Raw genomic sequence first — 53,476 nt, forward strand, 5'->3', positions numbered from 1 at the left:
GCCGTGCTGAATTAGAAGTAGGGGCACGGCGGGCGAGATATCTCCCAAAAACAGATAACCTTAATCATGCCGTGCTGAATTAGAAGTAGGGGCACGGCGGGCGAGATATCTCCCAAAAACAGATAACCTTAATCATGCCGTGCTGAATTAGAAGTAGGGGCACGGCGGGCGAGATATCTCCCAAAAACAGATAACCTTAATCATGCCGTGCTGAATTAGAAGTAGGGGCACGGCGGGCGAGATATCTCCCAAAAACAGATAACCTTAATCATGCCGTGCCCCTACGCTATCTTTAAATTTTAAATAAAAATAGGGCGGGCAATACGTCCCACCCCACAATAATTTCAGTTAGTTGTTTCGATTAAATGGCGTTGGGTGCATCTCTGGGATGAACTTCAAACCATTCAACCGATGATAAACGACTAACAATCTTGGCGATACATTGCTTCAACCGAGAGTAAAATTTTGCTACGGCTGGAGCTAATATCGATGGTTCTTCTGACCTTAGTTCGTTTGAGGTTGTGGTTTCGTTGTCTGATGACTGGGTTTCTTCAGTAATATCGCTGATTTGTTCAGTAACTTCGGATACTTGTGGTTCTGTAGGTGAGTCAGCGATCGCATTCCCTTCCTCGCTAGTCTCTTCCGCCACCAAATCTTCAGTAACTTCTGGAGTCGGCAATACAGCTTCTTCCCCAGCATCCTGCTCTGCAAGCGTTGAGGAAGCGTCTATCTCTTCTGCCTTTGTTGGCGGTGGTGGCGTTGGTATAAATGGTGCCATTACACTTGGCACGGCGACCTCGCCAGCGGCTTGAATTAAATTCGCCACGCGGGCAACTGCACCCTTAGTATCTTTGTTCGCACCTGCGACGTAGGTAAAGGTGACAGAAGCTGCTTTGCGGTTGATTTTCAAACTTGTAACCCAAGGATCTTCTTGTGCTAAAAGTTCGAGGCGACGCGCATACTCGGAATCCGTAGCAACTCGCTCGACGTGGAAGCGCAACCTGCCGGGAATGGCGTGGGCGAGGCGGTAAGCGATCGCATTTCCCAAATGTCCATCATTATCGAATTGTAGCGGTTGAGATGCTGCAATTATCTCTGGCCCAATCGAGGGAGGTTCGTCCCCATTTTGATTAACCTTATTTTCAGATTGGGAAACTTTTACTTTTGACTTCCCAACAGTTTCCGCAACTGCCAAAGGCACGATCAAATCTCTTTCCAACTGCTGCATCAGCTTGCGGGTGAAACTTGCCGCTAGCACGTAAACAGGAATTGTCCACAACCCCTGTAATTTCAGCGCCCGGACTATCAGCAATCCCGCCACAATCGGGATAATTGTATTGAGTTGCTCTTGCCAAAAATCACCCGACTGCAAGAATGAAAAATCTTGTTTCGGTTGCTGGGAAGGTAGCGCAGCACTTGCCAAAACACCCCATTGTTGAAGTCGTTCCAACAAACGGGATAAAGACAGGGTAGAGGGATCGAAATTAACCGTCAGACTGCCAGTTTTTGCATTGGCGCTGACATTGCGGATGCCTTCTTGCTGCTGCAATCGTTGCGCCAGGGCATCCAATTGGTCAGACAATAAATATGCATCTGTCTTATCGCCGCCTGTAACGCCAAGACGCACCCGCCCAGGCATTGCATGTAATACTTTTAACCCAGTTTTTCGAGCCATTTTACTGATTCTCCCTGCGCGGTTGCGGCTCGCTGGTATAGTGCAATTTGATAAAGCTATCAAAAGAATACCAGGCTAAAACGTACCAAGGAATAATGTCTAATTGCAGACCTTTAACCAGTAACTGTCGTATCGACAGCGCCCCCAGTGCCAGGGGCATTAATATCCGCAAATCCACCACACCATTTGTTCCTTTTCTCACTCGCCGATTCAGGTCATAAACAGCAGACGTAATATTCGATGCTACCTCGGATCTGCCGCCAGCGATATCGGCGAAAATTACGCCTAAATCTCGCAACATAGCATAAATATCTTCACCACTAAGATGCTCTGTAGCGTGCATGATAGTAATGCTGCCGGTGTGGGTATTTGTCCTCACATCATAAATCCCCAGTTGAGACTTTAACGCTTGGGTAATCGGTTCCAGCGCCTGGGAATTGCGGTGTTGATGCCCCACTTTCAACCGCATCCGCCCTGGGGTAGAACTTACGATGCGGCTTTGAATTGGTGTGGATCTCTTTGCTAGTGCTGTTGCATTCATTGCTGTTGCTTGTCTCTGCCTACTATCTAACTTCAAACTTTAGATTGAACTAATTTTAAATCTGAATTCTTAAATTTCCTAACCATTGAAATAAATTTCAAGCTTAAAGCTCAAACCCGTTAAAACTCTTTCTTACTTCCTTTTTCTTCCTTCGTGTCCTAATTCGCTATCGCGAATCGCTGAGCGCATCCGCGCCGCTGCGCGAACGCTAACGCGCCTTCGCGGTTCAATAAAAAGTATTCTTCCCGCGGGAAACGAGTAAAAACATTTTTCCATGCCGTGCCCAGATTAGAGGCACGGCATCAACCATTTTTACCCCCTACTGACCTTACGTATTCGGGACTTCAGGATGAGAAGTTGTTTCCAGTGCCTTTTGCTCGTCTAGCGCCAGTTCTGACTTAGCTTCGGCTATGATATCGCCGAAAACTTCGCCAGCTTCTGCAAAAGCGCCTTTGCTTTTTTCGTAGGCGACAATTCCGCCTTTAATCACTGTTTTGGCAATTGGTTTGCCAATTTTAGCGACTGCTGGAATCAGTAATGGGGCTAAGAAGATCGCTCCCAAACCCGCTACGATACCGGGTGTCCCCATATCTTCGACTAATTCAATTGGTTTAAATGCCATTGTGTTTCTCCTTACAGTTACAAATCTTTCGAGGGTTGACTGGTGTAGGGGCGGGTTTTACCTACCATTTATGCAATTATCCACAGTTTATTTAAACCCGCCCTCCGTCAATCGTCAGACAAGCGACGACTTTGGCTTCTTTTTCCCGTTCATCAGCGGGCGCAAACCGTTCACCCCAGCGATGACGCTGGTTCCATTATTCACGATGGTTGCGCTTAAGGGGCTGATCCCAACCGCAGCAGCGGCGATTAAGGCAACCAGGTTTGGTGCAATTACGATGCTAGTATTTTGATGGATCAGTCGCATCGCTTGTTTGGCGATCGCCACCGCTTCCACCAAACCCCGCAAATTGTTACTCATCAACACCACATCGGCGGTTTCCCGCGCTACATCCGATCCATCAGCAAACGAAACCGAAGCATCGGCATAAGCTAAGGCGGCAGAGTCGTTAATCCCATCGCCAACAAAGGCAACCGTTCTACCTGCTGCGTGCAACTGTTTAATTACAGCTGCTTTATCTTCTGGAAATGCCTCGGCGTGAGTTTGCGTTGGCGGGATACCCAATTGGGCGGCTACGGCGTTGGCGCGTTGACGGCTATCCCCGGTGAGCATGTGTATTTCCATACCTGCTGCGGTTGCTAGCGCCCGAATCACTTCCGGGGTTTCTTTCCGCAGGGGATCGGTGTATTCCACAATCCCCAAACATTCGCCGTTGCTGGCGACGCAGATCGACGAGACGCCGTTGGTTTTGATTTCTGGATGCTCTGCGTACAGAGTATCTGTACTCACACCGGAAAGGCGCAGGAAGCGATCGCTGCCTACCAACACGATCTGCCCATCTATTTCTGCCCTGACGCCCAGACCCACTTGATACTCCCACTCGCCGCGAGTCAGGTTATTAACGCCTTTATCTTCAGCGTAGCGCACAATCGCCGATGCAACCGGATGAGTTAAACGTTTTTCAGCAGCTGCGGCGAGTTCTAACAACCGCATTTCTGGATTTGCCCAATCTTGCAGCGCCGAAGATACAGTTCTCACCCCAATAACTGCAACATCCCCTTGAGTCAGAGTGCCAGTTTTATCGAACACAACCGCATCGACTTTAGCTAATTGCTCTAAAGCACGTCCGCTGCGGATTAAAATACCCCGTCGCGCGGCATAACTAAGCGCTGCTAATACAGTTGTGGGAACTGAAACCCTTATCCCCGTGGCAAAGTCGAGGGTGAGAACTGAAGCCGCCCGCGCCAAGTTGCGAGTTCCAGCAAACACAATACCGCCTAATAATAAGGTGGGAATTACAGCTTGGTTGGCAACTTTCGCCGCGTAATTTTCAATCTTGGTATCGTGAATCGGTGCTTCTTGCATTAACCGGATGCTTTGTCCCGCCCTAGTATCTGCACCGACTCGTTCTGCCAGAATATAAATTTGGCCTTCCCGCACCAAAGTTGAAGCATAAACTTCTTCCCCAGTTTCTCGCATTACCGGCATCGACTCGCCAGTTAGCTTTTGCTGGTCAATTAATGCTTTCCCTTGCATAATGTGACCGTCAACGGGAATTTGTTCGCCGGGGTAAACAATAACCGTATCGCCCCGCACCACTTCTTTGATGGAAATTTCTTGTTTTTTCCCGTCTCGTTCCACCCAGACAAATTGTCCTAAAGAGTCGAGTAAATCGAGGGTTTGTTTTTTAGAAGCTCGCGCCGTCCGCTCTCGAATTGCTTCGCCAAATTCGACTAAACTCAACATCAGCGCCGGGGTGATAAAGTGACCTTGGCAAGTGGTAATAACAATTGCCGATAAGTCTAAAAAGTCGATATTTAATCGCCGTTCTTGGGTGATGCTTTCCCAGGCGCGTTTTGCCACTGGCAATGCAGTAATTGCAATTGTCCCGGCGATAATTGCAGCCGGAATTGGTAACCCGAATGGCCCGCCCAGGAGTGCTAAAGTTGAAGCGATCGCTGGTAACTTCATCCCCGCCCAGCAGCTGCTCTCCTCTGACGGTTCCGCTTTTGCCAATTTACCCTTTGTATCTTCCGATACAATTGCTGTCGTCGCTAACTGAATCAACCTTTGCAGTTGACTTGCCATTTCTCCATCCGAAACTCCTTTTGTTTCGTATGTGAATGCCACCGAAGCCGCTGCGCGGTTTATCCGTGTCGTTTTTATGCGAGTATCTAATGCGACTAAACTTTCCAACCGTTGGGCATAATCTGCATCGTAACCGAGTCGAGGGACTCGAAACCGCACCCGTCCTTTGACTGCATGGATAACTCTACAGGCTATTTCTTGCTTAGCCAGGGCATAAGTTTTCCCCTTACCATGCCCATTTTTGTGACCGTTAGCCAAGCCATTTCCTGTCGCCGAATGTACGGCAACTGGTGGCGGATGCAGTGTCATGACCTGAGAAGTTTCTTCCATTTTTCCCTCAAATTAAAACGTGAAGTTTGCGAAGTTTAACAATCCGGGAAGCTTTAGCACCGCCATAAAGCGGTTTTCCAGTTTGACTTTTGAGCAAACAGCAACTTGATGGAATTTCAGCTTTTCGCACTTCCAACGAACAAGCAAGAATAATCAACTTAGCAATCGGCTCAAGTAAATTTTGTTCTGAACTTTGTGTGTCACCAGATATTACCAAACCCGGCAATATTTCCCCCTCATTCTCCAGCCCGCGCCAGCGCGCTTCGCCTGTATAGCCCCACCCTTCAGGGTGAGGGCAGCGATCGCCGCCATTCTCCAGCCCGCGCCGGCGGGCTTCGTTTGTGTAGCCCCACCCTTCAGGGTGGGTGTGGTTTTGGTATGAGACAGAGAAAATCTCCCCATCTCTCCATTGCACCGTTTCTCCTTTGGGCCGTTGACTCAGCCAATCTTTCTCAATATATTTCCCAGCAGACTGAATCAAACTAACAAGATCGGATATTTCCAATCGGTGATAATTAAACGCCACCGATGCTGCGTTGCGGTTAATCCGCACGCCGGTAATGTTGCTGTCGGAATCAGCCAACATTTGCAAGCGATGGGCATATTCTGCATCGCGGACAAGCTTTGATACCCGAAACCGAACTCTTCCGGGAATTGCATGGACAACGCTGTAAGCTACTTGCTCGCGCAGTGCAACTTGGCGTTTAGTCCCCGCCTTTGGCGTCAGTGTCTTGCTCCAAGCACGCCACAACCATAAAAGCGCTTGCCAAAAGGACTCCAGAATTGGTTGTGTCTGTTTTGTTGGATGAATCTTCGATTCTAGCATAGCTTGGCCTCCCATGCAAGAAGCTGACTCAAGCTTGTTAGTAAAGGTGAGCCATGAAGTTCAAAATTAATGCTAGTGCTGGCGGCTTCAACCCAGTTAAATAGGTAATTTTTGGCGGCTGATTGGGCAGTTGGGCTTTTAGGCTCTTGGGCAGGTGAGATTTTGCGGTTACACGCGGCTGAAGGGTTTGGCTGTTGCTGTTTTCTACCACAGCAGTATAAGTCGGCTTAAACGCTTCCCCCGCACGCTGAATTAGCTCGACCAAACGAGAACGTATTTCAGTTTCCGAAACCGCTTTGGCATCGTAGGTGAAAGTAACCGAAGCCGCCGCTCGATTCACGCGGACGCTGGTAATATTGCTATCAGCTTGGGCAAGTTTTTCCAGTCGGCTAGCATAAATACCGTCCTGAAATAGCCGAGACACATTAAACCGCACCCGTCCCCGCACCGCATGAACAACGCTGTAAGCAATCTTTTGAACAGGTGACTGGAGATGGGGAACTGGGATATTCACCTCAGCTCCCACAGGCGAGACGCCTGTGCTACGCTGCTCACCTGCCCACCTGCTCCCGAAGTCCTCTTCCTCAAACTGTTCGATCAGCTGACGAGTTGTACCCGCCGCCAGCAGGTAAACTGGAATCGCTGGTAAGCCTTGAATGCCCAACCCGCCAGTAATCAGCGCCCCGGCAATTAAAGGGATGACCGACTCCAGCTGCGTCGTATCTAGCCAGAACCCATCTGCCCCATCTTCTTGATCTGGAAATTCTGTCGCTGTTGCAACGCCGCATTTTTTCAGCACTGCAAACATCTGCGAATAAGACAGCGTATTTTCATCAAATGTAACGACCAAGCTGCCAGTTTGTATATTCGCGTTGACGTTGCACACGCCCTCTTCTTGTCGCAGTCGTTGTGCGAAGTCTTCGAGTCGCTCTTCCCAATAGTCAGCCAAGAGCAGACTGCTGCCAGATGCACGCAGTCGCACCCGACCAGGCATAGCATGTACAACCTGTAGCCCACTCTCAGTGGACTGTACAGTTACCCCAGTCATTTTTTGTTTTTCTCCTAATTCTTCAGTTCTGTTATCGCGGGTTGATGGTTACTTAACGGCAAATAGTGCCGCTGTTCTCAACATCTCAAACCAACGACGCCACTACTAATACGGATGAAGCGGTAGTGCCAGAACTTTGCATTAGCAGTTTTGGTGAATGGCACCAGCACAGCAATTTTTGACATTAGCGTTGCCCCCCCTTGGTTCCCAACCAGTACTACAAGTTGAAAGCAGCGTCCCATGCTTGGTTGCCGTCTCTATGAGCAATCTCTAACTTATGGTGTAGAAGACATCCTCTGATGACAGCGTTTTTCCCCTCTAATGGCTGATCGTGCCGAGTGCTTTTCCTGGGGCGGCTTGTGGCGGCCTTGGGACTTGCCCTCGTACAGCCGGAGGTTAACAGCAGGTTAAGCTCCTCTTTACGTAAGCTTAACTATAGCACCAATTTTCTTGATGCGTATATCTTGCTGGGAAGATTTATTTTAATTAGCAATTGTATAGTGTAACACAGCAGATCCTGAAACAATTGTGGCTGTAGGCGATCCCAGGCAAGCATAGTGCTGTTGGAGCTATAACAATAGGCGTAAGTTATGGAATATTTCAAAAAAACTTAATATTGGGGCGGGTGGGAGAGCGTGAGCGAGACTTGCTACTCATATCGCATCATAATTATTTATTGAACCAACCCGAAATCCCATATTTTGGTTAACAGTTAGATAAATGGCAGTTTATCAAGTCCGTCTCCTAAATCCTGCAATGGGTCTAGACCGTACAATTGCAGTACCAGACGATCAATATATTCTCGATATGGCAGAAGCAGCTGGTATTCGCTTGCCATCCGGGTGCAAAATCGGCGAGTGTTCCGCCTGTGTAGCCAAGTTAATCGGTGGCGAGGTAGATCAAAGCGAGCAAAAATTTCTTCGTCCTGGAGAAATAGAAGCCGGGTACACCATTACCTGCGTGGCTTATGCTTTATCCGATTGTACGCTATACACCCATCAAGAAAAAATTCTGTATCAATCGTCACTTTATTACAAAAAATAGGATTGTCATTCCGGCAAAATCTAAAATCTAAAATCTGAAATCGAAAATGAACGAGGATAAAACCGCAGTATTAGAAGCGAATAAAGCTTTTTATCGAGCTTTTGAACGAAAAGATATCGAAGCGATGAGCAGCGTTTGGTCGCAAGGAGTTGCGACGATTTGCGTTCATCCTGGATGGCAAGCGCTCAAAGGTTGGAAAGACATTCGCTATTCTTGGGAGCAGATATTTAAGAATACAAATTACATCGAAGTTGAACTAGAAATAGTCGTCGCCGAAGTCAGGGGCGATATTGCTTACGTTTTCCTGGTTGAAAATGTCTTTCAAGTGATTAATGGCAGGAGAGTACAAGCGCAGTCTCTGGCAACAAATATCTTTGAACGCATGGCACAGAAGTGGTATTTAGTTAATCACCACGCCAGTCCCGTGATGCGATCTTGAGGCAGAAACCCCTGGGGAGGCAGAGCCTCCCCCATCTCGTTCCCAGGCACTTGCCTGGGAACGAGATCGCCTGGGAACGAGAGCAACGAGGCTCTGCCTCGTCTGGCGACTGGTGCAAGATCTGAGTTAAAATTTACTGGAAAAACCGATCTAGATCGGCGAACAAACCCGCGTAAGTAACTACGGGATTGTTGTAGCCTTTGAGATTAACGGTATATTGCTGAAAAATAGATTCAAGGTTGTTTAACATCGATAAATATTTGTAAGTGCTTTCGGCTAAAGCTAAGTCGCAACCAATTTCTTGAGTGGCAGAACCAAGATGAAAAGCGGCATTCAATGTAGGTTCTAAAGATAAGTAGTAGAGGCGTTCGCCCATCCTCATATTATCAACGAGTCCATACCCCGTATTAATTCCTGCCCCGATGCTTAACGGGAAAGGTAAAAACTCTCGATTTAACTCGATTGTACGTTTGTTGATGGCGCTGATGGCTTGAAAGACCTGGAGAATATCTACATTATTGAACCCATGATAGCGATGAAACCAGATAGCTTTGATAACTCCGACATTGCCGCCGACATTTTTGTCTACTAAGCCACCCAAGGAGGTAATAATATTCGTGATCTCTCGATACCAAGTGTCGAGGGAGGGGGCGAGGATTTGTTTGTCTATTTGCTGAGTTAATAACGTTAAATTGCGCAGATCGACAACCATTACCGAGGCTAGACGCCAAACGAACCGCGTCCCGATTTGGGTATTGCTGGTATCCTGTGTTGATGTTCCATCTAGCACGAGGTTTGTACTGAGGCAGCAGAAGGCTAGATTAGTATTGCCAAATTTTATCCGATCCCCATGGCGTAACCTGAGAGGAACAATCACCCTACACCCATTGACAAACGAACCATTTCTACTAATTAAATCGAGCAAATAAAAGCCGCCCTCCTCGTTACACTGTAATACTGCATGATGGCGGGAGATTAACCGATCTGGCAAGATCAAATTGTTATCCCCACTCCGCCCAATTGACCAGCTAGTACCGCCTACCAAGGGTAGGCAGCAATAACCGTTTGAGATTTGGATTACCAAAAATGGTTGGTTGAATAATTCGGGAGGTAGCACGCTGTAACGGGCAGGTAAAGTTATCTCTAATTTAGGAGAGTTTTAGCGGTTTGTTGGCGTGGAGATGCACTCATTGGGTGGGGGGAAACCAGGGAGACTTGGCTACTTTAACAACCAATCCGTAATTTGCCCAGATTATAGCTTAGGCTGCCAAGTCATTCTCCGGCAAGGCTTTAATGATTTGTTAAACTATATAAGCGTGAGAAAAGTCAATCAACCCAAGAGCAAGGACGCCCACCGATGACGCTCTCTACTTATTCGAGTACTCTCCTTCTGTCTCAGCAACTGCCGACGCTGCAATATAGCCCTACACCCGCCCGCTTCGATGAAACTTGGGAAGCTCCCTTAGCTACCCTGCTGGGATTGGGACGTGCCGCCGGTGCAGACTTGATCGAATTTTTCTTAGAGCGCGTCAACTATATTAGCTGCCTCGCAGAAGACGACGCCATTACCAGCATCGCCCCCCGCCTGACCACGGGCGCAGGGGTGCGCGTGTTTCGCGGACAAGCTGATTGCTACGTCAGCACCAACGATTTATCATTTTCTGGATTAAAATCAGCCTTAGAAAAAGGTCTTTCGATTCTGGGATTGCAACTCCCCGCACCCAACGCCTATATCCCGGAAATTAACCTGGAACTGCTGCGAGACTACGCTACAAAAAAAGGAAAAGATACTTGGCTAGCCTCATGCAGTTCGATGCGGGAAATGGGAGAAATTCTGCTCGCTGGGAATGACAAGCTGAAGCAAAAAGCCTCCCACGTGCAATCCCGACGCGCCACCTATTTTAGAGATTGGCAAGAAGTGTTAGTCGCCGCCAGCGACGGGACTTTTGCCCGCGATATCCGCCTGACTCAATCGGTAGGATACAACTTGTTGTGCGCTGACGGGGCAAATCGTTCCTCGATCGCCGAACGTGCTGGAAATACTAGCGATGCTAATTTCTTGAGAAATTGGAATTACGAAGGCGCTGCGGAACAAGTAGCAGAATCAGCCGGAAAAATGCTCTACGCCGATTACGTAGAATCGGGAACTTACCCGATTATCATGGCGAATCACTTTGGCGGGGTAATTTTCCACGAAGCTTGCGGACACTTGTTAGAAACAACTCAAATTGAACGGAAAACGACTCCCTTTGCCGAGAAAAAAGGCGAAAAGATTGCCCACGAAAGTTTAACCGCTTGGGACGAAGGACGCTCGGAGAATGCTTTCGGCACCGTCGATATGGACGATGAAGGAATGCCGACTCAAAGAACTTTATTGATTGAAAAAGGCGTGCTGAAAAACTTCTTAGCAGACCGAGCAGGTTCGTTGCGTACCGGACATCCCAGAACAGGTAGCGGTCGCCGTCAGAATTATACCTTTGCTGCGGCGTCGCGGATGCGAAATACTTACATCGCTCCCGGAGATTATACCCTGGAAGATTTATTCGCCTCCGTCGATAAAGGAATTTACTGCAAAAAGATGGGCGGCGGTAGCGTGGGTGCTACGGGGCAATTTAACTTCGGAGTTGATGAAGCTTATCTGATTGAAAATGGCAAGATTACCAAACCGTTAAAAGGAGCCATTCTCATCGGCGAAGCAAAGGAAATCATGAATAAGATTTCGATGTGTTCCCAAGATTTATCCCTCGCACCCGGTTTCTGCGGCTCGGTCAGCGGTAATATTTACACAACTGTTGGACAGCCGCATATTAAGGTGGATTCAATTACCGTAGGTGGACGGTAATAGGTAATGGGTAATAGGTAATAGGTAATAGGTAAGAGGTATTTTCTGCTCAATTACCAATTACCAATTACCAATGAGCAATGAGCAATTAGCAATTAGCAAAATCTATGTCGAGTCTCAACGAAATTGCATCTGAAGCCAAGGAAAAAGCCGCGCAACTGGGTATCAAGAAATTCGATATCTATGGATCGAGTGTCGATGAAACTAGCGTGCAAGTAGATCGGGGGGAACCGAAGCAGGTTAAGGCTTCCCAGCGTTCTGGGGTGACGGTTCGAGTTTGGAATGAAAATAATACTGTAGGCATTACCAGCACGACAGATGTAGATGCCAATGGATTGGAATTAGCTTTAAAAACTGCCTACGAGGCAAGTTTTTTTGGTGCGAAGGAACACGTACCCGATTTTAGTCCGGAAGCTTTTGCTACCGTGGCAGATATACCCAATGAGAAAGCACCGCAAGCGCCAGTTTCTAACTTAATCGAAAGCTTGATATCGGTTGAGAAGCAACTCATGGAAGCGCATCCGGCGATTAAAGGCGTGCCTTATAACGGACTGTCGCAACGGGATATTGACAAGTTTTATCTCAATAGCGAAGGCGCGCTGCGAAACGAATCTCGCTCCTATGCTTCGATCTATCTTTACAGCAAAACTGAGGAAGAAGGAAGAAAACCTCGCAGTGCTGGTGCTGTGAGAATGAACCGCAGCGTCGAGCTTTTAGATATTGATGGATGTCTCAAGGAAGCGGCAGAGAAAACTATCTCTCACTTGAATTATGAAAAAGTCAAGTCGGGTAAGTATTGCGTGGTTTTCTCGCCGGAAGCGTTTTTAGATTTGTTGGGTGCTTTTTCTAATCTGTTCAACGCGCAAAGTATTCTGGATAAGCAAAGTCTTTCGACTCCGGAATCTTTGGGAGGGCAAATTGCTTCGCCCCTGCTTTCTGTGTGCGATGATGCTTTGCATTCTGGAAATATTTCGGCAGAAACGTTTGATGGGGAAGGGACGCCAACTCGCCGAGTTTCTCTGGTGGAAAATGGGATTTTAACGGGTTTTCTCCACAGTTCTGGGACGGCGAAACGGTTGAATGCTCAGCCAACGGGACATGCTAATATGGGAGCTAAAGTGACAGTTGGATCGCACTTTTATCACGTATTTCCAGGCAATCCGGCGGAACGGGAGTACAGTCTTGATACAGCTGAAAACATTATTTATGTCGATGACTTGCAAGCACTCCATGCAGGGGTGAAAGCGTTGCAAGGTTCGTTTTCTCTACCGTTTGATGGGTGGATGGTGAGTAACGGTAAGTGGACGAGTATTGATTCGGCGACGGTGGCGGGAGACTTTTTGCAAGTCCTGAAGTCGATTGTTTTTGTGGAGAAGGAGGAGAAGGTGACTCCACGGGGTGTGTGTCCGCGAATTTGGGTTGATGGGTTGTCGATTACTGGGGACTGATACGCGCGGATTTTGACGCGGATGCGTGGATTTTTAGTTGAAAACCGGGTTTGTTATGTTTCTAAACAAACCCGGTTTCGTCGAGGGTGGGTTGCGTTCGCTTAACCATCTTATGCTGTTTCTAACCAATCAAATATCAGGTCTAGCTGGGACAAGGTGATCAGTCCGTACTGCCACAGAATAATCGGTAAGGTACTGGTAGAATTTTCACTTTGTCGCATAGCTAGGGATATAGATGTATTGGGGACAGCTAAGTCTTCTTGTAAAAAGTTTATTAATCTGGTCATTTTAATGGTTTCCATTGTTTTATTGGGTCGTTAGTTGGCCCCTCCATAATCGTTATTATTGAGTCTGATCTAAAAAGGTATCTTTGCAGGCGATCGCATCATGTTTTGGATGTGATCTCGATCGCTAGTTTTGACGATCCCATCGCTTTACGGATATTGGGAGCAGATAGTCTCACCCCTTGTGCTTTCACACATCCGGGTGATTACCTATGTTCCGGATGCAGTTATAGAATCGGGATCGGGGAAAATCACGAGAAAAATTAACCAGCCGTCACAGGGGGTGTCACCCCCCGCCGATAGATCTCGCGCGCATAGTCAGTCCAAACCCCTTGTCCCCAGTAACGAAAACAACTGGTTTGCAGCAAGAGATTGTAAAGCAGTGCTTCGCGAGAGCCAGTATTCCTTTTTTCGTGGAATAAAGCGCTGAGTTTATTGATCGGAGTTAAAACATTTTCATATCCTTTTACCCAACTCAAGTGATTTGTCCAAGAAGCCCCATCCATGTGAAAATGGGGATCGGTTTGTTTTAATTGCTCAATCGCATTCTCCACCGCATCGGGGGTACAGTTTTCTTGGGAAACTCGCTGCCAAATTAGGTGTTGCTGGATAGGTTGACAGGCGGGATAATCATCGCTGTTGCAACCCGCAGCTTCGATTAGTTCTAGATATTCGGTTCCCGTCATTCCTACAACGCCAGTGGTTCCCCCACCTTGCGCCATTTCGTGCCAAGCTTGTTTAAATGCGTTGGGAAATTCGTTCATCATCACCCCGCCATTTTCCCCATCGCCAATTTGGGTAACGAGTGGCGGAACTGATGCGTTACCCAATAGTTTGGGAGCATAATTTTTGGCTTCGTAGTAAGGTTGCATTTGTCCGACTAATTTTGTATCCGAACCTTGGGTTTTAATTAGTGCTGTAATACTCAGGGTTTCGCCTTGGGAGTTGCGCGCAATTAAACGATGGGGTAAATATTTTTCAGATAGGGGTAAGCCTTCGATGGTTTCGACGGAGTTTTCTTGCACCATTACCCAGCGATAACCGCATTCTTTGAGTGCTTTAACAAAGGCGAATAAGGTATCGGGGTGATTGGGAAGGTGCATTTCTGGGGGAGAAAATCCTTTGACTCGCGCCAATGCTTCCCAACCAAATATTGCGGCAAAATGATGTTGCCATGCTTGTATTTGCAGTTTGATATCGGGGATGGGAGTAGAAGGGACGACGGAGTGACTCCACATTGTACCTAGCCATTCTACGTAAGGTTGGTAGGCAGGGTCGCATGTAATGCGTTTGAGGTTTTCGAGGATATCCCCGCGTCCCATTTGTCTGAGTCCCCACAAAAGATTGCCGGAATAGTCCAGCATGATGCGGGGGTTGCATCCTTGCGCTACTAATTCGGGGATAAAGTCTGCCATGCGACTATAACACCAAGCGAATGCACCTGCGTTGTGGTTGTCTCCTGCGTGGGGATGTTCAAACATGTATTGCAGGTTGCTAATTAATTCGCCATTTTGTCCGGCGGGGATGGTAGGCTGGTGCATGTGCAACGCGATCGCAAATCCTGCCCGTATTTCGCTTAATCTGAGATTCGTTCTACGTAAAAATACTGGATCGTTTTGTTGCACGACGGATTGCACTTCCTCTTCCCATCCGGAAATATTAGGCAGTCCATCAATAATTTCTGGTAAAACAGGCAACATTGGTTTAGTAGATGATGAGAGATTTTCCATTATTGTTCAGGGTAAATAAGACTTTTTTAACGAACCGCTCCCGACCCAGAGGAAAGAAGAGAGTTTAAAATTGGTTAGATCGCCTTCCTTATTCTATAGTCCGCGCCAGCGGAGTTTGTATGTGTAGACTCACCCTTAAGGGTGAGGTTTAACGTATTTTGAACAGTCAGCGATCGCTTTTTCAAACTACCTGAAATTTACACCATTGTACATCCTCCACTTGGCTCATCCGATCGGTTGATAGGCGAACTGTTGTTAATATTTGTTTATCAAGTTGTATCAATTTATATTAATTGCGGTGAATTGACCATAATTAATTTTTCTCCTCTGCTCCTGAAGTTCCTCTGGATTACTTTACCGCCGCTTCCAGCATTTTAATAGTACCAGCAGTGGCATCAATTTCAACCTCCACGCCAATTGGCAGGGTAAATTTATCCGGAATATGACCGATTGCCGCACCGTACCAGGCAGGAATTCCTAATGGCGAGATGCGCTCTTGCAAGACTTGCATGAGCGTTAGAGATTTATCCGGTTCTTCTGGATCGCATTGTCGGCAATTTCCAAACACAAAGCCGGATATTTGCGGCAATATACCTGCCAACTCTAACTGAGTCAGCATTCGGTCTATCCGGTAAACTTCTTCTCTAATATCTTCTAAGAATAAGATGTTATGTTGCCATTTTGGCAGGTAAGAAGATCCGACCATTGCCGCTAAGACGGATAAATTCCCCCCGACTAATTTTCCCCTAGCTGTTCCGCCTCTAATCGTTTCCACCCTCAGATCGGTGTTGGTGGGATTTTGCATTGTTACCGCTTCGCCGTTGAATAAAATGCGCCGCAGGTAATCTAGGGAAAATTCATTCCAAGTGGAAGTGCCGGTGAGTCCGTGAAAAGTAATTACATTAGTTTTGGCATAAATTGCTAAGAGTAAAGCGGTGATATCGCTTAACCCCATGATAATTTTGGGATGATTGCGGATGAGTTTGTAATTTAATAATGGTAATATGCGATTGCATCCCCAACCGCCTCGCACTGCTAGAATCGCTTGCACTGATTTATCGGCAAACATAGAGTTTACATCTGCGGCGCGATCGCTATCTTTTCCTGCTAGATAACCATACCGATCTAGCAGGTGGTTTCCTAATTTGACTTGCCATCCCAAAGTTGCTAACTTTTGCGTTATTGGCTCGATACTTTCTGGATCTACAATACCGGCAGGGGCGATTAATCCTATCGTATCCCCTGGTTTTAAACAAGGTGGTTTTATGCGGCTGCGAGATGCATATGCCCGTGCTATCGGTAACTGGGAGGCTACTGCTGCTACTGCCAATGTTTTGATAAATTTACGGCGTTTAATGGTCAATAGTTTTAGATTTTGGTGTTTATTGGTGCGGTTGAAAACTTATATCATGTCCGTTGAATTGCCCATACACACTACCGCATCGTTGCGTAGGGGCACGGCTAACTTTAAAGTTATCTGTTTCTGCAAAGTATCTATGATGTTCCCTACTCCCAATCATGGGTAATCGACCGGACATGGTATTATTCATATCTTGCACTTTTGCACTAACCCGCCCGGAAATCAATTTCCAAGGCGAGCAGCTTAAGTCCATTGAAATGGACTCAAACATATTTCAATCCTCTTTAGAGGATTTTAGCTAAAAGCCCTTGGAAATCTCAGCCTGATGCAGAAACCCGGTTTCTCACCCCGAAATTCTAGGCGATAGCTAACTGAGATTCTGCCACATCAACATCGGGTAAATCTGTCGGTGCGCCTTCTTGTACCATTGAGGGGATTTTTCCACCTTTTTGAAATAAATTACTCGCCATCGCTATCAAAGCATTTACTTTGCGCTGTCGCCATTCTTGGACTATTTCATAGGCATCAGTATGGGAGAGACGCCGCTGAAGTCCTTCGTAAAGATAAGCAGCGTGACGGGTTTCATCGTTAGCGATACTCAAAATACCCTGTTTGAGGTTTTTGCTGTTGGGATCGTCTTCTGGTAACACCTTCGCCATGCGGGCAAAATCTTTGCCCGCATCGAGTTGTGAACTACCTACACTGCCCTAACGGGTCTGCCATCAGGGTAGGTTTTGGCTTCCCAATTCAACAGCAACTGCCTCTGCGATCGTGGACTTGCGTCCAAACCGTTTTGGTCTTACATTGCCTCCTTGGGCAGTAGCGCTGGTTCCCAACGCCAGTATCCGCAAGCCTTCATTTCTGATGTTAATTGCTGCATTCACGTCTCTGTCATGATGCGCTTGACAGTGGGGACAGAAGAACGATCGCACTGAGAGATCCATCTTTGGAATAGGTAGCAGGGTTACATTGCAGAGATGAGATGAAGGAAAAAATCTCCCAATTTCCAGGTAGATTTTTCCTAACGACTCTGCGTACTTGAGCATGGTCTGAAACATCCCCCAACCAGCGTCAGAGATCGACTTTGCTAGGTTATGGTTCTTCACCATGTTTTTAACTGCTAGATCTTCCACCACAATCACTTGGTTCTCGTTCACTATCTTGCGGGATAGTTTGTGTAGGAAGTCCTCTCTCACTCTTGAGATTTTGTCATGCACTTTCGCCAGCGCTAGTTTGGCTTTACGGCGTTTATTTGTGGTCTTGTCTTTCTTGCGAGATAACTTACGCTGTTTGCGTTTCAGGTTGCGTGAGTGTTTCTTGAGATGCTTTGGATTTTTGAACTTAGAACCGTCAGAAGTCACAGCAAAATCAATCAAGCCTAAGTCAATCCCAATTGCTTTACCGTCGCTGCTTGATTCAGGTTTTTCTATACCATCATCCAGTAGCAGAGAAGCATAATACCTACCATCAGGCATTCTCGATAAGGTAACAGTCTTCAGTTTCCCAACACAGTCACGATGAATCTTGGCTTGCACTGTTCCAAGCGAGCCTGGGAACTTTATCTCGTAATTGTTCAAAATTTTGACATTTGCGGGATACTGAATCGACTGCCTTCCATGTCGATTTTTGCATGTGGGATAGCCTGTACGACCATCAAAGAAGTTACCAAAAGCAGCTCCCAGATTCAAAACAGATTGCTGCAAGCATTGGGAATAGCATTGGGAGAGCCATTCATGCTCTTGCTTCCAGATCGGTATCTGTTTCTTCATGTCCATCGCTGAAACACCACGACCTGTCTCTTTATAAGTTTGAGAGATGGTAGCGAGTGACTGATTGAAGACCCAACGTACACAACCAAATGCCTTAGCAAGATGAGCTTGCTGGACATTGGTTGGGTAAATTCGGACTTTGACAGCCTTCAGCATAAGGATTTAGAGCGTTTAAATAACTACTCTAACGCAAGATTGATTACCTGTGGGAAGAGTCGCAAGATAGTCCACTCGCTTAGCAATTAAGGCGCTGTCCCCACTCCCTTTTTCTGCCACGCAGAAATTCAGTTGGGGGACGCGCAAAAATTGCAGAGTCATTCATCCCACGCTGCCCTAACGGGTCAGACATGGGGCTTCTGACGGGTTAAGCTAAAAAGACTATCCAGTCGATGTTTTGGGGTTTTAAGCTTTCCTGGGAGTAGCCGTCAAAGTAGGCTGCAAAGAAGGGACGGCGATCGCGTTGACTTGGTTTCCCTTCCGTGGTACTTTCCGATACCTGCTTGCAATTGATCGCGCGCTTGTTCAACCGCTTGAGTCCGTGGGCGAAAATTAACCCGTGACGCTTCTCGTCGGCGGCGTGGCGAGTGAGTCGATCCGCAAGCCAGGTATCACCTTCGTTTGCGGCTCGATCTCTGAGTGCTTCCAGGAAAGGAACCGAACCCGATTCGGCGAGTTGGTAACCCGCTAATATGTTAGGCCGGGTTAGGGGGTCGCGTAATTGGCGAGCCAGGATGTATGCATTAGCACCTGATCCAAGGAGATGGAGAGAATAAGTTAGCAAGTTCATAAGCGATCAGCTTTCACTTGGTTAGCTGGTTGCCATTGTAGATCGATATTTTGGGTAATGGGTAATCGGTAATAGGTAATGGTAAAATAATTACCAATTACCAATTACCTATTACCTATTACCTATTACCTATTACGCCTTAAAGATTGACAAAACCACCAAAAAATCAGCAGGGGAATGGTAGAAAATATCTGAGCATTATCGGAATGCCAGTATTCAAAAGCTGGATAATTGTAAGCAGCTAAAAGTGCCATAATCGCGATCCGAATGCCATTGACAACCATTACAATTAAAACAGCAACTGCGGGAACTAATATTTTTTTTACCTTGTTGGTGGGGTAGGTGGTTAAAAAAAGAATCGCCAGTTGCAGCATCCAAAGCATCGTTAAAACACCCGAACAATTCGGCCCCACCCACGTGGCTTTTTCAGGTAAAATAATTAAATCCCCTTGACGAGTGACTTGAAATCCTACATACCAGAGGATGAAAGTTGAAATCTTAGCCAGGAGCTTGGTAATATGAAAAATCTGATTCACCGGATTGATTAGCAATTCTAGAGGAACCGCTAGAACCAAAAGCAACATTAATTCCTGCCAATATTGCTTTAATCCTTTAATTCCGGAAGCCAAGAGAGTCAGTCCTAAACCTGAAATGAAAGGTAAAAGCCGAATTAAAAAGTCGTAATTGGGCAAGAATGCCTGACTGAAGAAAACAAAAGCAATGAGCAAGGCCCCACTAATTTTGCATAGCAGATTGCTTTCTAAGTTTAAGGTGCTGCGTTTCTGCTTTAATTTGAAGATGATAGCACCAATAAACAAAACGCTGGTGACGACTAAGTTAGTAAGTTTCGCGTCCAAACTGGAATGAAGGTGGAGGGCAATTAAGCCTCCTGCTAGAACTAATAACCAAAATTTTCTGAGTTGAAATTGTTGAACGGGTGCAAGAAAGGTTCTCATTTCTGTTGAGTTTTCAAATGAATAAATCCAGTCCATGCACCCAGAATTAATAAACCAAATGTCGGATTGAAATTGAAAGGAACCGCAGCAGCGGTATTCGTAGAGACAGAAACAGCACCCAGAGTAAAAGTGCCAGATTCTTGTCCGGTATTATCGGCAAAGGATAGGAAATTTCCGATTCTATAGGGATTGAAAGTCCCTAAAGGTGGATCGCTATTTGCCGGATCGAAGCTGTAGCTACGTAGCGCACCAGCTAGACTTCCTGAACCCCAGGAAAGGGTGTAATTATTGCCAACAACTGCGAGTGTATAGTTCGTAGATGCGCTGGTATTAAAATTTGCAGTGTCTCCGGGGGTAAAATCAGCATTCCGACCAATAATAGAATTAGGCTCGAAACCTATTTCAATTCCCGATAAACCATCGCTGCTAGTTACGGTAATACTGAAAGCAGACCGATTAAGAGTATTATCAGTTGAAGAGTTAAGCGCGAGGTTGAAAGTGATACTGTAACCTAGAGTTTGGTCCAGGGTATAGGTTCGGTTGAAAAATTGACCTGTTAAGGGGTTGTAGTTAGCGTAGCCTGCATACTCAGTTGTCGAATTAAAGATATTAGGAGGAGTAAATGCCGTGTCTACCGTTCTGCCACCTGAACCGACTGATTCATAACCCGATGTTGGGTTTGCTGGATCTAAGGATAGAGGAAATCCATTGCCAGCGAGCGCGCCAAATCCCAGCTGACCCTGACTCCCAGGAGAGACGTTAGGATTGCCGTCATAGAGAGTGACTTGTACAGCTTGGGCGCGGCTGACTACTGCAAGCAAACTTAAGCTAACGGTAATAGCGGCTAACGCAGTTTTCACGGTAGTGTTACCCCAGTTTGGGTTTTAAGGCAAGGTTGGCGATCGCTCTGGGAATCCATGCACGTTCTTGCCTACAAGACATCCTCCCAGAGACATAAGATAACAGCCATATTGGCACAAGTTTAGCTGGATGACACCCTTTAAGTTCTAACAAATACCAGGCTCCAGTCTTACCACAAAGAAAACAAAATTACAAGGTCAATAATACTGGCGTTAAAAGTTACTAAGTATGTGGCATAAACCGGGTTTCTGGCAAGGTTTTTGCATAAGATCGCGTCCGGTTAATCCATAGCTTCATATATTGTTGGTTGTAGGGGCGGGTTTTACAGATACAGCGGATTGCTTTTCGAGTCAGGGAAAGCGTTTTCGCTTTGTTTGTATAGCGGCACCGTTAACGGTGCCGCTATACAAACAAAGCCGTACCTCATACGGCTGCAATCCGCTATAATCTGTGCTGCTAACAGATAACTAAAATAAACCCGCCCCCTCGCCTTCCAAACAGCAGAAACCCGGTTTCTTAGAGAAACCGGGTTTCTAGTTTTAGTTTAAACCCAGACTTAGAAATTCATTTCGGCAGCCTGGACTTTTTCGACTTGTTTCTTCTTCAGCACTAACAGCACTTGGGCTAACATAATCGCGGCAATAAATGCCATCAGCCATTGAATCCGAGTAGCGCTTTGCAGAACAATTTCGCCATCATCTTGACCAAATCCACCCACGTTGGGGTTATTGGTCAAAAGTTCGCCAGCAGTTACCGCTTGTCCTTCAGAAACGATCAATTCCGGACCTGCGGGAATGGTTTCGACCACTTCTCCACTATCGGTTTTGATCGTTACCTGATAACCGCCATCTTCATCTTTGGTAATTCCAGTAACGGTACCAGCAGCAGAAGCGTTAAAAGCGTTGTTGTTGGTTTTCTCGCCAGTGGGATAAACTTGACCGCGTCCCCGGTTTGCACCCAAGTGAACGGGATACTTACCGAAGTGGATATTTTTGTCAGTTGCGGGGTTGGGAGAAAGAACGGGGAAGACGATTTCTTGATATTGTTCGCCCGGTAAGGGACCAACAATAATCACGTTATCTTGACCTTCCTTGTAGGTTTGGTAATAGAGTCCCTCAATCTTTTCTTTCATTTCCTCCGGAATGCGGTCTTCCGGAGCAATTTTGAACCCTTCGGGCAACATTAAAACCGCACCGACGTTTAAGCCGCCTTTGGAACCATCGCCCAATACTTGTTGCGCGTTGATGTCGTAGGGAATTTTTACTACGGCTTCAAATACCGTATCGGGGAGAACCGCTTGGGGAATTTCAACTTCAGAGGGTTTGGCAGCGAGGTGACAGTTAGCGCAAACAATGCGTCCCGTAGGTTCGCGGGGGGTTTCGGGGGCAGTTTCCTGCGCCCAGAAAGGATAGGCAGCAGCGGGTTGGGACAGGGATAGACCGCTGGCGAGGAAAATTCCTACTGTGGCGATCGCAAGCAGCAAAGTCCTAGAAATTACCCGCTTGCTACTCTGTACAATCGCCGATAAACAAGCTTTTTTCATCTGCAAATAACAACAATTCCAGTGAACACCGTCAAATCAATAGCTATTGCTAATTGCTAATTGCTAATTGCTAATTGTTCTTGACTATTAGCTATTAGCGATTAGCAATTTTACGCCCACCAGGGGTCTTCGCCCGTGCGGAAGTCGGTTTCTGTCCAAGGTGTAAAGACAACTTTATCGTCTTCCACGTTGGCGTGAACCAGTGCCAAGGATAACGGTGCAGGACCGCGTACCACCTTGCCGGTGCTATCATACTGCGAACCGTGACAAGGACACTTAAACTTGTTTTCGGCAATATTCCAAGGTACGACGCAGCCTAAGTGGGTACAGACTGCGTTGATGCCGTAGTCGGCGATGGATTTATCTTCACCTACCACAATGTAGGTGGGGTCGCCTTTTAGACCTTGGGCGAGGGCGCGATCGCCTGTATTGCGGTTAGTCACAAACTCGCTGGCAATCACATCGTTGCCCAAAGCGTCTTTAGCGGTAACGCCACCCCCAGCACCACCCGACGATGGAGGAATAAAGTACTTCACAACTGGATAAAGCCCACCCAGAGCTGTTCCTGTAATCGTACCAAAGGTCAAAAGGTTCATAAACTGGCGACGCCCCATATCGGGTACATCCGCCGATCCTGAAAGTTGAGCCATAACCTACGCTTAAAACTGTATTTTTGTCAACAACTGCTACGCAGAACCGATCCGTAGTTATGCAAAACTACTTTGTGCAAGACAAAACTTACTCAAATCAAGTATTTCGCTTAACTTGACGTTTGCTTCCTGCTTCAATCAAGGATGACGGCATCTTCTTGTCCACAGGCGTCAATTCCGCGCTTGCCGCACGTACTCGGTGTTTTGGGGCATTTGCCAAATTGTAAGCGTCATTTAAATCGCGATCGATACAAACGTCACACTTACCGCATTGGTAAACACGCTCCTAAAGAGGCATTGGTTGAATATTGCCACATCTTGAGCATGTTTTAGATGAAGCAAACCACCTATCCACCAGTTCTACTCCAGTTCTGCTTCCTGCTTCATTCAAGGGTGTCACCACTTTCTTGTCCACAGGCGTTAGATTTGGGTGTAGCCCACCCTATCTGGCGAGAAACTCACACTTCCTGGCACGTAAGTATGAGGCAAAGGCAAGCTCAAGCTAAAATCTGCCCTAGCAGGCCAGTTGCAACAATCTCTTGAACGAACTGCTACAGCTTTCTCCTGGGTATTATTACATTTTTTGACACCCCTCTCATAATCTAGAGGGACATCGGATCGAAGACTATCTATATTGAAAGGCTATGACGGGATCTGACTTACACCAGTTGTTGCTTTCCAAGTGGGGACGCTCTTACGATATGCAGCTGCGCCGCACTCAGGGCAAGATTTTTGTCCAGGTGATGTGGAAATATCTAGAGCAAGCGTCTTTTCCTCTCAGCGAGGCAGAATATATGGCGCACCTCGATGCCATCGCCAGTTATCTTGTGGCTTTGGGAGCGACAGCCCAAGTGCAAAAATATATTGAACAGACGCGCGAGCGACCCCGCTTGGGCAAAGCGGTTAGCTTTCCCATCGATTTGGGCGATCGCGCATCCGAGTGGATACTAGAAGACATTTGACCTCAAAATCCCCATCTATGCAATTTGAATGGCAAGTCGCCAAAACCTACGAAGATATCCTTTACCACAAAATGGACGGCATCGCCAAAATTACGATTAACCGTCCTCACAAACGCAATGCCTTTCGTCCCAAAACCGTCTTTGAACTCTACGATGCTTTTGCCGATGCCCGCGAAGATACTAGCATCGGTGTATTACTTTTTACCGGCGCTGGCCCGCATACAGATGGGAAATATGCCTTCTGTGCTGGCGGAGATCAAAGCGTGCGAGGAACCGCAGGCTATGTGGGCGATGATGGCGTCCCCCGCCTCAACGTGTTAGATTTGCAACGCTTAATTCGATCGATGCCCAAAGTCGTCATTGCTTTGGTAGCTGGGTATGCGATTGGCGGCGGGCATGTGCTGCATATCCTCTGCGACTTAACTATTGCGGCTGATAATGCTATTTTCGGTCAAACTGGCCCTAAAGTTGGCAGCTTTGATGGAGGATTTGGTGCTAGTTATTTAGCCAGAATTGTCGGTCAAAAAAAGGCACGGGAAATTTGGTATCTCTGTCGCCAATATGATGCAAAACAAGCTTTAGAAATGGGGTTGGTTAACTGCATCGTTCCCGTAGAACAGTTAGAAGAGGAAGGCATTAAATGGGCAAAGGAAATATTAGAAAAAAGTCCAATTGCAATTCGCTGTTTGAAAGCTGCTTTTAACGCCGATTGCGACGGACAAGCGGGTTTGCAAGAACTGGCGGGAAATGCCACTTTGCTTTATTATATGACCGAGGAAGGTGCAGAGGGAAAACAGGCATTTTTGGAAAAACGCCAACCGGATTTTCGCCAATATCCTTGGTTGCCATAGGGACGGAGTGCGAATGCGATCGCTTTGTGGGAAAATATGTGAGCAAGAGCGATCGCATATCAACTCTAACCAAACCTTAAGACTTGGATGAAAAAGCGCAAGCTGCTTGAAAAAGTTTTGTCTGGCTCAAAAAATATCCAGTTCAATGAAATGGTGACGCTGATTTAAGCCTTTGGTTTTTCTCTGTCACGGATGAGAGGGAGCCATCTCTTTAGCCATCCCGAAATACCAGAAATAGTTAATATTCAGCAAAACTTACGCACGCGGGGCCAAAAACAAAGGTGATGCGTCAATCTCGCGACTCTAAACCCAAGATTTTTCGGATCACCTTAGTTTTTTTGCGTAAGTCCTGTTCAGAATAAGAAAGGTCAAGTAACACCGTACCAAGTACGCCAATTTTTGTGACTGATAGAGCAATACAATCTGCAACTGGAGGATGAACCAGAGTCACCATGAAAGACTATCAAATCAACGTCTTTTAAGCGAAGAAGATGACGGCTACATTGCTGATATTCCTGACTTGAAATACTGCTCTGCTTTTGGTTCCACACCAGAAGAAGCCTTGCATGAAGTGCTGATTGCCAAAGCAGCATGGCTTGAGACAGCCAAGGCTGAAGGTAAAACCATTCCTCAGCCTCGATATCGACCTATTATTTATCAGGTTGGAACTTAAAGTTATTTTTTCACTTGGCAATGGGTAATTTAATTTCTGTTGTCCCTACACCGCAGCGCACCGTACCATCCCGGTAGGTTGGCATAGCTGGCATTACATCGGGTTTGCTACCCTCGCACAGGATGGATTGAGTCGCAATTTTAGTTTGTCCTTGCCAAGTTTTTGGTACTAAGAAAACACCGCCGACATAGTTCTTCAAGCCCGGTTTAATCGCAATGCCAAAATGGTAGACAGCTTTAGCCCTAGACCAATCTGAGATGTCTTTAGAATCGCTGTTAACGCCATATTTATAGCTGTCGCTGGGAGATATCTGACTCACCCCAAGTTTTTGCAATGAATTCGTAAAAACTTTGTTTTGCAAATAGTAAGCTTGCTGCGCGCTGTTCATGGCAGAAACCCTAGATCTGGCTTCAGCTTGCCGCGCTGCCATCGTGCTTGGATCGGCATTTGCTGGCAAAGGATTAATTATCAGGAGGGCAAATAAGAAAAATAGACTGCCTGGGTTGAACCCTCTTGTCTGAGGCAGTTTCAGGAAAGATTGCAGGTAAATGGCTGGAATTTTCGTCATTGTCCCTGACTCGCTGATTCTGATAACGAGATTTTAAGCTTTGATCCCGATCCCTGTCCAGATTAACTCGTGCCTGGAACAGCAATATTTTGTAATATTTGTTATATATTTTTACAATTTAGCCTAGGAAAAATTAGCAACGCTCGCAAGTTCAAACAAAAAAATTTTCGCCCCTTAGATACAACAGAGACACAAATCGGTGATAATGAGTCACTACGGTGATACCAGAAAGGCTGAATTTTTGAATTTTTTTAAGGAGTGTGGATAGTGATTGCTAAACTGTTTAAGTCAAGTTCTTTAACCCTTGGGCTGGTTGCAGCTATTTCCGCAACTGGGTTACTCATGGGTAACTTGCCTGCTAACGCTCAAACAAGTTCCTCTCAACGAACAACTCCATCGCCCCAAGCAGCGCCAACTCGTCGTCAACCAGCAAGAAGATCCAACACCGCCCCTAGCCCAAGAGCAACAGGTTCCAACCGCACTGAGCGCCCCAACACAAGCGTTGCCCTAAGATTGGGTAGCCGGGGAGAAACTGTTCGCAAGCTGCAAATGTATTTAAAGAAACGCGGGTTCTTCAAAGGAGAAGTAAATGGTATTTTTGGGCCACGTACCCGTGAAGCGGTGATTGCGTTTCAGCGTGCGAGGGGCATGAGACCAGATGGCGTTGTTGGAGTAAGAACTCTAGCTGCCATGCTGTAAAAAATAGGGCGGGCAATGCCCACCCTATTTTTAACTTAGCAGGCAGGAAGTCCCCCGCCATAGCGACTTTCTTGAGTTTGGCGGTGGGATGAAAGCCGAGTCAGGTGACGAATGCATCCCCGACTGAAACCGACAAATCGTTAGATCAAGGATCGGAGGGGATGTACGAGGAGACGAACAAAAACCCTTGATTGACAATGCTTGTATTGGGTTTTAGAATAAATAGAGATAGCTATAAATAACCTTTGTGCAACATCAAGCCGTCAAAGTCCGAATCTACCCAACGCCTAGCCAAGAACAACAATTGACTCAGGTGTTTGGTTGTTCGCGTTGGTGGTGGAATTTTGCGCTCAATAATTCGTCGATTGAGACTTACAAAGAAAAGAGACTGGTAAAAGCTTGGGGCAAATAGGGCTAAACGCTTTGTTGCCACAACTCAAAAAACAAGAAAAAACCTCATGGTTGGCTGATTGCTATAGTCAGGTATTGCAGTCTACTACTCTAAATTTAGTAACGGCTTATAAAAACTTCTTTGCAGGTAGAGCTAGGTTTCCCAGATTCAAGTCAAAGAAGGGTAAACAGTCAGTTCAATACCCTCAAAACGTCAAGATACTGGTCAATACAATCAAAATCCCTGGTGGAATTGGAGAAGTAAAGGCTAAGATTCATCGACCGATTGAAGCGCAAGTCAAAACAGTTACCATTAGCAAAACCTCTACGGGTAAATAATTTGCATCAATCCTAGTTGAAACTGAGGGTGATAATCCTCAAGTATCAACTAATGGAAAGGTAGTAGGTATAGATTTAGGAATCAAAGATTTTGCGGTAACTCATAATGGAGAGAAGGTATCTAAATACAGCAGTCCCAAGCATCTAGCTAAACATGAGAAAAATCTCAAGCGAAAACAGCAAAAATTAGCACGTAAAAAAGACGGGAGTAACTCAAGACTAAAAGCTAAGAAATTAGCAGCTAAGGTATACGAGCGGGTATCAAACGCACGACAAGATTTCCTACATAAGCTTTCACACAAGCTAGTCAACGAAAACCAAGTTGTAGTAGTAGAGAATCTTCATGGTCATTGCGCATGGTGCAAAATCACAACCTAGCCTTGGCTATATCTGATTGTGGATGGGGAATGTTTACTAATTTTCTAGCCTATAAACTAGAACGCAAAGGCGGGAAGTTAGTAGAAATAAACCGATGGTTCCCTAGTTCCAAGCTCTGTTCTAATTGTTTCTATCAAGTTGATGAAATGCCACTAGATGTACGCGAATGGACTTGTCCCCATTGCGGTACTCGTCACGATCGAGATGGGAACGCCGCTGCCAATATTAGAACAGAAGGAATCAGAATACTACAGACGGATGGAACAGCCGTCTCCGCAGGTGGAGAGGAAGTAAGACCAAAGAAAGGGCGTAAGTCAGTTCTGAGGCATTCCTCCGCGAAGCCTGAAGCCCCCGCCATACCGCATCAAGCGGTTGGCGGTGGGTAGTTCACGTAGTAACCAACCGCTTACGCAAAGACTCTGCACGACGTTTAGCCGTTTGATTGTTTGGCTCGTATTTCAACGCTTCTTCGTAAGTTTGTAATGCCTGAGCGGTTAATTTTTTCCGCTCGTAAGCATGACCGAGATTGTTAAGCCCCGTCACATATTCAGGCCACAGTTTCAAAGCTTCTTTGTAGTTGCGAATTGCCAAGTCGTACTGCTCTTGGGCAAAGTAGGCAAAGCCCAAGCCATTGTAAATCAGGGCAATATTTTCCTTCGCCTCGCCTTCTACATCTTTGAGTGCTTTTTGGAACAGGTTGACCGACTGCACGAATAGTTTTTTATCCAGATAAATGCTGCCGAGTTCGTAATATTCAAGAGCAGTGCCTTTCTCGTTTTTCAGCTTATTTTGCAGCCGCGAGAAGCTACTTTCTACTTTGCGAGTTTTGAGGATCTGGCGAAAAATTATCCAAGCGGTTCCAGACAGTAGTGCCAGCAAGATGGAAAGATAAACAACAGGAAATTGGTTTTCCATAGATTTTTCTATCCGAGCAGATGTAAATTTTTAGTTTGGTTAGGAGTCAGGGATCTGCACTCTCTTGTGACATCCTCCCAACGGTAAATGCTCCTGGCGTCGCATTATACCGTGGGCTTCCTATCTTCACAGATAGGCATTCCTAGATCGGCACTTATCTAGATACGAGATCCAAGGGCAGTACGCCATTACTAGGCAGTTTCCTTTCCCCCCAGTCCAGGGGTACTACATTTTCTAATCCTCGCAATAAAACTACTTGAGCCGCAGCATGGTCGCGATGAGTTTTATAACTACATTCAGGACAAATATGCTCCCTCTCACTCAGAGGTTTAGCAACCGTTGCACCGCATTCAGGACAAGTTTGGCTAGTTCCTCTAGGATTTACCCGTTGGAAATAGCAGCCTCGTTTGAAGCACACCCATTCAAGCAGCGACAGAAATGCTCCAAACGAAGCATCAACACATTCTTTTCTAAGCATCCCTCGGTTGAGTCCTACCGTATTGAGGTCTTCAGCAAAGATAGTTTGTGCCTGGTTGCAAAGGCTATGAGCGGTTTGAAAGTGAAAGTTCTTGCGAGTGTTACCGATATGGTGATGCAATCTGGCTACTTTGATCTGTGCTTTCTCCCAGTTTTGAGAACGCTTCTTTTTTCTTGCTGCTCTGCGTTGCAGCAATCTCAGCTTGCTTTGCAGAGTTTTCAGAAATTTAGGGCGTTCAACTGTATAGCCGTCGCTAGTAGTCAGGAATTTTTCCAGTCCGAGGTCAATCCCAATAGTACGTCCATGAAATGGAACATCGGGAATCGACACATCAGAAGAAATGGTAACAACAACGTACCATTGAGTATTTCTACAGCGAGAGACAACCCGCACCTGCTTAACCGTAAATCCTTCTGGGATTGGTCGATGCAAATTGATTGGCACTGCTCCGATCTTGGGAAGCTTAATCTGGTAGCCAGTGACAGGATTGTTCTTGAATTGTGGAAACACGAAGGATCTAAATTGCCCAAACTTTTTGAATCTCGGAAACCCAAAACCCCTTTTTTGAAAGGCTTCCCAAGTATCGTGCAGTCTACGAACCGTAGTTTGCAGCACTTGAGAATATACTTCTTTCAGCTTTGGATTTTCTTTCTTAGCTTTGGGCAACTGATCTTGCTGACGCTGATAGCTGGGAAACGGCATGTCCGCAGGAATAATATATTCCTGTTTCAAAGAACATCTATCTACCAAACACTTTCTCGACGCCAGCCAATCTTTCAACTCTCTCAAAGCATGGTTGTAAACCTTACGGCAGGTTTCCAACCAATCAAGCATGAGTTGCTGTTGGGTTACGTCAGGATAAATTCGGTAGGTGAAGTTCATTGTCAGCATTTTTTTACTGTAGCACAAGCTGACGGTAAAAACAACGGGGTTGTTTCTGAATCCTGCTGCGCGTTTATTTTTTGGTCGAGGTGTATCCCACCGCCAAAACATCGGCGGTACAAGGGGTAGCCAAGGGTACATCCGCCTGGTTTATGGCGGGGGACTTACCTCGACTTTTAATTTAAAGTATCCCAAGGCAGGCCCCAATAGATCGCCCGTTGCTGTAACCAACCTTCCGCCTTCCAGCGGGAGATCGCATCATTCACCCGCCGCCGCAAGTCATCGTACTGCACTCCTTTGGGCATGACAACGCATAGCGGTTCTGCGGATAATAACCTTGGCAGCAAGCGATACTGGGGATATTCTTGTACCCAGCCGGTGAGGACGCTGGCATCGGCGGCAAACGCCGCAGCACCCCCCGACTCTAATAGACTCCGCGCTTCTTGGTAAGAATTTACTCCCACCAATTCGGCTTTCGGTAAGGCATACCGCACTTTAGCAATCGTACTCGAACCATTTAATACGGCAACGGTTCTCGTTTCCACATCTCCCAGGCGCTGCACCGATGTATCTTTAGTGACTAAAGCGATGCCATCCATGTAGTAAGGAATGCTGAAACTGACGATGCGCGATCGCATTGGCGTTGCGGTTACCCTGGCAATGGTTAAATCCACTTTGCCTTCTAATACAACGGTTAGGCGATCGCGGTTTGCTACTGGCTTCCACCTTACCGCATCGGCACTGCCTAACAATTCTGCCGCCAATCGTCGCGCCAGATCGATTTCTAAGCCTTGCAGGTTGCTGGTTTCGTCTCGAAAACCCAACGGGCGCAAATTATCTTTTACCGCAACAATTAAATAGCCCCGCTGCTGAATTTCTGGCAGAAAGGCTGCACGGGCAGAAAAGGTAAAAGGTAATAGGTAAAAAGCCAAACCAACAACCCCGTAACGGAAAAGCGCGGATGTCGCTGATGAGAGGAGGACTCTTGTCCTCACTACGAACTCATCGGTTACATCCGCTACATCATCCGTTGTCAGTTTCATTTAGCAGAATTTGCCAATTCCACAACTTTGGTAAAGCTGTCTGGATCGAGGACAGCCATTTGCGCCAGCATCTTGCGGTTGATTTCGACCTTCACTTTCTTGAGCTTGCCCATAAATTGACTGTAGCTCATGCCGTGTTGGTGCGCGGCGGCGTTAATGCGAGCGATCCAAAGACGACGGAAGTCGCGCTTGCGTTTTTTGCGATCGCGATACGCATTCCGCAGCGCCTTCATTACCTGTTGGTTAGCCGTGCGGAACAGCGTTGAGTGGGATCCGCGAAATCCTTTTGCCAGTTTGAGAATTTTCTTGCGGCGTTTGCGAGCAACGTTACCGCGTTTTACCCTTGTCATAGTTAGTTGTCAGTTGTCTCTGGTAATTGGTAATCGGTAATTGCTAATGGGTAAGAGCTAGTTGACTTATGACCCATTTACAAATAAGGCAGCATCAAGCTCACGTTTTCTGCATCCCGTTCGTCCACTACCGCCATCTTGGACAGACGACGCTTGCGCGTAGAGCTTTTATGCTGGAGCAAGTGGTTTTTGAACGATTTACGGCGCACAATCTTGCCGCTGCCAGTCGCTCTAAAGCGCTTTGCCGCCGATTTACGAGTTTTTAGCTTTGGCATATCCTGACTTTAATTCGACACGATCTCCTATCTTACCACTATCTGGTTTGTCAAGACAAATTTTGACCCTGGCAGGGAGCAATCGCAGCGCCAGCTTTACCCAAACTTCACAAAAGTCATAAATTTAAGTATTTGCACTGGATTGCCGCAAATACCGCTAATTCAGTAATTCTGCTGATAAAATTGGATGATGACATCGGATTACGATCAATTGTTTGATGAAGATTCAGTAAAAGGACTGGTCATTCCCAGATCGGATATGCCAGTATAGACACAACAAGGACAGAATAAGAAACGCCAGTTAAGTAAATTCAACATCGACGGCAAATGACGATAAGATAAAAATTAGCAGCTTTTTGTTGTACTGCTGTGCTAAGTTAGGCAAATTATACAGCCACAGCCTACAAGTAAAAACAGATTTCCAATACCTGGATTCCCCCCAGGCTTGGAACATTACCCGGTAGAGTCGAGAGGAGCGATATTGATTCTACCGGGTTTTTCTTATGGATACTGCTCTATCCCGTGGGGGAAGATAAAAAACAAATTTTTGCGGCACGGGACTTTGGCACCGGGAAAGGGGTAAAAACGGAATATGCCAGGATGCCCGATTCCCTGGGTACAAAAACGGCGCTCCTCGCCGTATGCTTGGCAATTATGGCCTGACTCGGTTGGGCAAATTAAACTGGTGGAGTCAGCAACGCCGCTCTCCCATAGACGGGGCAAGAGGCGACTCGTTTAGCCCTAGCTGACCAGACTGCTCGTTGAGGGCAAGAGTTAAAGACCTACTTCAGGATGCTTGCTAGTCCTGAACTCTAGAACCTCACGATTAAACAGGTTTATGGGTTAAACCAGTGTCGTTTGGATAGTACCGACCCTAAACAAAGGCGCGCGCCAACTTTACCTGTAAAAAGGATGCAGCAATGCAAAATTACGTATTCGTTGTTGACCAAAACTTTCAACCTCTCAACCCAATCCCTCCAGCACGAGCGAGGGAATTGTTGACAAAACAGAAAGCTGCTGTGTTCAGAATGTATCCTTTCACCATCATTTTGAAACATGTAGTTTTGACCCCAACACCAAAGCCATTAACCATCAAACTAGACGCTGGTAGCAGATTTACTGGAATTGCCATCGGTGATGACAACAAAGTTATCTGGTGTGCCGAGTTGGAACACAAAGGATGGCAAATCAAAGATTCTTTGGCATCTAGACGGTCGCTACGTTGTAGTCGTCGTAATCGCAAAACTCGATATCGCCAACCAGGTTTTGATCGCCGCAAGCGGAAAGAGGGGTGGCTACCTCCATCGTTAATGCATCGCGTTCTCACTGTTGAGACTTGGGTAAAACGGCTTTGTCGGTATGCACCCATCACTCAAATAGCAATGGATTTAGTTAAATTCGATACCCAAAAACTCCAAAACCCAGAAATTGAAGCTGTGGAATACCAGCAGGGGGAGTTGGCAGGTTACGAGGTGAGGGAATATCTTCTGGAGAAATGGGGACGTAAATGCGCCTATTGCGACTCTGAAGGCGTTCCACTCCAGATTGAACACATTCACCCACGCGCTAAAGGTGGTACTAACCGAGTATCCAACCTCACTCTCAGTTGTGAGAAATGCAACTTAAAAAAAGAAACAAAGTCTGTAGAAGAGTTCTTGAAAAAGGACGGCGCGAGATTGGAGAATATTAAACGTCAAGCGAAAACTCCATTAAAGGATGCATCTGCTGTGAACTCGACTTGGTGGGCATTGTTCCATACATTAAAAAGTATCTTACCCACAAATACGGGAACTGGGGGACAAACTAAGTACAACCGAACAAGATTTGAGCTACCCAAGCAACATTGGATTGATGCCGCCTGTGTCGGAAGTATTGACAGCATAAAGTTACTAACCCAGCAGCCGTTGCGAATTAAGTGTACTGGTTGGGGAACTCGTCAAATCTGCGGCACTGACCGCTACGGTTTTCCTACTCGTCACCGCGAACGTAAACAGGTTCATTTTGGTTTCAGGACTGGTAATATCGTCAAAGCTGTTGTCACTTCCGGGAAAAAAGTAGGTGAATACGTAGGGCGCTTACTGTGCCGTAAAACGGGAAGCTTTGATATTGCCACGAATACAGGCCGCGTAACTGGCATTAGTCATAGGTTTTGTAAATCAATTCATCAAAAAGATGGCTACTCTTATGCTTTTTAAATCAAGACGGCTTCTTAAACTGCCCCAGTCGAGTTTCCTCCCTGGTCTTTTGACACAGGGCTTCCACACTCCCAAGGAGGCTTAGGTGAGGCAATGTTTACTGTAACGGAAACCTCTGTAATTGTACTGATATTACTCGCAGCTGTCGGTATATTAGGTTGGGGATTCTATCGATCTCAACCTTTTGGTAAGCTGGGAATCCTAGCTTGGCTACAATCCGTAGTGCTGATGGCACCTTGGCTGTTGTTCTTTGGATTATTCGCCGCCGGGGTTTATCTCAACCTAGTCAGCATCCTGTTTTTGTTGGTCGCTTCAGCGGGATTGTATATTTTCCTGGGAAATCAACTGCGCGCCGCAGCTAAGGATGCACAGCTGCAAAAGCCAACTTCAGCGGTGGAGAATGGCAACGAAATCCCCAAGGAAGCAGCGCCACAGTCGGAAAACACACCAAACGCGCCACCAGAATTACCCCAGATTCCGACCATAGAAGTGCTGTCGATTCCCGATGAAGATCTCAAGACGATTCAAGGAATATTCGGCATCGATACGTTCTTTGCTACCGAAACGATTCCCTATCAAGAAGGAGCTATCTTTAAAGGTAACCTGCGGGGGGAAGCTCAAGCCGTCCACACCAGGTTGTCAGCAGCTTTAAACTCGCGACTCGGCGATCGCTACCGGCTATTTTTAGTCGAAAATCAGGATGAAAAGCCGGTCTTTGTCGTCTTACCCAGTCGCAACGACCCAAAATCCTCAACCATCCCCCAAAAAGTCCTAGCAATTATACTGTTGCTGGCAACGATCGCTACCTGTTTCGAGGCAGCAGGGATACTGATGGGCTTCGATTTCTTTAACAACTTGAATCGGTATAACGATGCTTTGCCCATCGCTGCTGGCTTTTTAGCGGTTTTAGCTGCCCACGAAATCGGACATTGGCTGCTAGCATTGCGTCACAATATCCGCCTCAGTTTACCTTACTTTATTCCTACCTGGCAGCTTGGCTCGTTTGGCGCTATCACTCGCTTTGAGTCGCTGCTACCTAACCGCAACGTTCTGTTCGATATTGCCTTTGCTGGACCCGCAGCGGGTGGGATTGTTTCCCTGTCTATGCTGGTTATTGGTTTATCCCTGTCCCATCCAGGCAGTTTCTTTCAAATACCCGCTCAATTTTTCTCCGGCTCGATTTTAGTGGGAAGTTTGGCGCGGGTGGTTTTAGGTTCTGCGTTGCAGCAGCCAATAGTTGACGTTCACCCGCTAACGGTGATTGGTTGGCTAGGATTGGTGATTACGGCGATAAACTTAATGCCAGCGGGGCAATTAGACGGAGGTCGAATTGTTCAGGCAATCTACGGACGCCAAATTGCTTCCCGTGCGGGGGTGGCGACGTTAATTGTCTTAGCGATCGCCACCCTAGCCAATCCCCTTGCCCTATACTGGGCAATTGTAATTGTGTTCTTACAGCGGGATCTGGAAAGACCCTGTTTGAACGACATTACAGAACCCGACGACGCACGCGCCGCCTTGGGTTTGTTGGCGCTATTTTTGATGCTGGTGACGCTAATTCCCTTAAGCCCCGGATTAGCTGGTCGTCTGGGTATTGGCGGCTGATGGATTGTCAGTGGTAATGGGTAATAGGTAATGGGTAATGGGTAATTGCTAATTGCTAATTGCTAATTGCTAATTGCTAATTGCTAATTGCTTTTACCTATTACCTATTACCCAATCTAAAATTTGCTAATTGGTAACTGATTTTTCCCATTACCGATTACCGATTACCCATTACCAAATCTAAAATCTAAAATCTAAAATCTAAAATTATGAAGGTTATGGCTACAAACCCGCCGGTTTTAATTGTTTTAGACCTGAGTACGTTGATGGGCAGCAGCACTCGCGAATGGCAGGATTACTCGCGGGTGGGTTCTTGCTACTTGCCCCAAGTCGTTTATGAGGAAATAGAATTTCTCTCTAGCCGCGCCCCAGAACCGGATTTGGAAACAACTGCCAGAGAATTCCTGCGCTTTTTCCCGAACAGCGGCTGGCAATTGACGAATGCGAATGCTTCCCATCCCGCGCTGACGCCTCCCCCAGGTCAAGCCTTGAGCAAACAAGCTCGACTGTCCCTGGCTGTCGCCCAGTGTGCCTATGGTTTGTCTGGGGAACGTGCGGGGGAATTGGTTGTTTTGGTTTCCACCCTGCAGCAGCTATTACAACGGCTGGGCGCGTTGCCAAGTCCTAATCTATGCGGGATCGCTCCGGCAGCACTGTTGCAGTGGGCGCGCACGGGACAAAAACCCCCGGCGGTGACCCAGGTGGGGGCTACAATTCGGGCAGCTTCGACCCCTGTCATCCCAGCGACAGCTAGCAAACCTGTATCACCAATACCGAAAGCGGCAAGTTCTACCCCCATGAGTGGTCCTGCGTCGGCGGCGCGGACGCCTGCATCGAGTTCCAGACGCAATTCTGGCGGGATGGGCGCTTTATCTGGACTGATTGCTAGCGTGTTAGCTTTGGTAGGGTTAGCGATCGCAGGTGGCTTCGCTTGGCGAGCCATCCAACCTACCAGTTTTGACAAATTCTGGCAACAATTGGGTCTACCTGCACTCCCCGGTCAACAACCCGCCCAAAAACCCAAACCCGTGAAACAATAACACTTCCCCATATGCAAACGACAGGCATCCACCACGTTGCTATAATTTGCTCTGATTATGAAAAATCTAAGCAATTTTATGTGGAAATTTTGGGATTTTCCATTATCCAAGAAACCTTTAGGGCTGAAAGAAATTCTTATAAATTAGATTTAAAAGTTGGCAACAACGACCAAATTGAATTATTTTCATTTCCCAATCCCCCTCAAAGAGTCAATAACCCCGAAGCTTGTGGATTGAGGCATTTATCCTTTGCAGTTGAAGATATCGAGCGAGCCGTTGCCGAGTTAAAATCTCACGGGGTCTTTATAGAAACTATAAGAATTGATGAAATTACGGGCAAGCGCTTTACTTTTTTCAAAGACCCAGACGGCTTGCCTCTAGAAATATACGAGAATTAGAGGGAAAAAAGAAGTTTTATCAAATTGAACTATAAAAGAACAATGAAGTCCCTCCTCCTCTCCCATAAATGAGTAAGTAATCAGATCGAGCAGAATTCAGTATTTTCCTCGTTTAAAAATATCCGACAAAGCAGCAAATTAGTTATTGAGGAAGCCTGAGCGAGTTCTGAGCAAGAAGAATTCTTGACAGAACAAAGATCTAATTGCAAATATCTCCTATGTAATTGCCCTAGGCTGGTCGCGCAGCTGCGATCGTGTGCTATCAGGCACATTCCTGGGATAGATAAATGGCTCTTATTCCTGGATACAGGAACTTTTTGAAAGCCAGCAAAATCTTACGTTCTGTAAACAATTGGCAAAATTTCCGGTTACTTTCAGTACTGGATAGTATCAACAAACAATTATTAACCTTTTAGCCCAGACGAAGCATTGGCGAGGCTAGCTATGGAAAAAATTACTGCAACTGGTTTAACCGCAACAACCCCAAATCAAACAGAAAAGCAGCCGCGTCCTTTTGTATTAGCTTTGCTACTGACCGGAATTTTATACTTTGGTGTCAAACCAACGCTGCCTAGCAAATCTAACGTTTTGGCGATTGGGTCTGCCGAAACAACTACAACCGTATCAGAACCCATTACTAATGCGGTTTTGCAGCACTTGTCCGTGCAGTCGGGGTTGCCAATGTCTGCACTTTATATTGTCGAGGCTCAACGGTTAACTTGGCGCGATCGCTGTCTGGGTTTAGCTGAGTCTGGTTTATCCTGTACCCCCGCATCCGTCCCTGGATGGCGTTTAACCGTAGCCAGTGGCAAGCAACGCTGGTTCTATCGCACCGATGCTGCGGGTGAGGTGGTTATCCCGGAACAGAATACAACCTTACCCAACCAAAATATCCCAGAAGCAGCGATCGCGCGCAATTTTAGATAGGCTAATGGCTAATAGCTAATGGCTAATGGTAGATCCGGGAAATATTCCCAGGAGCAATTAGCCATTAGCGATTAGCTATTTTAGCCAGTTGAGTTATTACCGATTACCGTTGTGACACAATAGCAGGTCGCTTGACTGGTTCTGGGAACAGGGATGCGATTGCATTCTGACGTTGGGCGGACGGTTCTTGGGTTAAAGTCCACAAGCTTTCGTAGAAAAAGAACGATATTCCAGAAAAATTGCGCTCGCGCACGGTTTCTACTTGCTGTTGGATCTGGGGAATTGCCACAAACCGGGGTTTCACCCCAGTCATTATACCGACACCTACGGGAATGCGCTGCCGTGCCGAAAGCACTTCCGGTTGTTCCAATTCCCCGATAAACCGCGCAATATCATCGCGATACACCTGCAAGATTAATTCATCGATCAATCCTTGCTTATCCCAAGTTTCCCAATCGGTTAAAAAGAATTCGTAAGAAAATCTTTGAGGATTGGGAGATACTGAAACGATCGCGTTGGGTAGGCGCTCTTTAATACCTCGGTAAATTCGCTGCATGTACTGGGTAATTTTATCAGCCCGCCAGCGCAGCCATTCCGGGTCTTTAAAATTTTCTGGGGGAGATTGACCGTTGTGTTCTTGCTGATACAGCGCCACTGTAAATGGGTCGTAACCCAACTCAGAGGGAAAGCCGAAATGGTCATCAAATTGAATTCCGTCGATATCGTATTTGGTGACAAGTTCCAGGACTAAATCTTCGATGAATTGCTGCACATCTGGACGGAAAGGATTGAGCCAAACCCGGTCGTGGCGGCCTTCTTTCCAAATTTGTGTACCGTCGCTGCGGGAAAGAATCCAGTTGGGATAGCGTTGGGCTAATTCCGAATCCGCCGGTGCCATGAAACCAAATTCAAACCAGGGAATTACAGTCATGCCTTTTTTATGACCCTGGTCGATAATTTCTTTAAGGATATCGCGCCCGCGCAAGCCAATTTCCGGGTCAAGCGATCGCCCGATTGTCCCCCTCGCTACCGCACTCGGATAAAGCGTGTAACCCCAATTCCAAACCGTGGGATATACAGTATTCAAATGCAACTTGTGCAGGCGTTCCAAGGCGCGGGAAAGCCGCGAGGGCGAAAACAACACGTCGCTATCAATATTCGTCAGCCAAACACCCCGGATCTCCTCTGTAGGCATTTTCCGTGGTGTTGGTACTGTTGCTGCTTCCCCTGTAGGCGGGGGTGGTGGCGTTGCGATCGTTACCGATGCTTCCCCTGTAGGCGGGGGTGGTGGCGTTGCGATCGTTACCGATGCTTCCCCTGTAGGCGGGGGTGGTGGCGTTGCGATCGTTACCGATGCTTCCTCTGTAGGCGGGGGTGGTGGCGTTGTTGGCACCGCTGGTACGGTAGGCGGGGGTGTTGGCGTTGTTGGCGTTGCCTCTGGAGATGGGAGTGCCTCCGGCGTGCCAAGTTTAGCAATATACTGGTCAGGCACAACACCAGAAATTCCCATTGCCTGACACAAGGAAGCCGCTACCTCGCCGCGATTTGCCAGTTGACTGGGTTTGAAGCTGCGGACATCCGGGTAATTGACCACGAGTTCCTTTTCTATGGCAGCTGCGATCGCATTGCGCGCATAGTTAGAAATATCTTGAGCATCCTCAAACACCCCATCCAGCATTTCAGCAGGTGGTTGACTAGGCGTATACTTTAACCCACTCGCCAAAGCGACTAATACTTGTTCGCGGGTAATCTTTAAATTTGGGTTAAAAGTCCGCCCAATATAACCCGAAAGAAAACCCGTTCGATAGGCGCTGCCAATTGCCTCCACCGCCCAATAATTAGACGGAATATCGACAAATCTCATCGGATCGCGAACAGGAGTTACATTGGGGAAAGCCTTAGCGATTGATGTCGCAAATTCAGCCCGCGTTACTGGATTGCTAGGTTTAAAACTACCATCCGGGTAACCGCTAATTATCTCTCGCCGGACTAATTCTTCAATACAAGGTTGCGCCCAATGTCCTTGAATATCGTTCAATCCCGTCTGCGCTAAAGCCTGAGTTAGCAAGACGGAGATTATCATGCTAAGGGCAGCTAGGAAGGCAAGCCAAGCCTTACCCTTAAAGGTGCGGCGAAACCAGAACAGCGCGTCTGCCCAAGTTGTAAAAAGGTTGTTAACCAACTGTTTTAACATCTGCCCAACTGTGGATGTGCCAAAATTAACGCAAGTATACAATTATGGGCATGATGATGGAACAGATTCAGGGTTAAAATCGGAACGCTGGGAGCATTACGCTCAAAGTGGGAGGATATAACAATGGAAAAATTAAGATTCACCTGCGAAAATGAATTAAAGCATTTTGGCGCCTGCGATGCTTCGGGTTCTGTGGCTCTATTCGATACAAAATATTTGGTAGTCGCGAATGATGAAGACAATATTTTAAGAGTTTATGACTCAACCTCTTCGGGAAAACCGCTCGCATCAATCGACATCAACAACTATTTTACAAATAACCCCAAAGGCAGGGAAGTAGATATTGAAGCCGCAACTATCCTAAATGGAACAATTTACTATATTACCTCACATGGCAGAAACAAGAATGCCAAAGAAAGACCAGAACGCCGTAACTTTTTTGCCAATCAGTTTGCCGTTGAAGGTGAAAGTTTTTCCGCTCACCAATTTGGGCATTCTTACTCGAACCTTTTAGAAGATATGAGGCAAGATGAAAGACTTAAAAAGTCTAAACTGGAAGCAGCTGAAAAATTAGCTCCAAAAGAAAAGGGGGCGTTAAATATTGAGGGACTGTGTACCACACCAGACAAACAATTATTAATTGGATTCCGCAATCCGATTCGAGAAGGTAAAGCGCTGGTAGTGCCTCTGGAAAATCCGGAAGCTCTTGTGCAAAAAGAAGATATCTCTGCCAAATTTGGAGAGCCAATAGACCTGGATTTAGGTGGGTTGGGGATCAGGAGTATCGAATACTGGGAAAGCCACGAACTATACATTATAGCTGCAGGAGCTTATCACAGCGGTGATGAATTCAGATTTTATCAATGGTCGGGAAATCGAGAGCAAAAGCCAGAAGTAATAGAAATTGTTGATTTACCGCCAGGGTTTAATCCAGAGGCAATTGTAATCTATCCAAATCTAGACAACAAATTTCAAATCCTCAGCGATGATGGAAGCGTCAAACGGGAAGGCGAAACTCCATGTAAAGACTTGCCGCCAGAAAGCGAGCAAAAATTCTTTAGAAGCGTCTGGGTAAACGTTGAAATATTGTAAAAAATCGGCGGCTAATGGCTAATGGCTAATGGCTAATGTAAGGATATGAGTAAGCTCGCAATTAGCTGTAGGGGCGGGTTTTACCAACCAATCCGCGCCAACACCAAAGTTTCTCTGAAAAATCGTTGATTTGTCACCTAGAGATATAGGTCGAAACAAAGGTGATGGCTTCGTTAAACCCGCCCCTACTTGCGTTAAAATTTCAAAAATTGTACCTTGGCTGGTTAAAGGCTATGACTTGGACAGTTGGACAAAAGTTGCAGGGTAGCAACTACACGATCGAGAAAGTGCTGGGTGAAGGTAAATTTGGTATTACCTATCTTGCCCGAAATGAAAACAATCGGCGCGTTGTTATCAAAACTTTAAGCGATCGCGCGCAACAAAGACCTGATTTTGACAAGTTGCATCAAGATTTTCTCAACGATGCACTACGACTAGCGAGATGCACCCATCCTCATATTGTCCGAGTTGAGGAATTAATCCAAGAAGGTGCTTTATGCTGCATGGTAATGGAATACATCGAGGGAGAAAATTTAGCCAGTCGGGTGGAAATCCAAGGAATTTTACAAGAAGATGAAGCAGTGCAATACATTGAGCAAATCGGTGCGGGGTTAATTGCCGTTCACGATCGAGGTTTACTGCATCGGGATGTAAATCCACAAAAGATTATGCTGCGATCCCCGCTTGCCCCCCTTAACAAGGGGGGATCCCCCCTTGCCCCCCTTAACAAGGGGGGTGAGGAAGCAGTGTTAATTGATTTTAGTATTGCCCGCGAAGTTGGATCGGATTGTTTTGCGCCAATTGAACAGTATGAAACAGAAACCAAATTGGGTGTTTATACAGATGTTTATGGTTTAGCGGCGACGCTGTATGCGATATTAACAGGAGAGTTGCCCGTAGCTGCGCCTGCGAGGGCTGCGAATACGCCATTAGTAGCGCCGAAACAGTTGAATCCGGATATTAGCGAGCGCATAAATCAAGCCATTCTCCAAGGTATGGCATTTCAACCTCACGAACGCCCGCAATCAATTCAAGAATGGTTACAATTGCTCTACAAAGATCCGGTTACTTCCTCACAATCTTCAACTTCAGCACCCCGCAAAAAGTCGCCAATAAAAACGGTTTTGTCACAAGATTTTCCTGTTTTTTTATTAGCAGGAGTTTTATTAAGTGGCGGCTGGATAGGTTTTGCTCTAGCTCAGATTATGGCTCCAGGTTGGATTTGGTCATTAGTATTGGGTGGTGCCTTAATTCCTCAAATAGCTGGGTATGCGATCGCCATCTTCGCTTCCTTTGCCGCTGCCTTGATGGCTCTTAATTTAATTGTCGAGCCTTCAAGTAAAACTTTGTCAAACCTGCCCCTTCTAGCAACAGCCATCTCCTTCTCTGAAATGGCAGTTTGGTATTCAGTTTTGGCGATAACTTTCTGTGCGTTTTCCACTTCCTTTATGCAGCAATTAAAAACATTATTCACCAAAATTCAAGCGTTTCTAATTTTAGCAGTAACTTCTTGGTTAGGAATAGGCTTAGGTCGGTTACTGGGTTTTATGTTTCAGTAAGCGTGGCAGCAGGTTTTATATATAAATCCCAAATCAGCGCATTAAAACCCCGTTTTTGAACCGCCATAGACGCGCAGCGGCTTCCCGTAGGGTAGACGCCAAGAACGCCAAGAAGAAGAAGAGAGAAAATAAAGAAGGTAATCTTTAGGGATTTGGTATGAAATACAGGACTTACGCAAAGAAAGCCGGTTTCTAGGAAAAATCGTTGGTTTGGAAACGAGAGATCCAGGTCGAAACCGGGTTTCTTTTCTCGTCGTACGTAAGTCCTGAAATATTCTCTGTTTTCTCCTTCTCTGCGGAATGTCGCGCCTGGAGCGGTTCATTAAAAAAAACACTGATTATAGATGAGCTAGCTTGCCACAGCAGATCTAACGGAACCAATAAACAGCGAACCAAGTCTATATCGCCGTAACCCTGAAAAAAACCTTTCATCAAACAAAAACTATGGGGATTTTAAAAGCTCTGATTTTAGCTAGTATCTTGTCTGTAAGCACCAGCCTGACAGTAATAAATGCTGCCGTTGCTTACCCAGAGATACCTCAAACTGCTAATGCTCAAGCTCAACCTGCAGCAAACGAAAACCGCCTACCCCCGCGAGTAGCAAACGCCGTCCGCCAGGATCTATCCCGCAAAACCGGCATTGCTCCCGGACAACTAAGAATAACTCAATTTAGCCGCCAAACTTGGCCCGATGGCTGTCTCGGACTCCCCGACCCCGATCAATTTTGCACCCAAGCCTTAGTCGAAGGGTGGCGCGTTGTCGTAACCCATCAGGATCAAACCTGGGTTTATCGTACCAACGACTCCGGTTCCTTAGTCAAATTAGATACAGCGGCTAGCCAAACCAAAGATACTAACAAGCTCAAACCCGTTCCAATTCCCGCCAGCGAACTACCGCCTCCTCTGACGCAAGGTATGATTTTTCGTGCTATCTCCAGTGGTGGATTTGCCGGTTTGACCTATGAAACCGTTCTGATGAATGACGGACGATTAATGCGAGTCAGGATAGGCGATGCTAATGATAGCGATCGCAGCGTGCGCCAAATTTCTCCCCAACAACTACGAGAATTTCAGCGGTTACTACAACGCAACTCGCTGTCTCGTTTCAATGGTATGAGTTACCCAGCACCCAGCGGTTCTGCCGACTTTATTACCGTCACAATTTCTAGTTCAGCCGGTACTACCCGCTACGCCGATATCGCTCAAAATAATCTACCTCAACCTTTGCAGCAAGTAGTTCAAGCTTGGAATCAGATTACCAGCGCCACCCAATGACTGGTACTTTTCAATAAAGCGGATTGCTTGCCTCGTCTAGGTACAGCCTTTAGGCTTGTTTGTGTAGCGGCAGCCTTAAGGCTGCCGCTACACAAACAAGCCGTACCTCATACGGCTGCAATCCGCTATAAAGCCAACATATTTGTAGAGTGGGTATTGCCTGCGACTATCCCTGCTTTTAGCTTCTAGTATTTTGGTAGGCAATGCCCACCTTACGTTTAATCGCACCTACCTACTTAGTACATTCCAGGAGACAAATTTTCGGAATATACAAGCGATCGCCCCTCCACAGGCAGCCAACACTTTTTCACCGATGCCGCCTACGGGTAACCCTTTCCCGCGCAGCGTAATTTTATCTGTCATAGACGATCTGCTTTCTCATGAAGCCTGTTCGCTTTCTCATTTCAGTAATTCGCGCATTCATTTTGGTATTTTCCCCAAGCAAAATGGCAATTTACTTTCTCATGAAGCCCGTTCGCTTTCTCATTTCAGTAATTCGCGCATTCATTTTGGTATTTTCCCCAAGCAAAATGGCAATTTACTTTCTCATGAAGCTTGTTCGCTTTCTCATTTCAGTAATTCGCGCATTTTAGGCCACATTCCTCACCATCAACTGTCACATAGACAGTCGCAGAGCTTGTCCCTGAGAAAGCCTCAAAGATCTTCCAGTAAAGTTTGGGCCTTCATACACAATCAGATCAAGACGACTTTGAGCAAGCGGGAAAACTCCCGTCACATCAGGGTTTCACCATTTGCGTCCGCCCAGTTTGACACAAGAGCGCTGATCAACCGACTGGCATATTTTCTACAAACCATATTGCTGAACTTGCATATTCCAAAGCGCAGCATACTCCCCTCCACATCGCAAAAGCTCCTCGTGAGTCCCCTGCTCAACCAAACGTCCCTGCTGCAAAACTAAAATCCGGTCAGCCATACGCACAGAAGCCAGTCGATGGGTAATCAAAAGTGTAGTCTTACCCCGCGCTAGCTCAACAAAGCGACAAAACACCTCGTACTCGCTGCGAGGATCGAGTGCAGCCGTAGGCTCATCTAAAATTAATAATTGGGCATCTTCCCGTACAAAAGCGCGAGCAAGAGCTAACTTTTGCCACTGTCCTCCAGAAAGTTCTGTCCCACCAAATTGCTTGCCTAAAAGAGTCTCTTCTCTGGCTGGAAACTTTTCAACTAATGTAGTTATCCCAGCTTTTTTAACTGCACGTCTAATGCGTTCAAGATTATCCAAAGCTTCAAGCTCTCCCAAAGCTATATTTTCCAACAGCGTCAGCGCGTAGCGACCAAAGTCTTGAAACACCGCAGCAATTTGTCGTCGCCATCCATCCAAATCTAATTCCTTTAAATCTACACCATCGACTAAAATTGCACCCTTTGTAGGGTCGTATAGCCGAGTCAGCAGCTTTACCAATGTAGTTTTACCAGCACCATTTTCCCCCACCAAAGCCACTATTTCGCCAGGGTAAAGCGTAAAGGAAACATCTATCAAAGCCGAGGGACGATCTGGATAACAAAAGTGTACCCGCTCAAAAGTAATGCCCTGACGAATTGAGTCAAACATCGGCTTGCTTTGATAGTGCGCTGCCATTGTTGGTTCGCTATCTAGGAAACTAAAGAACTGCTGCATATACAACAGAGTCTCAAACAAAAGTGTGGCAGTACTAACCAACTGTTCCAGATTTTGCTGCAAGTAAGCTAGCGATTGTACAAACAGCAGAACGCTACCTGGACTAATTTCGCCTCTAAAAGCTTGCTGCACCACCCAGTAAAAAGCAAAGCCATTTCCTAAAGTACTTAATATCGCCAAATTTGAAGCCCAAAAAGCTTGCTTTCCCCGCAGGTGACGCATCGTTTGATGGAAAGAACCAAATGCTTGCACGTAACGATTAATAAAAAACGAACCGAGCTTAAATAGCCGCACTTCCTTAGCGTAAGTATCGGTGAGCATTACCGTGGAGCAGTACTGCATCCGCCGAGCTTGCGGACTTTTTTCCAACATATTATCCCAAATTGTTAGCTCGTATTGGAAAGAAACATATGCTTGGGGTATCGTAGTAGCCACAATTAAAAACGGAATCCAAAACCCCAGTGGAACCAGCAGCCCAAACATCGCTACCACAGTGAATAAAGTTTTGCCTCCTTCAGCCAAATTTACAATTAAATTCAGCGGTTGATGGCTGACTTGTTGCTGAAGAAGCTGCAATTCATCATAAAATTTAGCATCTTCAAAACGGCTTAAGTCGGGAAAAGTATCGGCTTTACGCATCAAAAGCAAGTTGATATGAGCAGAAAGCTTTTCACCCAAGTTTCCTTGAACTGCTCCCACCCAAGGACTCAGAAGTGTTTCTAACAGCAAAGCGCCAACCCATGCCGCTACCAAGCTACTGAAGGCTACAAAGCCAAGTTGTTGATTTTGGCTTAAAGCTACTGCCACTTTATCTACTACTTGTTTGGTAATCCAGACGCTCAGTGCTGGGACAATTCCCTGCAACAAAACGGCAGTAACCATAAAGACTGTTTCTCCCCGCGCTGCTGTCCATAAAAATGGTAGGAAACGGAAGAGAACGCTTCTGTAGCTTTGCACAATATCAAGCACTTGTGTAAAGTGAGTCATAGGTTGAGTTTTTCTTTATTGGTTATGGGTTTCAGCAGTTTTTGAGCGAATGGCACTAAGATAACGGGTTTGTAGTTAGCGCTGGAAAGCCGGTGTTGTTTAGGTTCCGATCCTTAATAGGTGTAATTGAAATCAACTTATGCACTTTTCGGCTTGCGGCTCGATTTGTTCTGAATGTAAAGATTCATATCGTTTCCGCTTCTTTCTTCATGATTTACTCTCTTCGCGCTGGAAGTATATTTAATTACGAACCACTCCAGACACAAGTCCTAACTAAGGGTCTTCAAGCGGACGTGATATCAGATATTGCAGAGGTTGCTATGACATGAGGGGGAATAAGTCTTGCTAGGCTGAGGTTTTCACTTAAATGGGTGATGCCTTTGACATGAAAAAACAATAAATTGTGATTTATATCTCACAGTTTCAATAGTCGCGATCGCTCAACATATCTGTAATTATCACAGCTTTCTCGTTGAGTCGATCACTTCAATATCGGGGAAACTGCGGCACAATATAACTGTTGGTACTAAGCCAGAATGTATGATAACTTTTCAGCACGAACACCTCTGGAAAGGGCCCAACCAGGTTGTCAGCGAGGTCAGCAGATCTGACATGAGCAAGACAGTTGTTATCCATCTGGGAAGTGGTGACTTGTACAGCGGATTTCCGCGAGTCACTGCTCAGTTATGGATAGCAGAACACCCCCGACCTGAGCAATTTATTGGCAGCTTACCCGCAGCACCAGATTTGGTTAACTTGTATAGAAATTGGCAGTCAATTTATCAGCATTTATGCGAGCGCAAACAACTGCGTTCCTCGTTAGCAGTTGAAGAAGATGACGATGAACTGGAAATCGATCAAGGTAGTATCACTAATGTCTCTGTTGTTGGGTTTAGTGAGGCGTGCCAACAGTTACAAGTAGGTATCAATACTTGGCTCAATTCTGCCGAGTTTCTTAACATCGACCGACAATTGCGATCGCAACTGGACACAAAAGAAGAAATTCGGGTGATTATTGAAACCAACGATGAGTTGCTGCGGCGATTACCTTGGCATCGCTGGAATTGGTTTGAAGATTATCCTTTGGCAGAAATAGCCCTCTCTAGACCTGAGTATAAACGCCGGAACTCCTCACAGCCCAAAATCCTGCGAAATCAAGTCAGAATTTTGGCAATTCTGGGCAATAGTCAAGGCATCGATTTGGAGGCAGAAACCAACTTTCTCAAGCAACTCCCAGATGCAGAAGTTGAGTTTCTCGTCAATCCCTCGCGCTCTGAATTTAATGCACAGCTTTGGAACAAGTTAGGCTGGGACATTCTATTTTTTGCCGGTCATAGTCAAACCGAGGGTGAAACAGGCCGAATTTATTTAAATGAGAATAAGACAAACAACAGTCTGACAATCGAACAGTTACAAGAAGCTCTCAAAGCTGCTATTGAAAATGGTTTAAAACTGGCAATTTTTAATTCCTGCGATGGGTTGGGATTAGCGTTAGCTTTGGAAAAATTGAATCTGACTGCAACCATCGTGATGCGCGAACCAGTACCGAATCGCGTGGCACAAGATTTTTTTAAGCAGTTTTTAGCAGCTTTTGCCGTTGAACGACTTCCTTTATATATTTCGGTGCAACAAGCACGCAGAAAGTTACAAGGTTTAGAAGATGACTTTCCCGGTGCTTCTTGGTTGCCCGTCATTTGCATGAATCCGGCAGTAGAACCGCCGACTTGGTTACAATTAGGTGGCATTCCTCCTTGTCCCTATCGCGGTTTATTTGCCTTCCGGGAAGAAGATGCACATTTATTTTTTGGACGGGAAGAGTTCACCTCGGATTTGGTTAAAGCGGTGAAAACAAAGCCGTTGGTGGCTGTAGTTGGCCCTAGTGGAAGTGGGAAGTCTAGCGTAGTATTTGCTGGGTTAATTCCTAGCTGGCGGCGAGATGAATTTTTAGATTCTAATAGACCTCGACCACAAAGATTTTCAAAGGCAGGCGAGACGCCTACTCCACAAGAGATTTGGTCGATGTCTAATGATAAGCGATCGCCCAAATATTTCACCCATACCAGTCCGTCCCCATTAATCGTTTCTTTTCGTCCGGGGAACAATCCTTTTAAAGCTTTGGCGATCGCATTAGCTCCTCTGTGGGATCAAAACGACAATCACAAATCGAATTCTTGTCGCTTAATTGAACTGGAATTAGAAATTACACTCCAACAAGATGAACAAGCTTTATACAAAATTATTCAAAAAATACTCCAGCAAAACTCAGGTTCTCGCTTCATCCTCATAGCCGATCAGTTTGAGGAACTTTACACCCAAACTCCAGAACAGGAGCGTCAGCCTTTTTTGGATTTATTACTAACAGCAATCAGATTAGCTGGAGCGTTTACCTTAGTTCTTACCTTGAGGGCGGACTTTTACGGACATGCCCTATCTTATCGCCCTTTTAGCGATGCTTTACAAGGAGCCGTGCATAACCTTGGTCCCATGTCGCGCGAGGAGTTGCAAAGAGCGATCGCCAAACCTGCGGCACTCATGCAGGTAAAGTTAGAAGAAGGGTTGACAAATAAACTCATTCATGCAGCTTCGGGACATTCAGGACGTTTACCGTTATTGGAATTTGCCCTAACTCAACTGTGGTCAAAACAGAATGATGGGTGGTTGACTAATCAGGCATACGAGGAAATTGGCGGCGTAGAAGAGGCGCTGGCTAACCATGCCGAGACGGTGTATGCCCAACTTGATGAAGCAGATAGACTGAGAACGCAACGGGTATTGATTCAGCTAGTGCAGCCAGGGGTAGGGACGGATGATAACCGCCGTTTGGCGACTCGCGATGAGGTAAAGCAAGAAAACTGGGATTTGGTGACGCGCTTGGCATCTGCCCGTTTGGTGGTAACAAACTGCAACGCCTCCACCGGGGAAGAAACAGTAGAAATCGTGCATGAGGCACTAATTCGTTGCTGGGGACGCTTGGGGCATTGGATGCAGGTTAACGCCGAGTTTCGCCTTTGGCAAGAGCAACTACGAGCATCTGTGCGTCAGTGGATCGCTAGCAGTCTTGATCAAGGGGCGCTGTTGCGAGGGAAGCCTTTGGCAGATGCCCAATATTGGTATCAGCAACGTCGAGATGAACTCTCTCAGGGAGAGAAAAGTTTGATCGAACTGAGTTTAGAATTGCGCGACAAGAAACTCAAAAAACAAAAACTCAGACGACAATTGACGATCTGGGGACTGATCGGTGGCTTAGCGATCGCTTCCACAGTAGCCTCTTTTGCTTGGTGGCGATGGCAGAATTCAGAGATCAAAGCTTATAGCGAAGCCTCAGAAGCACTGTTTGCCTCAGACCACAAGTTAGATGCCTTGATCGAAGGTTTAAAAGCAGGAAAACTACTCAAAAGCGCTATTGGCGTAGAACCCCTGACAGAGATTCGAGCTGCGAACGCCCTACAACAAGCAGTTTACTGGGTGAGAGAAAACAATCGCTTGCAAGGACATAAAAATCGGGTCAATAGCGTCACTTGGAGTCCCAACGGCAAAATCCTGGCTTCGGCGAGCGATGATAACACGATTAAACTCTGGAATCTTGAGGGCAAGGAAATCAGGACGCTCGAAGGGCATACTGCTGCGGTCAATAGCATCAGCATCAGCCCCAACGGCAAGATCCTGGTTTCCGGCAGTAATGACGGCACCATCAAACTCTGGAACCTTAACGGCAAGCAAATCCGGACGCTTAAACAAGGGGCTGGAGTCAAGAGCGTCAGTATCAGCCCCGACGGCAAGATCGTCGCTTCTGCTGGTGACGACACGATCAAACTCTGGAACCTTAACGGCAAAGAAATTAGGACGCTCAAACATAGCACTGAGGTCATCAGTGTCAGCATCAGTCCCGATGGCAAGATGCTAGCTGCGGGAACTTATGACGGCACGATCGAACTTTGGAGTTTAGATGGCAAAAAAATCAAGACGCTCAAAGCGCATCAGGAAGATGTTATGAGCGTCAGTTTCAGCCCAGACGGGCGAATGCTGGCTTCGACGGGTTATGACAAAACCGTCAAACTTTGGAGGATAGCGGACGGCAAACAACTCTGGACAGGTAAGGGACATAGCGATTCAGTCTGGAACGTTAGCTTTAGCCCTGATGGCAAGATGCTAGCGAGTGCGAGCATTGACAAGACGATCAAAATCTGGGCAACAGCGGACGGCAAACTGCTCGAAACGCTCAACAATAATAGTTGGGTTTATGGCGTCGCTTGGAGTCCCAACGGCAAAACCTTGGCAGCGGCAAATATTGACAAAACCATCAAACTCTGGAGCTTTGATGACAAAGAACTCAAGCAACTTGTGGGACATAACGATGTTGTCAGAAGCGCTAGCTTTAGCCCCGATGGCGAAACAATTGCCACCGGAAGCGATGACGCCACGATCAAACTTTGGACTAGGGATGGCAAGCTAGTTAATACTCTTAAAGGGCATAGCGGTAAAGTCTATAGCGTCGCTTGGAGTCCCGACGGCAAGATGCTCGTTTCTGGAAGTGACGACAATACTATCAAACTCTGGAGGATTGCAGACAGCAAGCAACTTTTAACGCTCAAACATCAAGATGCGGTGAGGAGCGTTAGTTTCAGTTCCGATGGCAAGATGCTGGTTTCTGGAAGTGATGACAAGACAATCAAATTTTGGAGAATTCCGGACGGCAAGGAAATTTTGACCCTCAAAGCACGCGATTCGATTGATAGCATCAGCATCAGCCCAGACGGTAAGATGCTGGCGTCGGGAAGTATTGACAACAGTATCCAACTCTGGAGAATTGCCGACGGCAAGTTACTTAGTACGCTCAAAGGACATAGCGATGATGTCAGGAGTGTAGCTTGGAGTCCCGACGGCAAAACAATTGCTTCAGCGAGTCTTGACAGTACGATCAAACTCTGGAACTTGGAAGGCAAGGAACTTAAGACACTCAACGGAAATGGCGGCTGGATCTATAGCGTCGCTTGGAGTCCCGATGGCAAAACAATTGCTGCGGCTAATGATGACAACAGTATCAAACTCTGGAGCATTGACGGCAAGGAACTTAGGAGACTCACAGGACATAGGGATAAAGTTAGGAGCGTTAGTATAAGTCCCAACGGCAAGACGCTGGTTTCAGCAGGTAGCGATCGCAATGTATTCTTGTGGAACTTGGAGTTATTGGATCTGAATATTTTATTGAAGCACGGGTGCGATCGCTTGCATGATTATCTCAAAACCAACCCGAATGTGAGTAAGAGCGATCGGCATCTGTGTCAAAGTTATATCCTGCCAGGTTGAACAACAATAGACCTCGACCATATCTCTTGTGGGGTGGGCGTCTCGCCCGCCTTTGAACCTAATTTTTGCAGAGGTCTAATAGACCCAGGACTTACGCAAAGAAACTAAGGTGATACGAAAAATCGTTGGTTTGCTTTCGAGAGATCAACTCTTCACCTTTGTTTCTGGCAACGCCCTTGCGTAAGTCCTGAGACCTTTTGCCAAAGTATACATCCCGCCCGGAAATACAGCGGATTGCAGTCGTATGAGGTACACCTTTGTTTGTCAAGCGCGCAGCATTAATGCTGCGCGCTTGACAAACGAAGCCTTAAGGCTGTACCTCACTAAGAAAGCAATCCGCTGTAAATTTCCGGGCTAATAGCTCAAGTCGGTTAAAACCGACTAAATGCAATGAAACCAGTTTGTTTTAACGGACTTGAGCTATTAGCCCTTGGAATTTATTACCTGGCGGGTTTGATACTTTTGCCAGAGGTCTAACGCAATTACAGTTGATCGACCGGACACGATATTAATCGAGTTGTAGGGGCGGGTTTTACCTGCAATAAAAGTCGCCAACTCATTGTATTAATCAACCCGCCCCCAGCGGGGTATCGATACAAACGGACATAAGCTGCTACGCATCTAAATTTAATACAAAGACGGGCAAGATGCCCATCCCACAAGAATTTCAGTAAATGTAGTAAATGTAGGGTGCTATCTTACGAGAGTACGGCACCATCACCACTATATATGCCATTGCTGCCTAAGTCCTGATGATAAAAATACATAGGAAGGAAAAAAGACAAGATTGTCTCTAGTAAAAACTTTTTCCCATCTGGCGATCGCGCAGTGCATCAGTTGATTTTAACGACACCTATAACGAAACAGAGGGAAGGCAAAAGACAAGGTTGTCTCAAATCCAAATTTCACCTCTATCTTCCAAAAGTGCATCAGTTGATTTTAACGACACCTATTAAGAAGACAGAGGGAAGACAAAAGACAAGGTTAGCTTAACTCCAAATTTCTCCTCGGTTTTCCAAAAGTGCATCAGTTGATTTCAACGACACCTATTAAGGAGACAGAGGGAAGACAAGGTTGTCTCGACTCCAAGTTTCTCCTCTATCTTCCAAAAGTGCATCAGTTGATTTCAACGACACCTATTAAGAAGGCAGAGGGAAGACAAAAGACCAGGTTACCTTAACTCCCAATTTCTCCTCTATCTTCCAAAAGTGCATCAGTTGATTTCAACGACACCTATTAAGAAGGCAGAGGGAAGACAAAAGACCAGGTTGTCTCTAGTCTAATCTCAACAAAACTCAACTCCATGTTTCCAATAAGGAGAAAAAAATGGTTACGAACTTTGAATCTGGCAACAAAGAATACAGCAAACCCCAACTAATTGAAGTGGGTGATGCGATTAAGGCAACATTGGGGCGCTACCGCCGGGGACACCGCGATCATCGGCGTTACTACTACCGCTAATTTGTTACTAACCCAGAGTAAATAACTCAACGTCGTCCCCTCAAGGGGACGGCCTGGGCAATCAAATCGAAAATCAATTCCAAGCAACCAATAAATAGGAGAAAAAAATGGACACCAAACAATACCGTAAACCCCAACTAATTGAAGTGGG

Annotated in this window: 45 protein-coding genes and 3 pseudogenes; 20 read left to right on the top strand and 28 right to left on the bottom strand. The window is 46.3% G+C overall.

What is annotated here, in order from left to right:
- Window positions 1-361: 361 nt before the first annotated feature.
- The 6 genes from MiSe_RS19085 to MiSe_RS19110 all read right to left on the bottom strand — a co-directional run bounded on the left by MiSe_RS19085 (window position 362) and on the right by MiSe_RS19110 (window position 7,130).
- The gene (locus MiSe_RS19085) at window positions 362-1,675 is read right to left on the bottom strand and encodes a hypothetical protein (protein ID WP_226583660.1); all 1,314 of its coding nucleotides are present in this window, start codon (window positions 1,673-1,675) and stop codon (window positions 362-364) included.
- Window position 1,676: 1 nt separating this feature from the next.
- On the bottom strand, window positions 1,677-2,216 hold the full coding sequence (locus tag MiSe_RS19090) for an HMA2 domain-containing protein (protein ID WP_226583669.1): 540 nt from the start codon (window positions 2,214-2,216) through the stop codon (window positions 1,677-1,679).
- A gap of 328 nt (window positions 2,217-2,544) precedes the next feature.
- Window positions 2,545-2,838 carry a DUF5132 domain-containing protein gene (locus MiSe_RS19095; RefSeq protein ID WP_226583670.1) on the bottom strand — a complete coding sequence of 98 codons (294 nt, stop codon included), beginning with the start codon at window positions 2,836-2,838 and terminating at the stop codon, window positions 2,545-2,547.
- Window positions 2,839-2,952: 114 nt separating this feature from the next.
- Window positions 2,953-5,256: a heavy metal translocating P-type ATPase gene (locus tag MiSe_RS19100; RefSeq protein ID WP_226583672.1), complete on the bottom strand. Its 2,304-nt coding sequence runs from the start codon at window positions 5,254-5,256 to the stop codon at window positions 2,953-2,955.
- Window positions 5,257-5,263: 7 nt separating this feature from the next.
- The gene (locus tag MiSe_RS19105) at window positions 5,264-6,082 is read right to left on the bottom strand and encodes a hypothetical protein (protein WP_226583674.1); all 819 of its coding nucleotides are present in this window, start codon (window positions 6,080-6,082) and stop codon (window positions 5,264-5,266) included.
- A 37-nt stretch (window positions 6,083-6,119) separates the two neighbouring features.
- Window positions 6,120-7,130 carry an HMA2 domain-containing protein gene (locus tag MiSe_RS19110; RefSeq protein WP_226583676.1) on the bottom strand — a complete coding sequence of 337 codons (1,011 nt, stop codon included), beginning with the start codon at window positions 7,128-7,130 and terminating at the stop codon, window positions 6,120-6,122.
- A 720-nt stretch (window positions 7,131-7,850) separates the two neighbouring features.
- On the opposite strand from MiSe_RS19110, the gene MiSe_RS19115 reads away from it, so the two are divergent.
- Entirely contained in the window at window positions 7,851-8,174 is a 324-nt protein-coding gene (locus MiSe_RS19115; protein WP_226583678.1) for a 2Fe-2S iron-sulfur cluster-binding protein, read from the top strand.
- 46 nt (window positions 8,175-8,220) lie between these two features.
- Window positions 8,221-8,613, top strand: coding sequence for a nuclear transport factor 2 family protein (locus MiSe_RS19120; protein WP_226583680.1), 393 nt, complete (start codon window positions 8,221-8,223; stop codon window positions 8,611-8,613).
- A 133-nt stretch (window positions 8,614-8,746) separates the two neighbouring features.
- Here MiSe_RS19120 and MiSe_RS19125 read toward each other — a convergent pair whose 3' ends face one another.
- Window positions 8,747-9,697, bottom strand: a complete 951-nt coding sequence (locus MiSe_RS19125; RefSeq protein WP_226583701.1) for an adenylate/guanylate cyclase domain-containing protein — start codon at window positions 9,695-9,697, stop codon at window positions 8,747-8,749.
- A gap of 273 nt (window positions 9,698-9,970) precedes the next feature.
- Here MiSe_RS19125 and MiSe_RS19130 point away from each other — a divergent pair, with 273 nt between their 5' ends.
- Together MiSe_RS19130 and MiSe_RS19135 are read left to right on the top strand one after the other, a co-directional pair.
- On the top strand, window positions 9,971-11,455 hold the full coding sequence (locus MiSe_RS19130) for a TldD/PmbA family protein (RefSeq protein ID WP_226583703.1): 1,485 nt from the start codon (window positions 9,971-9,973) through the stop codon (window positions 11,453-11,455).
- A 107-nt stretch (window positions 11,456-11,562) separates the two neighbouring features.
- Window positions 11,563-12,903, top strand: a complete 1,341-nt coding sequence (locus tag MiSe_RS19135) for a TldD/PmbA family protein (RefSeq protein WP_226583705.1) — start codon at window positions 11,563-11,565, stop codon at window positions 12,901-12,903.
- A 110-nt stretch (window positions 12,904-13,013) separates the two neighbouring features.
- Here MiSe_RS19135 and MiSe_RS19140 read toward each other — a convergent pair whose 3' ends face one another.
- From MiSe_RS19140 to petC, 12 genes and pseudogenes are all read right to left on the bottom strand, one after another.
- Entirely contained in the window at window positions 13,014-13,205 is a 192-nt protein-coding gene (locus MiSe_RS19140) for a DUF2949 domain-containing protein (RefSeq protein ID WP_226583707.1), read from the bottom strand.
- A gap of 245 nt (window positions 13,206-13,450) precedes the next feature.
- Window positions 13,451-14,887 (bottom strand): polysaccharide deacetylase family protein, encoded by a 1,437-nt coding sequence (locus MiSe_RS19145; protein ID WP_226583710.1) that lies wholly within the window; start codon window positions 14,885-14,887, stop codon window positions 13,451-13,453.
- Between the two features lie 379 nt (window positions 14,888-15,266).
- Entirely contained in the window at window positions 15,267-16,280 is a 1,014-nt protein-coding gene (locus MiSe_RS19150; protein WP_226583713.1) for a S66 peptidase family protein, read from the bottom strand.
- Window positions 16,281-16,299: 19 nt separating this feature from the next.
- A complete protein-coding gene (locus MiSe_RS19155; protein WP_226583717.1) occupies window positions 16,300-16,548 on the bottom strand; it encodes a hypothetical protein in 249 nt (82 codons plus the stop codon).
- Between the two features lie 85 nt (window positions 16,549-16,633).
- Window positions 16,634-16,936 carry a hypothetical protein gene (locus MiSe_RS19160; protein ID WP_226583719.1) on the bottom strand — a complete coding sequence of 101 codons (303 nt, stop codon included), beginning with the start codon at window positions 16,934-16,936 and terminating at the stop codon, window positions 16,634-16,636.
- Window positions 16,937-16,999: 63 nt separating this feature from the next.
- Window positions 17,000-18,202 (bottom strand): RNA-guided endonuclease InsQ/TnpB family protein, encoded by a 1,203-nt coding sequence (locus tag MiSe_RS19165; RefSeq protein ID WP_226583721.1) that lies wholly within the window; start codon window positions 18,200-18,202, stop codon window positions 17,000-17,002.
- 15 nt (window positions 18,203-18,217) lie between these two features.
- Window positions 18,218-18,364 carry a hypothetical protein gene (locus MiSe_RS19170; RefSeq protein WP_226583724.1) on the bottom strand — a complete coding sequence of 49 codons (147 nt, stop codon included), beginning with the start codon at window positions 18,362-18,364 and terminating at the stop codon, window positions 18,218-18,220.
- A gap of 49 nt (window positions 18,365-18,413) precedes the next feature.
- Window positions 18,414-18,833 (bottom strand): annotated as a pseudogene (locus tag MiSe_RS19175) (ferritin-like domain-containing protein); the annotation flags it as partial.
- Between the two features lie 125 nt (window positions 18,834-18,958).
- Window positions 18,959-19,789 carry a cyanoexosortase A gene (crtA, locus tag MiSe_RS19180; protein WP_226583731.1) on the bottom strand — a complete coding sequence of 277 codons (831 nt, stop codon included), beginning with the start codon at window positions 19,787-19,789 and terminating at the stop codon, window positions 18,959-18,961.
- Window positions 19,786-20,649, bottom strand: a complete 864-nt coding sequence (locus tag MiSe_RS19185; protein ID WP_226583733.1) for a PFE-CTERM domain-containing protein — start codon at window positions 20,647-20,649, stop codon at window positions 19,786-19,788. The genes crtA and MiSe_RS19185 overlap by 4 nt, the downstream gene beginning before the upstream one ends.
- Window positions 20,650-21,206: 557 nt before the next feature.
- Entirely contained in the window at window positions 21,207-22,193 is a 987-nt protein-coding gene (petA, locus tag MiSe_RS19190; RefSeq protein ID WP_226583735.1) for a cytochrome f, read from the bottom strand.
- 110 nt (window positions 22,194-22,303) lie between these two features.
- Complete coding sequence (gene petC / locus MiSe_RS19195; protein WP_226583737.1) at window positions 22,304-22,843, bottom strand: cytochrome b6-f complex iron-sulfur subunit; 540 nt, start codon at window positions 22,841-22,843, stop codon at window positions 22,304-22,306.
- Between the two features lie 644 nt (window positions 22,844-23,487).
- Between petC and MiSe_RS19200 the strand changes: the two genes are divergently transcribed.
- The 3 genes and pseudogenes from MiSe_RS19200 (at window position 23,488) to MiSe_RS19210 (ending at window position 25,329) form a co-directional block, all read left to right on the top strand.
- On the top strand, window positions 23,488-23,805 hold the full coding sequence (locus tag MiSe_RS19200; RefSeq protein ID WP_226583739.1) for a DUF3067 family protein: 318 nt from the start codon (window positions 23,488-23,490) through the stop codon (window positions 23,803-23,805).
- Between the two features lie 17 nt (window positions 23,806-23,822).
- Window positions 23,823-24,656 carry a 1,4-dihydroxy-2-naphthoyl-CoA synthase gene (gene menB / locus MiSe_RS19205; RefSeq protein ID WP_226583741.1) on the top strand — a complete coding sequence of 278 codons (834 nt, stop codon included), beginning with the start codon at window positions 23,823-23,825 and terminating at the stop codon, window positions 24,654-24,656.
- 452 nt (window positions 24,657-25,108) lie between these two features.
- Window positions 25,109-25,329: pseudogene (locus tag MiSe_RS19210) on the top strand (type II toxin-antitoxin system HicB family antitoxin).
- Window positions 25,330-25,339: 10 nt separating this feature from the next.
- Here the strand turns inward: MiSe_RS19210 and MiSe_RS19215 are convergent.
- Window positions 25,340-25,897 (bottom strand): type IV pilin-like G/H family protein, encoded by a 558-nt coding sequence (locus tag MiSe_RS19215; RefSeq protein ID WP_226583745.1) that lies wholly within the window; start codon window positions 25,895-25,897, stop codon window positions 25,340-25,342.
- Window positions 25,898-26,210: 313 nt separating this feature from the next.
- Here MiSe_RS19215 and MiSe_RS19220 point away from each other — a divergent pair, with 313 nt between their 5' ends.
- The 3 genes and pseudogenes from MiSe_RS19220 (at window position 26,211) to MiSe_RS19230 (ending at window position 28,089) form a co-directional block, all read left to right on the top strand.
- Entirely contained in the window at window positions 26,211-26,408 is a 198-nt protein-coding gene (locus MiSe_RS19220; RefSeq protein ID WP_226583805.1) for a hypothetical protein, read from the top strand.
- A 2-nt stretch (window positions 26,409-26,410) separates the two neighbouring features.
- Window positions 26,411-26,596, top strand: a complete 186-nt coding sequence (locus MiSe_RS52755) for a peptidoglycan-binding domain-containing protein (protein WP_226583802.1) — start codon at window positions 26,411-26,413, stop codon at window positions 26,594-26,596.
- Window positions 26,597-26,843: 247 nt separating this feature from the next.
- Window positions 26,844-28,089, top strand: a pseudogene (locus MiSe_RS19230) (RNA-guided endonuclease InsQ/TnpB family protein).
- Between the two features lies 1 nt (window position 28,090).
- On the opposite strand, the gene MiSe_RS19235 reads toward MiSe_RS19230, so the two are convergent.
- From MiSe_RS19235 to rpmI, 5 genes are all read right to left on the bottom strand, one after another.
- Entirely contained in the window at window positions 28,091-28,618 is a 528-nt protein-coding gene (locus MiSe_RS19235; RefSeq protein WP_226583747.1) for a tetratricopeptide repeat protein, read from the bottom strand.
- Between the two features lie 154 nt (window positions 28,619-28,772).
- Window positions 28,773-29,978, bottom strand: a complete 1,206-nt coding sequence (locus tag MiSe_RS19240; protein ID WP_226583748.1) for an RNA-guided endonuclease InsQ/TnpB family protein — start codon at window positions 29,976-29,978, stop codon at window positions 28,773-28,775.
- Between the two features lie 176 nt (window positions 29,979-30,154).
- A complete protein-coding gene (locus tag MiSe_RS19245; protein ID WP_226583749.1) occupies window positions 30,155-31,021 on the bottom strand; it encodes a transporter substrate-binding domain-containing protein in 867 nt (288 codons plus the stop codon).
- Window positions 31,018-31,371, bottom strand: a complete 354-nt coding sequence (rplT, locus tag MiSe_RS19250) for a 50S ribosomal protein L20 (RefSeq protein ID WP_226583750.1) — start codon at window positions 31,369-31,371, stop codon at window positions 31,018-31,020. Before rplT ends, MiSe_RS19245 begins: the two co-directional genes overlap by 4 nt.
- 77 nt (window positions 31,372-31,448) lie before the next feature.
- On the bottom strand, window positions 31,449-31,646 hold the full coding sequence (rpmI, locus tag MiSe_RS19255; protein WP_226583752.1) for a 50S ribosomal protein L35: 198 nt from the start codon (window positions 31,644-31,646) through the stop codon (window positions 31,449-31,451).
- 920 nt (window positions 31,647-32,566) lie between these two features.
- On the opposite strand from rpmI, the gene iscB reads away from it, so the two are divergent.
- From iscB to MiSe_RS19280, 5 genes are all read left to right on the top strand, one after another.
- Window positions 32,567-33,841: an RNA-guided endonuclease IscB gene (gene iscB / locus MiSe_RS19260; RefSeq protein ID WP_226583754.1), complete on the top strand. Its 1,275-nt coding sequence runs from the start codon at window positions 32,567-32,569 to the stop codon at window positions 33,839-33,841.
- Between the two features lie 93 nt (window positions 33,842-33,934).
- Window positions 33,935-35,446, top strand: a complete 1,512-nt coding sequence (locus MiSe_RS19265; RefSeq protein WP_226583756.1) for a site-2 protease family protein — start codon at window positions 33,935-33,937, stop codon at window positions 35,444-35,446.
- Window positions 35,447-35,664: 218 nt separating this feature from the next.
- Window positions 35,665-36,486 (top strand): PIN domain-containing protein, encoded by an 822-nt coding sequence (locus tag MiSe_RS19270; protein WP_226583758.1) that lies wholly within the window; start codon window positions 35,665-35,667, stop codon window positions 36,484-36,486.
- A gap of 11 nt (window positions 36,487-36,497) precedes the next feature.
- Window positions 36,498-36,884 carry an SMU1112c/YaeR family gloxylase I-like metalloprotein gene (gloA2, locus tag MiSe_RS19275; RefSeq protein ID WP_226583769.1) on the top strand — a complete coding sequence of 129 codons (387 nt, stop codon included), beginning with the start codon at window positions 36,498-36,500 and terminating at the stop codon, window positions 36,882-36,884.
- Between the two features lie 444 nt (window positions 36,885-37,328).
- The gene (locus tag MiSe_RS19280; protein WP_226583771.1) at window positions 37,329-37,811 is read left to right on the top strand and encodes a DUF8738 domain-containing protein; all 483 of its coding nucleotides are present in this window, start codon (window positions 37,329-37,331) and stop codon (window positions 37,809-37,811) included.
- Window positions 37,812-37,914: 103 nt separating this feature from the next.
- Here the strand turns inward: MiSe_RS19280 and MiSe_RS19285 are convergent, their stop codons facing one another.
- The gene (locus MiSe_RS19285; protein ID WP_226583773.1) at window positions 37,915-40,005 is read right to left on the bottom strand and encodes a glycoside hydrolase family 10-like protein; all 2,091 of its coding nucleotides are present in this window, start codon (window positions 40,003-40,005) and stop codon (window positions 37,915-37,917) included.
- A 123-nt stretch (window positions 40,006-40,128) separates the two neighbouring features.
- Here MiSe_RS19285 and MiSe_RS19290 point away from each other — a divergent pair, with 123 nt between their 5' ends.
- The 3 genes from MiSe_RS19290 (at window position 40,129) to MiSe_RS19300 (ending at window position 43,931) form a co-directional block, all read left to right on the top strand.
- Window positions 40,129-41,097 carry a DUF3616 domain-containing protein gene (locus MiSe_RS19290; protein ID WP_226583775.1) on the top strand — a complete coding sequence of 323 codons (969 nt, stop codon included), beginning with the start codon at window positions 40,129-40,131 and terminating at the stop codon, window positions 41,095-41,097.
- Between the two features lie 233 nt (window positions 41,098-41,330).
- Window positions 41,331-42,656 carry a serine/threonine protein kinase gene (locus MiSe_RS19295; protein ID WP_226583777.1) on the top strand — a complete coding sequence of 442 codons (1,326 nt, stop codon included), beginning with the start codon at window positions 41,331-41,333 and terminating at the stop codon, window positions 42,654-42,656.
- Window positions 42,657-43,100: 444 nt separating this feature from the next.
- Window positions 43,101-43,931 carry a DUF8738 domain-containing protein gene (locus MiSe_RS19300; RefSeq protein ID WP_226583779.1) on the top strand — a complete coding sequence of 277 codons (831 nt, stop codon included), beginning with the start codon at window positions 43,101-43,103 and terminating at the stop codon, window positions 43,929-43,931.
- A 228-nt stretch (window positions 43,932-44,159) separates the two neighbouring features.
- Here MiSe_RS19300 and MiSe_RS19305 read toward each other — a convergent pair whose 3' ends face one another.
- Window positions 44,160-44,294, bottom strand: coding sequence for a S16 family serine protease (locus MiSe_RS19305; RefSeq protein WP_226583781.1), 135 nt, complete (start codon window positions 44,292-44,294; stop codon window positions 44,160-44,162).
- Window positions 44,295-44,736: 442 nt separating this feature from the next.
- The gene (locus MiSe_RS19310) at window positions 44,737-46,557 is read right to left on the bottom strand and encodes an ABC transporter ATP-binding protein (protein WP_226583783.1); all 1,821 of its coding nucleotides are present in this window, start codon (window positions 46,555-46,557) and stop codon (window positions 44,737-44,739) included.
- 612 nt (window positions 46,558-47,169) lie between these two features.
- Between MiSe_RS19310 and MiSe_RS19315 the strand changes: the two genes are divergently transcribed.
- Window positions 47,170-51,864 (top strand): nSTAND1 domain-containing NTPase, encoded by a 4,695-nt coding sequence (locus MiSe_RS19315; protein WP_226583785.1) that lies wholly within the window; start codon window positions 47,170-47,172, stop codon window positions 51,862-51,864.
- A 1,326-nt stretch (window positions 51,865-53,190) separates the two neighbouring features.
- Entirely contained in the window at window positions 53,191-53,325 is a 135-nt protein-coding gene (locus tag MiSe_RS51060) for a hypothetical protein (protein ID WP_264196576.1), read from the top strand.
- Window positions 53,326-53,476 lie beyond the last annotated feature (151 nt).

This window comes from Microseira wollei NIES-4236, assembly GCF_020521235.1.
GTDB classification, from domain to species: Bacteria; Cyanobacteriota; Cyanobacteriia; order Cyanobacteriales; family Aerosakkonemataceae; genus Microseira; species Microseira wollei.

Coding starts and splice junctions, on each gene's coding strand:
- MiSe_RS19095 (WP_226583670.1), bottom strand. CDS start 2,838: ATGGCATTTAAACCAATTGAATTAGTCGAAGATATGGGGACACCCGGT.
- MiSe_RS19110 (WP_226583676.1), bottom strand. CDS start 7,130: ATGACTGGGGTAACTGTACAGTCCACTGAGAGTGGGCTACAGGTTGTA.
- MiSe_RS51060 (WP_264196576.1), top strand. CDS start 53,191: ATGGTTACGAACTTTGAATCTGGCAACAAAGAATACAGCAAACCCCAA.
- petA (WP_226583735.1), bottom strand. CDS start 22,193: ATGAAAAAAGCTTGTTTATCGGCGATTGTACAGAGTAGCAAGCGGGTA.
- MiSe_RS19300 (WP_226583779.1), top strand. CDS start 43,101: ATGGGGATTTTAAAAGCTCTGATTTTAGCTAGTATCTTGTCTGTAAGC.
- iscB (WP_226583754.1), top strand. CDS start 32,567: ATGCAAAATTACGTATTCGTTGTTGACCAAAACTTTCAACCTCTCAAC.
- MiSe_RS19130 (WP_226583703.1), top strand. CDS start 9,971: ATGACGCTCTCTACTTATTCGAGTACTCTCCTTCTGTCTCAGCAACTG.
- MiSe_RS19145 (WP_226583710.1), bottom strand. CDS start 14,887: ATGTTGCCTGTTTTACCAGAAATTATTGATGGACTGCCTAATATTTCC.
- menB (WP_226583741.1), top strand. CDS start 23,823: ATGCAATTTGAATGGCAAGTCGCCAAAACCTACGAAGATATCCTTTAC.
- MiSe_RS19295 (WP_226583777.1), top strand. CDS start 41,331: ATGACTTGGACAGTTGGACAAAAGTTGCAGGGTAGCAACTACACGATC.
- MiSe_RS19115 (WP_226583678.1), top strand. CDS start 7,851: ATGGCAGTTTATCAAGTCCGTCTCCTAAATCCTGCAATGGGTCTAGAC.
- MiSe_RS19100 (WP_226583672.1), bottom strand. CDS start 5,256: ATGGAAGAAACTTCTCAGGTCATGACACTGCATCCGCCACCAGTTGCC.
- MiSe_RS19235 (WP_226583747.1), bottom strand. CDS start 28,618: ATGGAAAACCAATTTCCTGTTGTTTATCTTTCCATCTTGCTGGCACTA.
- MiSe_RS19135 (WP_226583705.1), top strand. CDS start 11,563: ATGTCGAGTCTCAACGAAATTGCATCTGAAGCCAAGGAAAAAGCCGCG.
- MiSe_RS19155 (WP_226583717.1), bottom strand. CDS start 16,548: ATGTTTGAGTCCATTTCAATGGACTTAAGCTGCTCGCCTTGGAAATTG.
- MiSe_RS19120 (WP_226583680.1), top strand. CDS start 8,221: ATGAACGAGGATAAAACCGCAGTATTAGAAGCGAATAAAGCTTTTTAT.
- rplT (WP_226583750.1), bottom strand. CDS start 31,371: ATGACAAGGGTAAAACGCGGTAACGTTGCTCGCAAACGCCGCAAGAAA.
- MiSe_RS19160 (WP_226583719.1), bottom strand. CDS start 16,936: ATGGCGAAGGTGTTACCAGAAGACGATCCCAACAGCAAAAACCTCAAA.
- MiSe_RS19240 (WP_226583748.1), bottom strand. CDS start 29,978: ATGAACTTCACCTACCGAATTTATCCTGACGTAACCCAACAGCAACTC.
- MiSe_RS19140 (WP_226583707.1), bottom strand. CDS start 13,205: ATGGAAACCATTAAAATGACCAGATTAATAAACTTTTTACAAGAAGAC.
- MiSe_RS19200 (WP_226583739.1), top strand. CDS start 23,488: ATGACGGGATCTGACTTACACCAGTTGTTGCTTTCCAAGTGGGGACGC.
- petC (WP_226583737.1), bottom strand. CDS start 22,843: ATGGCTCAACTTTCAGGATCGGCGGATGTACCCGATATGGGGCGTCGC.
- MiSe_RS19270 (WP_226583758.1), top strand. CDS start 35,665: ATGGCTACAAACCCGCCGGTTTTAATTGTTTTAGACCTGAGTACGTTG.
- MiSe_RS19315 (WP_226583785.1), top strand. CDS start 47,170: ATGAGCAAGACAGTTGTTATCCATCTGGGAAGTGGTGACTTGTACAGC.
- MiSe_RS19105 (WP_226583674.1), bottom strand. CDS start 6,082: ATGCTAGAATCGAAGATTCATCCAACAAAACAGACACAACCAATTCTG.
- MiSe_RS19245 (WP_226583749.1), bottom strand. CDS start 31,021: ATGAAACTGACAACGGATGATGTAGCGGATGTAACCGATGAGTTCGTA.
- MiSe_RS19265 (WP_226583756.1), top strand. CDS start 33,935: ATGTTTACTGTAACGGAAACCTCTGTAATTGTACTGATATTACTCGCA.
- MiSe_RS19085 (WP_226583660.1), bottom strand. CDS start 1,675: ATGGCTCGAAAAACTGGGTTAAAAGTATTACATGCAATGCCTGGGCGG.
- MiSe_RS19285 (WP_226583773.1), bottom strand. CDS start 40,005: ATGTTAAAACAGTTGGTTAACAACCTTTTTACAACTTGGGCAGACGCG.
- MiSe_RS19305 (WP_226583781.1), bottom strand. CDS start 44,294: ATGACAGATAAAATTACGCTGCGCGGGAAAGGGTTACCCGTAGGCGGC.
- gloA2 (WP_226583769.1), top strand. CDS start 36,498: ATGCAAACGACAGGCATCCACCACGTTGCTATAATTTGCTCTGATTAT.
- MiSe_RS19215 (WP_226583745.1), bottom strand. CDS start 25,897: ATGACGAAAATTCCAGCCATTTACCTGCAATCTTTCCTGAAACTGCCT.
- MiSe_RS19165 (WP_226583721.1), bottom strand. CDS start 18,202: ATGCTGAAGGCTGTCAAAGTCCGAATTTACCCAACCAATGTCCAGCAA.
- MiSe_RS19280 (WP_226583771.1), top strand. CDS start 37,329: ATGGAAAAAATTACTGCAACTGGTTTAACCGCAACAACCCCAAATCAA.
- MiSe_RS19090 (WP_226583669.1), bottom strand. CDS start 2,216: ATGAATGCAACAGCACTAGCAAAGAGATCCACACCAATTCAAAGCCGC.
- crtA (WP_226583731.1), bottom strand. CDS start 19,789: ATGAGAACCTTTCTTGCACCCGTTCAACAATTTCAACTCAGAAAATTT.
- MiSe_RS19310 (WP_226583783.1), bottom strand. CDS start 46,557: ATGACTCACTTTACACAAGTGCTTGATATTGTGCAAAGCTACAGAAGC.
- MiSe_RS19290 (WP_226583775.1), top strand. CDS start 40,129: ATGGAAAAATTAAGATTCACCTGCGAAAATGAATTAAAGCATTTTGGC.
- rpmI (WP_226583752.1), bottom strand. CDS start 31,646: ATGCCAAAGCTAAAAACTCGTAAATCGGCGGCAAAGCGCTTTAGAGCG.
- MiSe_RS19170 (WP_226583724.1), bottom strand. CDS start 18,364: ATGACTCTGCAATTTTTGCGCGTCCCCCAACTGAATTTCTGCGTGGCA.